The organism is Streptomyces sp. NPDC001410, assembly GCF_042895235.1.
Taxonomy (GTDB): domain Bacteria; phylum Actinomycetota; class Actinomycetes; order Streptomycetales; family Streptomycetaceae; genus Streptomyces.
On sequence record NZ_JBIAWE010000025.1, the window covers coordinates 113,733 to 170,164 of the forward strand.

The following is a 56,432-nucleotide window of genomic DNA, read 5'->3' on the forward strand; positions in this document are numbered from 1 at the left end:
GATCGCCCAGGAGCGGCTCGCCAAGGTGGACCGCTCCCTGGTCCGGCGTGTCGCGGCCTACCGCGGCGGCTACCTCCCCGAGGAGCGCCGCGCCCTGGAACGCGCCCTGCACTCCGGGGAGCTCCTCGGCCTCGCCGCCACGACGGCCCTGGAGCTGGGCGTGGACGTCTCGGGCCTGGACGCGGTGGTGATCGCCGGGTACCCGGGCACGCGCGCCTCCCTGTGGCAGCAGGCGGGCCGCGCGGGCCGCTCCGGGCAGGGCGCCCTGGCGGTGCTGGTGGCCCGCGACGACCCGCTGGACACCTTCCTCGTCCACCACCCCGAGGCCCTGTTCGACCAACCGGTCGAATCCACGGTCCTCGACCCCGACAACCCCTACGTCCTGGCCCCGCACCTGTGCGCCGCCGCCGCGGAGATCCCGCTGACCGAGGAGGACCTGGACCTCTTCGGCCCCGCGTGCGAAGAGCTGCTGCCGCAGCTGGAGGCCGCGAAGCTGCTGCGCCGCCGGACGAAGGCCTGGCACTGGACGCGCCGGGAACGGGCCGCCGACCTGACCGACATCCGGGGCGCGGGCGGGCGGCCGGTGCAGGTCGTCGAGGAGGGCACGGGACGCCTGCTCGGCACGGTGGACGCGGGCGCCGCCCACTCCACGGTCCACGAGGGCGCCGTGCACCTGCACCAGGGCCGCACCTACCTCGTCCGCTCCCTCGACCTGGAGGCCTCGGTCGCCCTGGTCGAGCAGGCCGACCCGCCGTACTCGACCGTCGCCCGCGACACCACGTCCGTCTCCGTCCTGGAGACGGACATCGAGGTGCCCTGGGGCTCCGGCCGCCTCTGCTACGGCTCCGTCGAAGTCACCAACCAGGTGGTCTCCTTCCTTCGCAGACGACTCATCACGGGCGAAGTGCTGGGCGAGACGAAACTCGACCTCCCTCCTCGTACGCTGCGCACGCGCGCGGTGTGGTGGACGGTCACCGAGGACCAGCTGGACGAGGCCCGGATCAACCCGGAGATCCTCGGCGGCTCCCTGCACGCCGCCGAGCACGCCTCGATCGGCCTGCTGCCCCTCTTCGCGACCTGCGACCGCTGGGACATCGGCGGCGTGTCGGTGCCGCTCCACCCCGACACGCTCCTGCCCACGGTCTTCGTCTACGACGGCCACCCCGGCGGAGCGGGCTTCGCCGAGCGCGCCTTCCACACCGCCCGCGACTGGCTCGCCGCCACCCGGGAGGCCATCGCCTCCTGCGAGTGCGACTCCGGCTGCCCCTCCTGCATCCAGTCCCCCAAGTGCGGCAACGGCAACGATCCGCTGCACAAGAGGGGCGCCGTACGGCTCCTCACGGTGCTGTTGCGGGGGGCACCGGAGGAGAAGCCGGACGAGGGCTGAGGGGCGCGGCGTCCGGGCCGGCCACCTCACCCGGCACGGCGGCCGACACGGGTCCCGGTGGCACCGGCCCTGCCGGCCCGGCCCTGGCCCTGACCTCCGCCGCGAACGGCCCCCGTCCCGACGCCGCCGTCACGTCCGAGGTCTCGCCCACGATCGCGCACCGCACCAACCGGGCCCCCTGCGCGGCCGCCACCCGCTCCGCCCGGGCACAGGCCTCCGCACCGCCCTCGCCCCAGTGGTCCGCCGCCGCGAGCGCCGCCAGGTCCGCACCGCCGGCCGCCCGATGCCGCACGACAACGGCCTGCCCGAGCGCAAGCACGGCACCGAAGACCACACAGAGCACGGCAATCGCCCCAAGGCTCCAGATGGTGGCGGACCCCCGATCCGAGCCCTGGAGACCCCGCCGACGGCGCTTCAGGCCCCTGCCTCCGAGGTCCTCACAGCCGGGACTGCGATCCACGGCCTCACCGCCAGGGTCCCCGCGGCCACCGCCGTGCCGGCACGTCACGGCTTCACCTCCCAGGTCCCCACGGCCAGGGTGACCCTTCACGGCCCCGCCTCCCCGATCCGCGAGTCCGGGCCAGGCCCCGAATCCGGGCCAGCCCTTCACGGCCCCACCTCCCCAGTCCCCGCAGCCGTACCCGGGCCCGCTCCGACCGCGTCCTCCGCCGCTGCCACGGCCTCCTCCCGTACCTCGAACGGTAGGCCGGTCAGCAGCGGCGGCTTGGCCACCACCGTCACGTGGATCTGGTCGCCCTTCCGCCCGACCGTCACCCGTGCCCCACGCGGGGCCGCCTCCTGGGTCACCTCCACCACCGCGCCGGGCGGGTCCTGCCGGGCGGCGGCCCGGGCGCCCGTGCGGGCGGCGTCCACGCACTGGATCTGCGCCGCCACCACGAGCAACGCCCAGGCCAGCGCCATGGTGAACGCCACCAGCACGGACAGCACCATGGCCGACTCCGCGGTCACGAACCCCCGGTCCGCCCCTCGCTCACATCCGCGCACTGAGGGCTCGCTTCACGATGGCCTGCAACTCCGCCTTGACCTGGCCGCTGGTGACGACCTCGTAGAGCAGCAACGCGAACCCGACCGCCGCGACGATCCCCATCGCGTACTCGGACGTCACCATTCCCGCGTCCCCGCGGCACCGCTCCCGCAGACACACCCACAGCCTCACGGCCCTGTCCCGCACCTTCAAGTTCCGCACCTCAAACTCCCCTCGTTCCAGCTCTGTTGTCCGATGTCCGACTCACCTGCAACCTGCGCCGCCCGTCAGCCCCCACCTCCTCCCACCACTCCGCCCGCCAGCCCGATCACCACGGGCAGCACACCGATCGCGATGAACGCGGGCAGGAAACACAGCCCCACCGGCGCGGAGACCATGACGGCCGCCCGGCGCGCCCGGGCCGTGGCGTCGCGGGCCCACTCCCCGCGCGCGTCCGAGGCGAGGCGGGCGACGGGCGCCGCCGCGGGCAGCCCCGAATCGCCGGCCCGCTCCAGCAGCCGGGCCAGGGCACCGGCTCCGGGCAGCGCGGCCAACCGCCGCCAGGCATCGGCCGGTTCGCCACCCAGCCGTACCTCCGCCGCACCCCGCGCCAGTGCGTCCCCGACGGGTCCGCCGAGGGCCTCCCCCACCGCCTGCGCCGCGATCACCGGACCGGCACCGGCCGCGATACAGGCCGCCAGCAGATCGGCGGCGAGCGGGAGTTGGCGGGCGGCCAGGCCCGTGTCGATCTGCTCCCCCGGGCCCTCCCGCGGCTGCCGGCGCCGCCATCGCCAAAGTCCCGCGGCGACGCCGAGCCCCACGACCGCACCGGCGACCCCGCCGACCAGCACCCACGCCCCGCACACCGCTCCGGCCACGGGCAGCCATCGCCGGACCGCCCCACCGATCTCGAAGGGTGGCCCGGAGTCGTGCGTCTCCTGGGCCAGCAGTTCGGCCACCCGGCGCCGCGCCCGGCGTCGGCGCCGGGTCATGTCCAGCCGCCGGACCGCCCAGCCGAGGGCCAGCAGGGCGGCCGTGGCCGTCCCCAGCCTGTGGACGACTTCCCCGCTCATACCGCCTCAGCTCCCCGCACGATCCGCGCCACCCACCAGATCCCGGCCCCTTCGAACACCACCCCGGCCACCAGGCAGCCCAGCCCGGCCCCGCTGTGCAGCAGCACCCGCAGCGGCTCTGCGCCCATGGCCGAGCCGAGGAGCAGCCCGAGGGCAGGCAGTGCGGCGAGCAGCAGTGCCGTCGCCCGGGCGCCCGCCAACTGGGCGCGCAGGTCGGCCCGCTGGTCCCGTTCGGCGCGCAGGGCCGCGTCCAGCCGGTCGAGGCCGGCCGCGAGTCCGGCGCCCTGGTCCACGGCCACCCGCCAGCAGGCGGCGAGCCCCAGCAGCCCTTCGGCGCCCGGCCGGCGGGCCGCGACGGCCAGCGCACTCGGCACGTCCCCGCCGAACCGCGCCGCCGCGACCACGGCCGCCTGGGCGTCCCCCAGCCCGCCGGAGTCCCGCGCGGCCCGCAGCAGTGCCTCAGCGGGTTGCCGTCCCGCACGCACCTCCCCGGCGAGCGCCCCGCACAGGCCGATCACCGCATCCGCGCGCCCCTCGCGGGCCCGCCCGGCCGCTCGGGCCAGCCGCATCCGGCGCAGCGCCGGCACCCCGGCCGCCCCCGCGACGGCCGGAATCACCGAGGAACCCAGCACAGCGAGCAGCAGCCCGGCCGCGAGCGACCACCACTCGGTACCCAACCTCCCGTGCAGCCGCCGCAGTTCGGCCATGGCTTGGTCCCAGGCGGGCGGCCCGGTCGCCACCACTCCGCCGCCGGCCAGCAGCAGCCGCGCCCGCCGCACTCCGTAGTGCCGCTCGCCCAGCAGCCAGGCCGCCGCCCCGACGCAGGCCGCCGCCGCGCTCATGGCCATCTCAGTGCTCATTTCCGTCGCCCCTCTCACTCCCGAACTCACCGCGCAGCAGCTCCCGCAGCCGCTCCCAGCCGCGCTCCCGGGCGAAGGTCCGCGCGCCCCACCGCAGCGCCGGCACCGTCCGCACCAGCCCCGAGTCATCCCGCTCCAGCACGTGCACCTCCGCGATCCGGCGCCGCCCGGACCGGTCCCGTACGAGGTGGAGCACCACGGACAGCGCAGCCGCCAACTGGCTGTGCAGCGCGGCCCGGTCGAGCCCGGCCGCCGTCCCCAGCGCCTCCAGGCGGGCCGGTACGTCCGTGGCCGTGTTGGCGTGCACGGTGCCGCAGCCGCCCTCGTGGCCGGTGTTGAGCGCAGCCAGCAGGTGGACCACCTCCGGGCCGCGCACCTCGCCCACGACCAGCCGGTCGGGCCGCATCCGCAGCGCCTGGCGGACGAGGTCCTCCAGGGTGACCAGGCCGGCGCCCTCCTGGTTCGCGGGCCGGGTCTCCAGCCGTACGACGTGCGGGTGCTCCGGTCTCAGCTCGGCCGAGTCCTCGGCGAGCACGATCCGCTCACCGGGCCCGACCAGACCGAGCAGGGCGCTCAGCAGGGTCGTCTTGCCGCTGCCGGTGCCGCCGCTGACGAGGAAGGACAGCCGGGCCGCCAGCAGCGCCCGCAGGATCCGGTCCCCGCCGGGCGGCACGGTGCCCGCCTCGACCAGTTCCTCGAGGGTGAACGCCCGGGGACGGACCACCCGCAGGGACAGACACGTGCAGCCGACGGCCACCGGCGGCAGCACCGCGTGGAGCCGGGTCCCGTCGGGCAGCCGGGCGTCCGCCCAGGGCCGCGCGTCGTCCAGCCGGCGTCCGGCCACGGCGGCCAGCCGCTGCGCGAGGCGCCGTACGGCCGCCGCGTCGGGGAAGGTCACCGGGGCCCGCTCCAGGCCGCCGCCGCGGTCCACCCACACCCGGTCCGGGGCGGACACCAGGACGTCGGTGACGCTCGGGTCGGCGAGCAGCGGCTCCAGGGGGCCGGTGCCGACGAGCTCGGACCGTAACTGCTCGGCCGCGCCGAGGACTTCGGCGTCGCCCAGCACCCGGCCCTGTTCGCGCAGTGCCTGGGCCACGCGCGCGGGGGTGGGTTCGGCGCCGCTCTCGGCCAGCCGGCGCCGGACGCCGTCGAGCAGGGCCGCGCCGTCGGCCCGGTCAAGGCCGGGGAGCGTCATCGTGCGCCTCCCGCCTCGACCAGCGCCTGTTCCCAGAAGGTGGTGCAGAAGCGGGCCAGGGGCCCGCGTCCGGTCGCGCCGGGTGGTTTCGCGGCACCCTGGGGGCGCAGCAGTGCCGGTTCGACGGGCACCTCGCCGGCCAGGGGCAGGCCGAGCAGCCGGGCCACCTCGCGGTCGTCCAGGCCGGGCGCGTACGGCCCGCGGACCGCGAGGCGCAGGTCCCGGACGACCATGCCGACCGCCGAGGCCACCCGGCCCGCGGCCGCGACCGCGCGCAGTTCGGCCGGGACGACCAGGAGTGCCAGGTCGAGCTGGGCGAGGGCTTCGGCGACTCCGTCGTCCAGGCGGCGCGGGAGGTCGACCACGACCGTGCCGCCGCGCCGCCGGGCGGCGGCGAGCACCGCGCGCACGGCCTGGGGCGGGATCGCGACGCAGTCGCCGCGGTCCCAGCTGAGCACCCGCAGGGAGTGCAGCTCGGGCAGCGACTCCTCCAGGGCGCCGCCGCCGACCCGGCCGCGCGAGGCGGCGAAGGCGGGCCAGCGCAGTCCTTCGGCGCTCTCACCGCCGAGGAGTACGTCGAGTCCGCCACCCAGCGGATCGGCGTCCACGAGGAGCGTGCGCTGTCCCTCGCGCGCGGAGGTGACGGCGAGCGCGCAGGCGAGCGTGGAGGCGCCGGCCCCGCCCCGGCCGCCGATGATCCCGACGGTGAGGGCCGGGCGGCCGACGCCCTCGGCGACGTCGGCGATCCGGTCGACCAGCCACTGCTCGCCGTCGGGCAGCATCAGGACGTGGTCGGCGCCGATCTGGACGGCCCTTTTCCACACCCCGGAGTCGTCCTGGTCGCGGCCGACCAGCACCACACCGCGCCGGCGTGCGGTCCCGCGCACCCGGCGGGCGGCGTCGTCGCCAACCAGGACGAGCGGGGCCGCTTCCCAGCCACCGCCGTGGTCCGGCACGCCGGGGTGGACCTCCGGTGTGGCGCCCGCGGCCGCGCACAGGCGCAGCAGATCGTCGAGCAGTTCGGCGTCCTCGGTGACGATGAGCGGCCGTCCCGGCCGGCCTCCGGTGGCGGGCGGCGGGTCGTGGGTGACGGTTCCGGTCACGTGTGGTCCCCCTTCGCTGTGTCTTCCGCGCAGCCTCTGCGGCCCCGCGATTCCCAAAGATGTGAAGAACCGGCAACCGGCCTCCATATGAACGGCCGATAGGAACCGGCCATACGCGCCCCGGCAATCAGAACCGGCCATGAACTCGCCGCGGTCGGAGCACGTGGGAATCACGGTGCAACGAACCGGGAAATCGTGTGGATCTTGGTCGAAAACCGTGGACAACTCAGTGGTTGTGAATATCGCCGTCACCCATACCGGTGACCCCTGTACTGGCCCCTGTACGACTTCCGCAGAGCAGCGCTGCGACTACCGTGAGTAACGAAGCGCGGGCATGACGAAGGGGCGGCCCGCGCCGCCCACTACCGGTCTCGCGACCGTTGAAGAAAGAAGAAAACCCGCCCGGACATGCGACGACCCCCACCGGGGGGGAGAGTGGGGGTCGTCTCCACGGCCGACTCGGGGGGGGAGGAGCCGGACCGGGTTAGCACGGTCGCGAACGATCCGTGACTTCCATGGTGTACCCGAGAGCCCTCTCAGGCAAACCCACGCGCCCCACCTTACGCCGAATGGTGGGCGCCTATGCTCAGGGGCGTGGAAAACCACTCCTTGCCCCGCGCAGCAGCCTTCTTTGACCTGGACAAGACGGTCATTGCGAAGTCGAGCACGCTCACCTTCAGCAAGTCGTTCTACCAGGGCGGTCTGATCAACCGCAGGGCCGCACTGCGTACCGCATACGCCCAGTTCGTCTTCCTGGTCGGCGGCCTCGACCACGACCAGATGGAGCGTATGCGCAAGTACATGGCCTCCCTGTGCCGAGGCTGGAACGTCCAACAGGTGCGGGAGATCGTCGCCGAGACCCTGCACGACCTGATCGACCCGATCATCTACGACGAGGCCGCCTCCCTCATCGAGGAGCACCACACGGCCGGCCGCGACGTCGTCATCGTGTCCACCTCGGGCTCCGAGGTGGTCGAGCCGATCGGCGAGCTGCTCGGCGCCGACCGGGTGGTGGCCACCCGTATGGTCGTCGGCGACGACGGCTGCTTCACCGGCGAGGTGGAGTACTACGCCTACGGCCCTACCAAGGCCGAGGCGATCAGGGAACTGGCCGCGTCCGAGGGGTACGACCTCGACCGCTGCTACGCCTACAGCGACTCGGTGACCGATCTGCCGATGCTCCAGGCGGTCGGGCACGCGCATGCCGTGAACCCGGACCGCGCGCTGCGCCGCGAGGCCGTCGCGCGCGGATGGCCGGTCCTGGAGTTCCGCAGGCCGGTCCGGCTCAAGCAGCGGCTGCCCGCGTTCTCCGTCCCGCCCCGCCCGGCCCTGGTCGCGGTGGCGGCCATAGGAGCGGCGGCCGCCACCGCCGGCCTCGTCTGGTACACCAGCCGACGCCGCGGCGTCGCATCCTGACCCATGCGCCCTGTTTGATACTGAAAGTAAAGAAGTGCAGGCAAGGGTTCCGCTTACCCCCTGCTTGCAGTAGAAATGATTTAGGCCCGCGAGACCAAAGGCCATCCGAGAGGATTTCCTGACGCTACGCACATGGCCCCACGGACCCCTGCATGAACACTGGGCACCCACGCGACGTCGACCCGTCGATTACGGGCCAGCCTCACCAGGTGACGGGCAAAGTTCCCGACCTGATGGGCAATATATCGAGGACGCCTGGTAACCGGGTGAACATGCCAGCGGCGGTACGAGTTCTCGTACCGCCGCAACCCGTGTCCGGGGAGTTCTCTCAGGCCGCCCCGCGCTGCAGCGCCTCGCACACCGCGGTGGACTCGCGCACACCCAGCTCGACCGCCCGGCCGCAGTGGGTGATCCAGGCCGCCATGCCCTCGGGGGTGCCGGAGACATACGCGTCCAGCGCGGCGAGGTAGGAGGCGCGGCCCAGTTCGGCGTGGCCCACCTCGGCCGGGCAGACCGCCTTCGGGTCGAGACCGCTTCCGATCAGGACGATCCGCTCGGCCGCGCGCGCCACCAGGCCGTTGTGCGAGGTGAAGGGCCGCAACGCGAGCAGTTCGCCGTGCACCACGGCGGCCGTCACCAGCGCGGGCGCGGAGGTCCCCGCGATGATCAGGTCCGCCAGGCCCTCCAGGCGTCCGGACACCTCCTGGGCGTCCGGCAGCGGCAGCTCGATCAGCGGCTCGTCGACCGGCTCGCCCGTCTGGCGCGGCCGTCCGACCTCGTCACCCTTGTCCGCGGCGGCCACCAGATGCAGCCGGGCCAGCACCCTGAGGGGCGACTGCCGCCAGATGGACAGCAGCTGACCCGCCTCGGCCGTCAGCCGCAGCGCCGCGCCCATGACGCGCGCCTCGGCGTCGACGCTGAAGTCGGTGCGCCGCCGCACCTCCTCCAGGGCCCAGTCGGCGCCGGACAGCGCCGCCGAACCGCGGGCGCCGCGCAGCGCGGCCTCGGAGGTGATCGCGTTGCTGCGGCGCCGCATGACCCGGTGCCCGTAGACCCGGTCCACAGCCTTGCGCACGGACTCCACGGACTCGGCCACACCGGGCAGCGAGCCCAGGGCCGCAAGGGGGTCCACCTTGTTCGAGCTCGTTCGAGAGCTTGGGGGCGGATCGGCGGTCGCGCCTGTCGTACTCATGAGTACGACACTACGCACCCGAGCCGCCCGCCCCACGAAGGAGTGGTCTTCTTCACTCCGCCTGACACATACAGCTATCAGCTGACTACCCTTGGTGAACATGAAAATTGCTTTCGTCGGGAAGGGCGGCAGCGGCAAGACCACGCTCTCCTCCCTCTTCATCCGCCACCTCGTGGCTGCCGGCGCCCCGGTGGTCGCCATCGACGCGGACATCAACCAGCACCTCGGCCCCGCGCTCGGCCTCGAGGAGGCGGAGGCGGCCGCGCTGCCCGCCATGGGCGAACGGCTGTCGCTGATCAAGGACCACCTGCGCGGCTCCAACCCGCGCATCGCCTCGGCCGCGACGATGATCAAGACGACCCCGCCCGGCGAGGGCTCACGGCTGGTCCGGGTGCGGGAGCCCAACCCGGTGTACGACGCCTGCGCGCGCCCGGTGGAACTCGACGGCGGCGCCGCCCGTTTGATGGTCACCGGCCCCTTCACGGACGCCGACCTGGGGGTCGCCTGCTACCACTCCAAGACGGGAGCGGTGGAACTGTTCCTGAACCACCTCGTCGACGGCCCCGACGAGTACGTCGTGGTCGACATGACCGCGGGTTCGGACTCCTTCGCCTCCGGCATGTTCACCCGCTTCGACATGACGTTCCTCGTCGCCGAGCCGACCCGGAAGGGGGTCTCCGTCTACCGCCAGTACAAGGAGTACGCCCGTGACTTCGGTGTCGCCCTGAAGGTCGTGGGCAACAAGGTCCAGGCACCGGACGACGTCGACTTCCTGCGCGCGGAGGTCGGGGACGACCTGCTCGTGACGGTCGGGCACTCCGACTGGGTGCGCGCCATGGAGAAGGGCCGTCCGCCCCGGTTCGACCTCCTGGAGGAGGCCAACTCCCGCGCTCTGCACACCCTCCGGGCCGCCACCGACGCCACGTACGAGCTGCGCGACTGGGAGCGCTACACACGCCAGACGGTGCACTTCCACCTGAAGAACGCCGAGGCGTGGGGCAACGAGCGCACCGGGGTCGACCTGGCGGCGCAGGTCGACCCCGGGTTCGTGCTCGGTGAGAGCGTGGCAACTCCGGTCTGATGCCTACTGCTTGACCGCCGACGCCCCGGGGACGCCCTTCGGCGCCGGAGCCTGGTGGCCGGAGAGGAAGGACGCCCAGCCCTGCCGGGGCGCCTGGCCCACCTCCAGGGTGCGCAGCTTCGCCAGCGTCTGCGGATCCTGGGCGTCCAGCCAGTCGACGAGCTGATGGAAGGAGACGCAGCGCACCTCGGACTTGTTGCACACCTCCTTCACCACCTCGTCGACGGCCCGCATGTAGGTGCCGCCGTTCCAGGACTCGAAGTGATTGCCGATGATCAGGGGCGCGCGGTTGCCGTCGTAGGCCCGGTAGAAGCCCTTGAGCAGGCCGTCACGCATCTGATCGCCCCAGTAGTCGTACATGTCGGGGTCGCCCTGGGTCTGTGTGCCGGACTGGTTGACCATGAAGTTGTAGTCCATGGTCAGTTGCTCATAGGTGTGCCCCGGGAAGGGGACCAGCTGCATCGACACGTCCCACAGGCCCTCCTTCTTCTTGGGCCAGACCTGGTCGTCGACTCCGCTGGAGTCGTAGCGGAAGCCCAGCTGGCTTGCCGCCTTCCTGAAGTTCTTCTGCCCTTCCAGGCAGGGGGTGCGGGCGCCGATCAGCTCCTTTTCGTAGTCGAAGGGAAGGGGGGCCGCGTTCTTCATCGCGGTATTGGTCTTCCAGGTCTTCACGAACTCCTTGGCCTGGGCGATCTCGCTCTTCCACTCCTTCACCGACCACTCGCCGACCCCGCCGTCGGGGCCGCAGAAGTGGCCGTTGAAGTGGGTGCCGATCTCGTTGCCCTCCAGCCAGGCCAGCCGCACCTGCTTGAGGGTGTCGGCGATGCCCTGCTCGTCGTTGAAGCCGATCTCCGAGCTGCCCGGCGAGTGCTGCGGGGGCCGGTAGAGGTCACGCTTCTCCTCCGGCAGCATGTACACGCCGCTGAGGAAGTACGTCATCGTCGCGTGGTTCTCCTTGGCGACCTTGCGGAAGTGGGAGAACAGCTTCTGGCTGTCCTCCCCCGCTCCGTCCCAGGAGAACACCACGAACTGCGGGGGCTTTTGACCGGGCTTCAGCCGCTCGGGGCTGGGCAGATGCGGTTGCGTACCGGTGAACGCGGTCGACCCGTCGCCGATCAGACGGAGCACACTGTTGGGCGCCGGCGCTCCCTTCTGCGGGCCGGACGACCCTTCCTTCGAGCCGCTGGAGCTCGCGCAACCGGCGAGCGAGGCGGCACACGCCGCGGCGACCATGGCGCCGGCGGCGATCCTCTGGTTGGCGGCCATGTTCCGCCACCTTCTTCCTTCTCTCGGACAAACGCTGGCGAGCGCGTTTTGCGGTGATGTGCCGGGTTGTGCCGACAGCGCCGCCAAGGTCGCACGAGGCCGAGAAGGAATTAGTACGACAAGCCGATGAAATGCTCGCTTCACTCGCTGGAGTGACCTGATGCTCCATTTGCCCCGAAAAACTATGCAAGTCCTTTACTTCGTATTACGGTTCATTTACTAAGCGTTGATTTCATCCCGCCGCTGCACGCCGTGACCCCACGGCCGCGACCGATCCCCGCCCCGCGGGGCACCCCCCAGTCCGCGACCGCGCCGCCCGGAGGAGACGGGACCATGTCAGCCTGCGCCCCCCTTTGCACCCACCACCCCCACCCGCCGCACAGCCCCCCACCGGCCCCGCGCCGGCGCTTCCTCGTCAAGGGCGCCGATCTGTCCGCGTCCGTCGCGGTGTTCCTGATCGCCCTTCCTCTGTCCCTCGGTATCGCCCTCGCCACCGGCGCCCCGCTCCAGGCCGGCCTGGTCGCCGCGGCCGTCGGCGGACTCGTCGCCGGCCGGTTCGGCGGCAGCCCGTTGCAGGTCAGCGGCCCCGCCGCCGGACTCACGGTGGTCACCGCAGACCTGATCCACCGCTACGGCTGGCAGGCCACCTGCGGCATCACCGTCCTCGCCGGGCTCGCCCAACTGAGCCTCGGCTGCCTGCACGTGGCCCGCGGCGCACTCGCCGTCAGCCCCGCCGTGGTGCACGGCATGCTCGCCGGCATCGGCGTCACCATCGCCGTGGCCCAACTGCACATCGTCCTCGGCGGCAGCCCCGACAGCTCCGTCCTCGCCAACCTGCGCGCCCTGCCCGCCCAGTTGGCCGACCTGCACCCGGCCGCCGTGTCGATGAGCGCGCTGACCCTGACCCTGCTGCTGGCCTGGCCGCGCATCCCCGGCCGCGCCGGCCGTCTGCTGCGCGGGGTCCCGGCCGCCCTGGTCGCCGTCGCCGGGGCCACGGCCACCGCCGCGCTGACCGGGCTGGCCCTGCCCCGGGTCGACCTGCCGTCCTGGTCCGGGCACGCCCTTCCCCAGCCACCCGACGGTCCGGTGCTGGGCATCGCCACCGCCGTCCTCACCATCACCCTGGTCGGCAGCGTCGAGTCACTGCTGTCCGCCGTGGCCGTCGACAAGCTGATCGCCGCCCGCGGCGGACCGCACGTTCCCCGGTCGGACCTGGACCGGGAACTGCGCGGTCAGGGTGCCGCCAACATCGTGTCCGGAGCGCTCGGCGGGCTGCCCGTCACCGGGGTCGCCGTTCGCAGCGCGGCGAATGTGCAATCCGGTGCCGTGAGCCGGAACTCCACGATGCTGCACGGCGTTTTCGTAGTAGTCGCCGCGCTGCTGATGGTCCCGCTCCTGGAGCAGATCCCGCTCGCCTCGCTCGCCGCCCTGGTGATGGCCGTCGGCATCCAGATGGTGTCCCTGCACCACATCCGCACGGTGACCCGCCACCGCGAAGTGCTGGTGTACGCCGCCACCGCACTCGGCGTGGTCTTCCTCGGTGTCCTGGAGGGCGTGGCCCTCGGGGTCGCCGTGGCGGTCGCCCTCGCCCTGCACCGCCTCACTCGCACCCGTATCACGCATGAGGAGAAGGAAGGAGTCCATCACGTACATGTACGAGGCCAGCTGACGTTCCTCGCGGTGCCCCGGCTCAGCAGAGCCCTGCATCTCGTACCCCAAGGCGCCCACGCCGTCGTGGAGTTGGACGGTTCGTTCATGGACCACGCGGCGTACGAGTCGCTGCAGGACTGGCAGAGCGCCCACACCGCGCGGGGCGGTTCCGCCGAGCTGGCGGGCCGGCGCAACGGAGTCACGACCGCCGACCCGGCCCCGTCCGCGGCGTGCCGGTGCCGCCCCTGGACGCCCTGGCGCAACCACCAGTCCTGCTTCGCCGGGACCCCCTCGGCCCCCGCCGCCCCGGCGGCCCGCGAACTGGCCCGTGGTATCAGCTCGTTCCAGCGCAACACCGCCCCGCTGGTGCGGGCGGAGCTGGCACGGCTGGCACGGGAGGGCCAGCGGCCCGCGCAGCTCTTCCTCACCTGCGCCGACTCCCGGCTCGTCACGTCGATGATCACCTCCAGTGGTCCCGGCGACCTGTTCGTCGTCCGCAACGTCGGCAACCTGGTGCCGCCGCCGGGCGAGGAGCACGGGGACGACTCGGTGGCGGCCGCGATCGAGTACGCGGTGGAGGTGCTCGGGGTCCGGTCCATCACGGTGTGCGGGCACTCCGGGTGCGGGGCGATGCAGGCGCTGCTGACCGCCGAGCCCGGGGAGCCGCAGACCCCGCTGAAGCGGTGGCTCAGGCACGGGCTGCCGAGCCTGGCGCGGATGGCCTCAGACCGCCGCGCCTGGCCCCGGCTGGCCGGGCGGGCGCCCGCCGACGCGGTGGAGCAGCTGTGCCTGACCAACGTGGTCCAGCAGCTGGAGCATCTGCGGGCGCACGACTCGGTCGCGCGAGCCCTGGCGGCCGGTGCGCTGGAGCTGCACGGGATGTACTTCCACGTGGGCGAGGCGCAGGCTTATCTGCTCGGGCGAACCGGAAAGGTGTTCGAGGACGTGAAGGACGACGGGAGCGCAGTGAAGGAGCTGCGCAGTCCGGTGTGACCAGCCACCCCCGGATAGGTCTAAACCAATTTTGCCGTCGACCCTTGTCATCCGCCCCCCGCGTCTGATGAGCTGTGGCCTGGGACACAACGGACACCCTGGGAAAGGGAGATGTCGTGAGCAACGAAAGCCTGGCCAACCTCTTGAAGGAGGAGCGACGCTTCGCGCCGCCGGCTGACCTGGCCGCGCATGCCAACGTCACGGCAGAGGCGTACGAGCAGGCCAAGGCTGACAGGCTCGGCTTCTGGGCCGAGCAGGCCCGCAGGCTGACCTGGGCCAAGGAACCCTCGGAGACGCTGGACTGGTCGAACCCGCCGTTCGCGAAGTGGTTCAAGGACGGCGAGCTGAACGTCGCGTACAACTGCGTGGACCGGCACGTCGAGGCCGGGCACGGGGACCGGGTCGCCATCCACTTCGAGGGCGAGCCCGGCGACAGCCGTGCGATCACCTACGCGGAGCTGAAGGACGAGGTCTCCAGGGCCGCCAACGCGCTGCTGGAACTCGGCGTCCAAAAGAGCGACCGCGTCGCGATCTACATGCCGATGATCCCCGAGACCGCGATCGCGATGCTGGCCTGCGCCCGCATCGGCGCCGCGCACTCGGTCGTCTTCGGCGGCTTCTCGGCGGACGCGCTCGCCACCCGGATCCAGGACGCGGACGCCAAGGTCGTCATCACCGCCGACGGCGGCTACCGGCGCGGCAAGCCGTCCGCGCTCAAGCCGGCCGTCGACGACGCGATCGACCGGGTGGACAACGTGGAGCACGTGCTCGTCGTCCGCCGCACCGGCCAGGACGTCGCCTGGAACGCCGAGCGGGACTCCTGGTGGCACGAGCTGGTGGAGCGGCAGTCCGCCGAGCACACCCCGGAGGCGTTCGAGGCGGAGCACCCGCTGTTCATCCTGTACACCTCCGGCACGACGGGGAAGCCGAAGGGCATCCTGCACACCTCCGGCGGCTATCTGACGCAGGTGGCGTACACGCACCACGCGGTGTTCGACCTCAAGCCGGAGACGGACGTCTTCTGGTGCACGGCGGACGTCGGCTGGGTCACCGGGCACTCGTACATCGTGTACGGACCGCTGGCCAACGGCGCTACGCAGGTCATGTACGAGGGCACCCCGGACACCCCGCACCAGGGCCGGTTCTGGGAGATCGTGGAGAAGTACCGGGTCACGATCCTCTACACCGCGCCGACCGCGATCCGGACGTTCATGAAGTGGGGCGACGACATCCCCGCGCAGTTCGACCTGTCGTCCCTGCGGGTCCTCGGCTCCGTGGGCGAGCCGATCAACCCCGAGGCCTGGGTCTGGTACCGCAAGCACATCGGCGCCGACCGGACGCCGATCGTGGACACCTGGTGGCAGACCGAGACCGGCGCGATGATGATCTCGCCGCTGCCCGGCGTGACCGAGACCAAGCCCGGTTCGGCGCAGCGCCCGCTGCCCGGCATCTCCGCGACCGTCATCGACGACGAGGCGAACGAGGTGCCCAACGGCGGCGGTGGCTACCTGGTCCTCACCGAGCCGTGGCCGTCGATGCTGCGCACCATCTGGGGCGACGACCAGCGGTTCATCGACACCTACTGGTCACGCTTCGAGGGCAAGTACTTCGCCGGTGACGGCGCGAAGAAGGACGACGACGGGGACATCTGGCTGCTGGGCCGGGTGGACGACGTCATGCTGGTGTCCGGGCACAACATCTCCACCACCGAGGTGGAGTCGGCGCTCGTCTCGCACCCGTCGGTGGCCGAGGCGGCCGTCGTCGGTGCCACTGACGAGACCACCGGCCAGGCCATCGTCGCCTTCGTCATCCTGCGCGGCACGGCGTCCGAGGACGACAAGCTGATCGGCCAGCTGCGCGACCACGTCGGCGCCACGCTCGGCCCGATCGCCAAGCCGAAGCGGATCCTGCCGGTGGCCGAGCTGCCGAAGACCCGCTCCGGCAAGATCATGCGCCGGCTCCTGCGGGACGTGGCCGAGAACCGCCAGCTGGGTGACGTCACCACGCTGACCGACTCCACGGTCATGGACTTCATCCAGGCCAAGCTCCCGGCGGCGCCGAGCGAGGACTAGGGCCTACGGCTGGTCCACGGCTGAAGGGGCGCCCGGCGACAACTCGCCGGGCGCCCCTTTTGCACTTAACGCGCATATCGTACGGATCACCGGATGCATCCCAACGGCAACCTTAGGTAAACTAAGCAAAACTCCAACGCGAAACGATCCTCAAGGTGTGCCGGGAAGTCTGGTCGGCAAGCGCTCCGTCCTGCCCACCGACCCGGAGGTCCCCGCCGTGGCCGCGCCCCGCACCCCGAACACCGCCCGCAAGGTTCTCGGACGTCTGTCCCTGCCCGAGCGGACCTTCGTCGCGGACGCGCTGCGCGCCGAGACCGTCGGCGGTGTCCTGCTTCTCGTCGCCACCGTGACGGCGCTGGTCTGGGCGAACATCCCCGCGCTGCGGCACAGTTACGAGGCGGTCAGCGACTTCCACTTCGGCCCGAGCGCCCTCGGCCTGAACCTGTCCGTGGCCCACTGGGCCGCCGACGGCCTCCTCGCCGTCTTCTTCTTCGTCGCCGGCATCGAGCTGAAGCGCGAGCTGGTCGCCGGGGACCTGCGCGACCCCAGGGCGGCGGTGCTGCCCGTGGTGGCCGCGCTGTGCGGGATGGCCGTACCGGCGCTCGTCTACACCCTCACCAGCCTCACCGGGCACGGCGCCACCCAGGGCTGGGCGGTGCCCACCGCCACCGACATCGCCTTCGCTCTCGCCGTCCTCGCGGTCATCGGCACCTCGCTGCCCAGCGCCCTGCGCGCCTTCCTGCTCACCCTCGCGGTCGTCGACGACCTGTTCGCGATCCTGATCATCGCGATCTTCTTCACCGAGCGGATCAACTTCGCGGCGCTCGGCGGTGCCGTCGCCGGGCTGGCGGTCTTCTGGCTGCTGCTGCGCAAGGGCGTACGCGGCTGGTACGTGTACCTGCCGCTGGCCGTCGTCGTCTGGGCGCTGATGTACAACAGCGGCGTGCACGCGACCATCGCGGGCGTGGCGATGGGCCTGATGCTGCGCTGCACCACCCGTGAGGGTGAGGAGCACTCGCCGGGCGAGCACATCGAGCACCTGGTACGGCCGCTGTCGGCCGGGCTCGCCGTACCGCTGTTCGCGCTGTTCAGCGCCGGGGTGGCGGTCTCCGGCGGGGCGCTCAGGGATGTGTTCACCGAGCCGGAGACGCTCGGGGTGGTGCTCGGGCTGGTCGTCGGCAAGACGCTCGGCATCTTCGGCAGCACCTGGCTGACGGCCCGCTTCACCCACGCGGAGCTGAGCGAGGACCTGGAATGGGCCGACATCTTCGCGGTGGCTTCCCTCTCCGGGATCGGCTTCACCGTCTCGCTGCTCATCAGTGAGCTGGCCTTCACGGGCGACACGCTGCTGACCGACGAGGTGAAGGCGGCCGTCCTCACCGGATCGCTGATCGCGGCCCTGTGTGCCACGGTGCTGCTGAAGATACGCAACGCCCGCTATCGCGGGCTGTGCGAGGACGAGGAGCGCGACGAGGACCTGGACGGCATTCCGGACGTCTACGAGCAGGACGACCCGGCCTACCACCTGCGGATGGCGGACATCTTCGAGCGCAAGGCCGCCGAGCACCGCCGCATCGCCGCCGAGCAGGCCGCCGCGGCGCGCCACGGGGGTGCGGAAGTGCCGGGCGGGGCGGGCGAGGAGGACGGTCGTCCGGCATGATCTGACGAGACGGTACAAATCAAGACGGCAGATACGACTTCAGAGGGAGAACGCGATGAGCGCACCCGACGGCAGCCCGGTCGGCGCCGAACGCAGCATCGGCCAGCTGGTCGCCTCGGCGACGACCGAAATGTCGGCGCTGGTGCACGACGAGATCGCGCTGGCCAAGGCCCAGCTCAGGCAGGACGTCAAGCGCGGCGCGACGAGCGGCGGCGCGTTCGGGGCGGCCGGCATGGTGCTGCTCTTCTCCCTGCCGATGCTCAACTTCGCTCTGGCGTACGGCATTCGGACCTGGAGCGGCTGGAACCTCGCCGTCTGCTTCCTTCTGTCCTTCGCGGCGAACGTGCTGGTCGCCGGCCTGCTCACGCTCATCGGCATGGCGTTCGCGAAGAAGCTCAAGAAGAGCCAGGGTCCGCAGATGGTCGCCGCGTCGATGAAGGAGACGGCGGGCGTCCTCCAGAACGCCAAGCCGCACCCGCGCCCCGAGCTGCCGCAGGACCGGGCGCCCGAGGCCATCGAGGCTGTGGCACGCTCGTCGTCATGACGGAGCCCGCCGCGACATCGGCCGTGAGGATCGACCTCCCCCACGGGGAGAAGGTGACGCACCGGGACGTCGCCGCCAACGGCGCGCGCTTCCACATCGCCGAACTCGGCGACGGACCCCTGGTGCTGCTGCTGCACGGCTTCCCGCAGTTCTGGTGGACGTGGCGGCACCAGCTGGTCGCGCTCGCCGACGCGGGGTACCGGGCGGTGGCCATGGACCTGCGCGGTGTCGGCGGCAGCGACCGCACCCCGCGCGGGTACGACCCGGCCAACCTCGCCCTGGACGTCACCGGCGTCATTCGCTCGCTCGGCGAGCCGGACGCTGCGCTGGTCGGGCACGACCTGGGCGGCTATCTGGCGTGGACGGCGGCGGCGATGCGGCCCAAGCTCGTACGACGGCTCGCGGTCGTGTCGATGCCGCACCCCCGGCGCTGGCGCTCCGCGATGCTCCTGGACGCCCGGCAGACGGCCGCCGGCTCCTACATCTGGGGCTTCCAGCGGCCGTGGATCCCGGAGCGTCAGCTGACCGCCGACGACGGCGCGCTGGTGGGCCGGCTGATCCGGGAGTGGTCCGGGCCGCGGCTGCCGGAGGACGCGGACGTGGAGACGTACCAGCGGGCCATGTGCATCCCGTCCACCGCACACTGCGCGATCGAACCGTACCGCTGGCTGGTGCGCTCGCTGGGCCGCCCGGACGGCATCCAGTTCAACCGCAGGATGAAGCGGCCGGTTCGGGTGCCGACGCTCCATCTGCACGGCTCACTGGACCCGGTGGCCCGCACGCGCAGCGCGGCCGGCTCGGGCGAGTACGTCGAAGCCCCGTACCGCTGGCGCCTGTTCGACGGTCTCGGGCACTTCCCGCACGAGGAGGACCCGGCGGCCTTCTCTTCCGAACTGATCAACTGGCTGAAGGATCCCGAGCCGGACCGGTAAGCAACCCGGTGAGTGGAGTATCCGGTTCCTGAACAGTTGTTCCCCGAACGGCCACATGCCTGCCGCATAGGCCAATTGGGGGGCGCCGAGGCGGTTATCGACCTTGGGGCAGGGGCACACGTCGGGGTATGGGCTGGACGCACGACTACAGTGACGCACCCCGCAACCGCCGCTCGGCCGCTGGGCCGAGCTCCTCACAGCGAGGCACTCCGCAGCTCGCGGAGGCGGACCTCAGGGTGGGAATTCCGCGCATCCTGCGCCGCCGGGCCCGCTGGGTCTCCGTGCGCCTGCGTCACCCGCGCGGCTGAACCGCGCGGGACGCTTCCCCAACACCCCTACAGGGCGCAGCTGTCGGTGCCCACCTGCTCGTTCGCCGCACGCCCCCGGCTGATGTCCTGCTTGATCTCGTCGGCCGTGAGCGCGTAGCCGGTGTCGGCGTCGTCGAGGGACTTGGCGAACACCACGCCGTACACCTTGCCGTCGGGCGTGAGCAGCGGGCCGCCGGAGTTGCCCTGGCGGACGGTCGCGTACAGGGAGTAGACGTCGCGGCTGACCGTGCCGCGGTGGTAGATGTCCGGGCCGTTGGCCGTGATGCGCCCGCGCACGCGCGCGGCACGGACGTCGTACGAGCCGTTCTCCGGGAAGCCCGCGACGATCGCGCCGTCGCCGCCGCCCGCGTCCTGGGTGGTGAACCGGAGGGCGTTCGCCTTCAGGTCCGGTACGTCGAGGACGGCGATGTCGCGCTTCCAGTCGTACAGGACGACCTTCGCGCCGTACTTGCGGCCCTCGCCGCCGATCTGCACGGAGGGCGCGTCGACGCCGCCGACGACATGCGCGTTGGTCATGACGCGGCGGTCGGCGAAGACGAAGCCGGTGCCCTCCAGGACCTTGCCGCAACTCTGGGCGGTACCGGTGACCTTGACGATGGAGCGCTGGGCCCGGGTGGCGACCGGGCTGTTCGCCAGGGCCGGGTCGGGCGGCTCCACGTCCTTGATCGGCTCGTTGGAGAAGGGGCTGAAGACCTGCGGGAAGCCGTTCTGCGCGAGGACCGAGGTGAAGTCCTTGAACCAGGTGTCGGCCGCGGCGGGCAGCGCCTCCGACACGCCCAGGAGCACCTTGGAGTTGCGGACCTCCTTGCCCAGGGTCGGCAGCGTGGTCTGAGCCAGCGCGGATCCGATCAACCAGGCGACGAGCAGCATGGCGACGACGTTGACGAGGGCGCCGCCGGTGGCGTCCAGGGCGCGTGCCGGGGACCAGGTGATGTAGCGGCGCAGCTTGTTGCCGAGGTGGGTGGTCAGGGCCTGGCCGATGGAGGCGCAGACGATGACGACGACCACGGCGACCACGGCCGCGGTGGTGCCGACCTCCGCGTTGTCGGTCACGGCGTCCCAGATGACGGGCAGCGTGTACACGGCGACGAGACCACCGCCGAGGAACCCGATCACCGACAGGATGCCGACGACGAAGCCCTGGCGATAGCCCACGACCGCGAACCACACGGCGGCGACCAGCAACAAGATGTCCAGCACATTCACGGACGACACCCTGTCATGACCGCCAGTCGAGCGGGACCTCGTTCTCCCTGTCCCAAGGGCGCTCCCAGCCCGCGAAGTGCAGCAGGCGGTCGATCACTCCGGCCGTGAAACCCCAGACCAGGGCCGATTCGACCAGGAATGCCGGACCCCGGTGACCGCTGGGGTGGACGGTGGTCGCGCGGTTGGCGGGGTCCGTGAGATCCGCCACGGGGACGGTGAAGACACGGGCGGTCTCGTTCGGGTCGACGACGCCGACCGGGCTGGGCTCGCGCCACCAACCGAGCACGGGCGTGACGACGAAGCCGCTGACCGGGATGTAGAGGGCGGGCAGGACGCCGAAGAGCTGGACGCCGGCCGGGTCGAGGCCGGTCTCCTCCTCGGCCTCGCGCAGCGCGGCCCGCAGCGGCCCGTCGCCGTGCGCGTCGCCGTCCTCCGGATCGAGGGCGCCGCCGGGGAAGGAGGGCTGGCCGGCGTGGGAGCGCAGGGAGCCGGCCCGCTCCATGAGCAGCAGCTCGGGGCCGTGCTCGCCGTCGCCGAACAGGATCAGCACGGCCGACTGCCGGCCCGAGCCGTTCTCCGGCGGCAGGAAGCGGCTGAGCTGGAGCGGCTCGACCGTCTCCACGGCCCGCACCACCGGGTCCAGCCAGCCCGGCAGACCCTCCTTGCTCAGCATGACCGGACCTCTGTGCGTGTCGTGCGTGTACGTCGTCGCCACCCCCGTCCTGCCGTGTCCAACGCCCCGGAGCCCCGAGATCGTTCCGTCATCCGGCCCCCAGCGGCGGCGCCGGCTTGCCACCCGCGTCGAGGTAGGCCTGCGGCGGGTTCAGGCGCTGGCCCGGGTAGCCGCCCTTCTCGTACTTCAGGAGCTTCTTCGCCTTCTCCGGGTCCGTCTCGCCCTCGCCGTAGGCCGGGCAGAGCGGGGCGATGGGGCAGGCGCCGCAGGCGGGCTTGCGGGCGTGGCAGATGCGGCGGCCGTGCCAGATCACGTGGTGGGACAGGTCGGTCCAGTCGCTCTTCGGGAACAGCGCGCCGACGGCCGCCTCGATCTTGTCGGGGTCGGTCTCGTCGGTCCACTGCCAGCGCCGCACCAGCCGCTGGAAATGGGTGTCCACGGTGATTCCCGGGCGCCCGAAGGCGTTGCCGAGGACCACGAAGGCGGTCTTGCGGCCGACACCGGGCAGCTTGACCAGGTCCTCCAGCTTTCCGGGGACCTCGCCGCCGAAGTCCTCGGCGAGGGCCTTGGAGAGCCCTATCACCGAGCGGGTCTTGGCCCGGAAGAAGCCGCAGGGACGCAGGATCTCCTCGACCTCCTCCGGGTTGGCGGCGGCCAGATCCTCGGGGGTGGGGTACTTCGCGAAGAGCGCCGGCGTGGTCTGGTTGACGCGCAGATCGGTGGTCTGGGCGGACAGCACCGTGGCGACCAGGAGCTGAAAGGGGTTCTCGAAGTCCAGCTCGGGGTGGGCGTACGGGTAGACCTCGGCCAGCTCGCGATTGATGCGGCGGGCACGGCGGACCAGGGCGGTGCGGGACTCGTTGGCAGCCGGTTTTTTACGAGGTACCTTTTGTCCTGATTTCATACTTTTGTTATTTCCGCCAGAGCCTTGTTCGCCCACAGCGGAATCCCGACGTACAACCACCCGCCCAGCCCCCTTGGCCTGTGCTCTCACCGGCGTTTTGGACACCCGGCCAGCCTAAAGCCAGGCACCGACATCCGCCCCGGACCCGGAAGATCAGCCCCCGATTGGACCCCTGCCGCTTACCTTGGGACACCTGTGCGGCATCCTTGTGACAGATCACACTGTTTGGATCGTCCGGCAAAATGGGGAGCACGGTCCCCTGGTACCAAGGGGGAGCAAGATCCCCTGAGCAGGTCGACAAGGAGAGAACTCGTGGACGACGTTCTGCGGCGCAACCCGCTCTTCGCGGCTCTCGACGACGAGCAGGCCGCGGAGCTTCGCGCCTCCATGAGTGAGGTGACCCTCGCGCGCGGCGACTCGCTGTTCCACGAGGGCGATCCCGGTGACCGGCTGTATGTCGTCACCGAGGGCAAGGTGAAGCTGCACCGCACCTCCCCCGACGGGCGCGAGAACATGCTCGCCGTCGTCGGCCCCAGCGAGCTGATCGGCGAGCTGTCGCTGTTCGACCCGGGCCCGCGTACCGCGACCGCGACCGCGCTGACCGAGGTCAAGCTGCTCGGTCTCGGTCACGGCGACCTCCAGCCCTGGCTGAACGCGCGCCCCGAGGTGGCCGGCGCCCTGCTGCGCGCCGTCGCCCGGCGACTGCGCAAGACCAACGACGCCATGTCCGACCTGGTCTTCTCCGACGTGCCCGGTCGTGTGGCGCGCGCCCTGCTGGACCTCTCCCGCCGCTTCGGCGTGCAGTCCGAGGAGGGCATCCACGTCGTCCACGACCTCACGCAGGAGGAGCTGGCCCAGCTGGTGGGCGCCTCGCGCGAGACCGTGAACAAGGCGCTGGCGGACTTCGCCCAGCGTGGGTGGCTGCGCCTGGAGGCGCGGGCCGTGATCCTGCTGGACGTCGAGCGGCTGGCCAAGCGGTCGCGCTGAGGTCGTTGGGGGCTGCCGCCCCCAGGCCCCCGCTTTCGGCCTGACCGGCCTCGTCCTCGAACGCCGGACGGGCTGATCGATGCCGACCGGCACCGAAAAACATGCGGCTTCACCGTGCCCCTCGGGGCACAGTGAACGCATGGTCGAACTCCCCGTCCCCCACGGGCTCGACGCCCTGGGCTTCATCGAGCGCGAAGGCTCCCTCGCGCGCGTGCCGCACGCGTTCCGTCCGGTCGTGGCAACCGCGCGCGACCGGCTGCTGGACACCTTCGGGACGCGGCTGCACAGCGCCTACCTCTACGGGTCGATTCCGCGCGGCACCGCGCGCGTGGGGCGCAGCGACCTGGATCTGCTGGTCGCGCTGCACGAGGAGCCCGCCGACGCCGACCGGGAGGCCGTCCGTGCCCTCGGCGAGGCGCTCGACAAGGAGTTCCCGCAGATCGACGGCGTGGGCACGCTGCTGTACGGCCGGGCCCGGCTGCTGAGCGACCTGGAGAGGTACGACCTGGGTTGGTTCGTGGCCTGCCTGTGCACCCCGCTGCTCGGGGACGACCTCGCCGAGTACCTGCCCCGCTACCGCCCCGACTCCCTGCTCGCCCGGGAGACCAACGGCGACCTCTCGCTGCTCCTCCCCCGCTGGCGGGAGCGGATCGCCGCCGCCGCGGACCGTGCGGAGGCCCGGCGGCCCCTGGTGCGCTTCATGTCCCGGCACCTGGTCCGCACCGGCTTCACCCTCGTCATGCCCCGCTGGAACGGCTGGACCAGCGATCTGCGGGAGATGGCCGAGGTGTTCGGCGCGTACTACCCCGAGCGGGCCGCCGAGCTGCGCAGGGCGGCGGAATACGGCTACGAGCCCGTCGGCGACCCGGACGTGCTGCGGTCGTACGTGGACGACCTCGGTCCGTGGCTGGCCGGGGAGTACGCGCGCGTGCACGGCGTCAAAGCCCCACGGCCGGACTAGACGCCCGCCCCGCAGCCGGACCGGCCCCCTGCCCCTCGGCCGGACCAGACCTTCGCCGGACTAGATCAGCCCGTGCTCGCTCAGATACTCCATCTGGGCCCGCACGGACAGCTCGGCCGCCGGCCACAGGGAGCGGTCCACATCGGCGTACACATGGGCGACGACCTGGGCCGGGGTGCGGTAGCCGTCCTCGACGGCCGTCTCGACCTGGGCGAGGCGATGGGCGCGGTGGGCGAGGTAGAACTCGACCACGCCCTGGGCGTCCTCCAGGACCGGCCCGTGGCCCGGCAGGACCGTGTGCACGCCGTCGTCCACGGTCAGGGACCGCAGACGGCGCAGGGAGTCCAGATAGTCGCCCAGGCGGCCGTCGGGGTGCGCCACGACCGTCGTACCGCGCCCGAGGATGGTGTCGCCGGTCAGCACGGCTCGGTCGGCCGGGAGATGGAAGCACAGGGAGTCCGCGGTGTGCCCGGGTGTCGGCACGACCCGCAGCTCCAGGCCGCCGACGCTGATCACGTCCCCGGCGGCCAGGCCCTCGTCACCGAGCCGCAGCGCCGGGTCGAGGGCACGCACGCGCGTGCCGGTCAGATCGGCGAAGCGGGCGGCGCCCTCGGCGTGGTCGGGGTGGCCGTGGGTGAGCAGGGTGAGGGCGATCCGCTTGCCGGCCCTCTCGGCCGTGTCGACGACGCTGCGCAGGTGTGTGTCGTCCAGCGGACCCGGGTCGATCACCACGGCCAGGTCGGAGTCGGGCTCGGCGAGGATCCAGGTGTTCGTGCCGTCCAGGGTCATCGCGGAGGCGTTGGGTGCAAGCACGTTGACGGCCCGTTCGGTCGCGGGCCCCGAGAGCACACCGCCTCGCGGCTGGCCGGGCAGGGCTGCGGCGTCGGTCATGCGGAAGCTCCGTCCGGCAGCGTCGTCGATGCGTCGAGCCGCCGGTCGGAGGCCGGCGCAGCGCCCCGCAGCCCGCGCAGCGGTGCAAGGGGCGCACGAGGAAACGGCACACCGCCTCGCGGCTGGCCGGGCAGGGCTGCGGCGTCGGTCATGCGGGGCCTCCACCGGTGCTCGGGGCGGTCGGTATGTGCTTGGTGAACTCGTCGTGCCCCGGCCAGGACAGCACGATCTCGCCGTTCTCCAGGCGGGCGCGCGCCAGTACCGGGGTCATGTCGCGCGCGGGCGCGGCGGCGAGCGTCTCGGCGGCGGTGGCGTACGGGAGCAGCTGGCGCAGAGTGGCGATGGTGGGCGGCATCATCAGCAGCTCGCCCTTGTCGTACCCGGCCGCGGCCTCCTCGGGGCGGATCCACACCGTGCGGTCGGCCTCCGTGGAGGCGTTGCGGGTGCGCTGGCCCTCGGGGAGGGCGGCGGCGAAGAACCAGGTGTCGTAGCGGCGGGACTCGAACTCCGGGGTGATCCAGCGGGTCCAGGCGCCGAGGAGGTCGGAGCGCAGCACCAGGCCGCGGCGGTCCAGGAACTCGGCGAAGGAGAGGTCGCGGGCGACAAGGGCGGCGCGGTCGCTCTCCCAGTCGTCCCCGGTGGTGTCGCCGACGACGGAGTCCGGGTCGGGTCCGGCGAGCAGGACGCCCGCCTCCTCGTACGTCTCCCGGACGGCCGCGCAGACGATGGCCTGGGCGCCGGCCTCGTCGACGCCGAGCCGGTCGGCCCACCACGCGCGCGTGGGGCCCGCCCAGCGGACCTGGCGGTCGTCGTCGCGCGGGTCGACACCGCCGCCGGGGTATGCGTACGCGCCTCCGGCGAAGGCCATGGAGGCGCGTCTGCGCAGCATGTGAACGACCGGTCCGGCCGCGGTGTCCTTCAGGAGCAGCACCGTGGCCGCGCGCCTCGGGGACACCGGGGTGAGGGTGCCGTCCGCGAGCGCGCGGATGCGGTCGGGCCACTCCTCGGGGTACCACTGACCGTTCGCCATGGCCGGAGGCTATCCCGTGTAGGGCGAATGTTCGAGAGGTACCCGAGGTCAGCGGGGCTGAGGGAACTCAGGGAACCAGCTCGACCTGGATCTCGACCTCCACCGGCGCGTCCAGCGGCAGCACCGCGACGCCGACCGCGCTGCGGGCGTGCACGCCCTTGTCGCCGAGGACCTCGCCGAGGAGCTCGCTGGCGCCGTTGACGACACCGGGCTGCCCGGTGAAGTCGGCGGCCGAGGCGACGAAGCCGACGACCTTCACCACGCGCGCGATGCGGTCCAGGTCGCCGGTGACGGACTTCACGGCGGCCAGCGCGTTCAGCGCGCAGGTGCGGGCCAACTGCTTGGCCTCCTCCGCGGTGACCTCGGCGCCCACCTTGCCGGTGACCGGGAGCTTGCCGTCCACCATCGGCAGCTGGCCGGAGGTGTAGACGTACACACCGGACTGCACGGCCGGCTGGTACGCGGCCAGCGGCGGGACGACCGCCGGCAGGGTCAGACCCAGTTCGGCCAGCTTGGCCTCGACCGCGCTCACGCCTGCTTCTCCCGCTTCAGGTAGGCCACGAGCTGTTCGGGGTTGTTGGGCCCGGGCACGACCTGGACGAGCTCCCAGCCGTCCTCGCCCCAGGTGTCCAGAATCTGCTTCGTGGCATGGACGAGCAGCGGCACGGTTGCGTATTCCCACTTGGTCATGGGCCGACTGTATCCGCTGTGACCCACGGGACAGGTGGACGGCCTGAGCACCGTTTATCCACAGCCTCCCGCGTGACCGTCGGCCGGACTGGTTAGTCTCGAAGGCGTGAGCAGGCTCCAGGTCGTCAGCGGCAAGGGCGGGACCGGAAAGACGACGGTCGCCGCCGCACTCGCGCTGACCCTCGCGACCGAGGGGAAGCGGACGCTTCTCGTGGAGGTCGAGGGTCGGCAGGGCATCGCACAGCTCTTCGAGACGGAGGCGCTGCCCTACGAAGAGCGGAAGATCGCGGTCGCTCCGGGCGGCGGGGAGGTGTACGCCCTCGCCATCGACCCCGAACTGGCCCTTCTGGACTATCTCCAGATGTTCTACAAGCTCGGCGGCGCGGGCCGGGCCCTGAAGAAGCTCGGCGCGGTCGACTTCGCGACCACCATCGCGCCGGGCCTCCGAGACGTCCTGCTCACCGGCAAGGCGTGCGAGGCGGTGCGCCGCAAGGACAAGTCCGGGCGGTTCGCGTACGACTACGTCGTCATGGACGCCCCGCCCACCGGGCGCATCACCCGCTTCCTCAACGTCAACGACGAGGTCGCCGGGCTCGCCAGGATCGGCCCGATACACAATCAGGCGCAGGCGGTGATGCGGGTGCTGAAGTCGCCGGAGACGGCGGTGCACCTGGTGACGCTGCTGGAGGAGATGCCCGTCCAGGAGACCGCCGACGGCATCGCCGAACTGCACGCGGCACGGCTGCCGGTGGGCAGGGTCATCGTGAACATGGTCCGGCCCCAGGTGCTGGACGCGACCGACCTGGAACTCGTACGGACCGTGCGGCGTTCCTCCTTCGCGCAGGCCTTGTCGGCCGCGGGGCTCGGCGGGGCCCGGCGGGGCGGGAACGCCGAGCGGCTGGTTGACCCGCTGCTGGAGCAGGCCGCGGAGTACGCCGAGCGGCACGCGCTGGAGCAGGAGCAGCGCGCGGTCCTCGGCGAGCTGGACCTGCCGCTGCACGAACTGCCGCTGCTCGCCGAGGGCATGGATCTCGCGGGCCTGTACGAACTCGCCACCGAGCTGCGGAAGCAGGGGTTGTCATGAGTCCGGACCCGGCCGAGGCGCAGGACGCCGCCCGCCCGCACCTCTCCGCCGCGCGCGTGCTCGACATCGACCCGCTGCTGGACGACCCGAAGACCCGGATCGTGGTGTGCTGCGGCTCGGGCGGGGTCGGCAAGACGACGACCGCGGCGGCGCTGGGCCTCAGGGCGGCCGAGCGGGGCCGCAAGGTGGTCGTCCTCACCATCGACCCGGCCCGCCGGCTCGCCCAGTCGATGGGCATCGACTCCCTCGACAACGTGCCCCGGCGGGTGAAGGGCACCGAGGGCGAGGGCGAGCTGCACGCCATGATGCTCGACATGAAGCGCACCTTCGACGAGGTCGTCGAGGCGCACGCGGACCCGGAGCGGGCGGCCGCGATCCTGGCCAACCCCTTCTACCAGTCGCTCTCGGCGGGCTTCGCGGGCACGCAGGAGTACATGGCGATGGAGAAGCTGGGCCAGCTGCGGGCCAGGGACGAGTGGGACCTGATCGTGGTCGACACCCCGCCCTCCCGCTCGGCGCTGGACTTCCTGGACGCGCCCAAGCGGCTCGGCTCCTTCCTGGACGGCCGCCTGATCCGGCTGCTGACCGCTCCGGCGAAGCTCGGCGGCCGCGCGGGGATGGCCTTCCTGAACGTCGGCATGTCGATGATGACCGGCACGCTGGGCAAGCTGCTGGGCGGCCAGCTGCTGAAGGACGTACAGACCTTCGTGGCCGCGATGGACACCACGTTCGGTGGTTTCCGCACGCGCGCGGACGCCACGTACAAGCTGCTCCAGGCGCCGGGCACGGCGTTCCTGGTGGTGGCGGCCCCGGAGCGGGACGCGCTGCGCGAGGCCGCGTACTTCGTGGAGCGGCTGGCCGCGGAGGACATGCCGCTGGTGGGACTGGTGCTCAACCGGGTCCATGGCAGCAGCGCCGGCCGGTTGTCGGCCGAGCGGGCGCTCGCCGCCGCGGAAAATCTTGAGGAGCCCCGCATTGTGGATCAGGGGGGCGGGAAAGCTGGACTTCGTAACTCTCCCGACACGTACGGCAGTTCAGAATCTCCCGCTTCCGCAACACCGGCTCCGGACGACGGCTCCCCCGCCTCGGACGACGGTTCACCGGCCGTGGACAGCGGCTCACCGAACAACGGCTCCCCGGCCGGGGACACGGAAGCGGACCCTGAGCGTTCCGTCGACCAGCTGACCGCAGGCCTGCTGAGGCTGCACGCGGAGCGCATGCAGCTGCTCTCCCGCGAGCAGCGCACGCGTGACCGCTTCACCGCCCGCCACCCCGAGGTGGCGGTCGTCGAGGTACCCGCACTGCCCGGTGACGTGCACGACCTCACGGGCCTGCGCGACATCGGGGACCGGCTGGCGGCGGGGCGAACGGAGCTGTCGTAGCGCCCACCGCGGGCGGCTCACGCTCACCAGCTCACCGCGGGCGGCTCAGCCGCCCGGGTCCCGGCCGTAAACGGACGCACACCTGACCGAGCTGTGCGCCGAGTTCGTGCACGCCTGCCGAGCGGGCGTTGCCCCGAGGGCACGCCCACGCACAGCAGGTGTTCAGCGGTTGTGTCCCACGACACACGTCCGACCGTTGCTTCCCATGCCTGATGGCCGGTCGGAGTGGCCCCGGGTCCACGCCGGGGGCGATGCCCTCAGCTCACCGCCGCGTAGTTCTCGTACACCTCGTCGCTGCCGAGGGGCACGATGCCGACGCCGCGCTCGTACTCCAAGCGGGCGGTTTCCAACAGCCTGCGCCAGGAGGTCACGGTGGGCCGCCGGCGCAGCAGTGCGCGGCGCTCCCGCTCCGTCATACCTCCCCACACGCCGAACTCCACGCGGTTGTCCAACGCATCGGCCAGACATTCGGTGCGTACCGGACACCCGGTGCACACCGCCTTGGCCCTGTTCTGTGCTGCTCCTTGAACGAACAGTTCATCCGGATCGGTAGTGCGGCAGGCAGCCTGCGCACTCCAGTCGGTTACCCAGCCCATACCGGCGCCGTCCTCTCCCGAATCGAGGCTCCCCCACGGCGGCAGCGGCATATTCACCGCCGCCAGTTGAGGACGTTACGGAAGGTGGGGACAGCGCAACACCCCCTTCGGGCCCAATCTTGAATGGCCCGAACGGACTATGGGTAAGCGGCAGATCACCCGCGGGAGTGAGCTGGCGACATGCGTGATCACCCCGGCAAACCGGGACGGCTGTGGTGCGCCACAACGGACGCCAGGTGACACACGAGGCGGATTCGGACACGTCCCCACCAGAAAATCGGGGTACTTCCGGAACGATTCGGGGTCGCCGGACGTATTGATACGTGGCCGCAGTGCTGTGACAGTTGAGAGCAGCTTAGGCCAAGGCCTGCGCGCATGTCCGGCGAATGAGAAGGTACGCGTTCTGCTTTGCCGTGCCGTGATGGAACGCTCATCACAACGGTTTAGGCTGCCCCCATGCCAAAGAAGCGCTCGGGCGGTGGCCTGTCGGCAACGCAGCAGGCCGCCAAGTTCCTCGGTGTCAGTGTGCTCGCGGGAGCCGTGATGGCGGGCATCGCGCTGCCCGCTGCCGGCGCGCTCGGACTCGCGGCCAAGGGCTCGGTCAAGGGCTTCGACGAGATCCCGGCCAACCTCAAGAGCCCCCAGCTCAGCCAGCGCACGACCATACTGGACAGCCGGGGCAACCAGCTGGCGACGGTCTACTCACGCGACCGTACGGTGGTGGACCTCAAGGACATCTCGCCGTACATGCAGAAGGCGATCGTCGCGATCGAGGACTCCCGCTTCTACAAGCACGGCGCGATCGACCTCAAGGGCGTGCTGCGCGCCCTGAACAAGAACGCGCAGAGCGGCGGGGTCTCCCAGGGCGCCTCCACGCTCACCCAGCAGCTGGTGAAGAACTACTTCATCGAGGAGGCCGGCGACGACCCCACCAAGGTCGCCGAGGCCACCCAGCAGACCCTCGGGCGCAAGGTCCGCGAGCTGAAGTACGCGATCCAGATCGAGGAGAAGCTGGGCAAGAAGAAGATCCTCGAGAACTACCTGAACATCACCTTCTTCGGCGAGCAGGCCTACGGCGTCGAGGCCGCCTCCCAGCGCTACTTCTCCAAGCACGCCAAGGACCTGAACGTGCAGGAGTCGGCGCTGCTGGCCGGCATCGTCCAGTCCCCGAGCCGCTACGACCCGGTGAACGACGAGGCCGAGGCCACCAAGCGCCGCAACACCGTCCTGCAGCGCATGGCCGAACTGGGCGACATCTCCCAGGTGGAGGCCGACCGGGCCAAGGAGAAGCCGCTCGGCCTGCACGTCAGCCAGCCGAAGAACGGCTGCATCACGGCCACCAAGGGCGCCGCGTTCTTCTGCAAGTACGTCGAGAACGTCTTCCTGACCGACCCGGCCTTCGGCAAGACCCGCGAGGCGCGCGCCCAGCTCTGGAACCGCGGCGGCCTCACCATCCGTACGACGATGGACCCGCAGGCGCAGGAGTCCGTGCAGGCCTCCCTGAAGGAGCACGTCTACAAGTCCGACAGCGTCGCGGCGGCGGCCACCCTGGTCGAGCCCGGCACCGGCAAGGTCCTGGCGATGGGCCAGTCGAAGCCCTACGGCTACGGCAACAACGAGACCGAGTACAACTTCTCGGTCAACCGGGACATGGGCGGATCCAACTACGGCTTCCCGACCGGTTCGACGTTCAAGCCGTTCGTGGCGGCGGCCGCGATCGAGGGCGGCAAGCCGGCGACGCAGGCGTACTCGGCGCCGTACAAGATGAACTACCCGAGCCCGGTCCAGCGGTGCAGCAGCAACCCCTACGTCAACACCAAGGGCGAGACGGTAGAGAACGAGAACGAGTCCGAGAAGGGCCCGTACCGCATGAAGGAGGCGATGGCGAAGTCCATCAACACCTACTTCGTGCAGCTGATCTCCGACATCGGTCTGTGCCCGGTGGTGAAGATGACCGACGCGCTGCACGTGGTGCAGGGCGACGGCTCGAAGCTCCCGGAGACCCCCTCGATCGCCCTCGGTTCGATCGGCCTCTCCCCGCTGACCATGGCGAACGCGTACGCCACCTTCGCCGCGCGGGGCATGTACTGCACCCCGATCGCCATCGAGTCGATCACCCAGAAGATCGGCAACGAGCAGAAGTCGATCGAGGTCCCCAAGTCGACCTGCTCGCGTGCGATGAGCGAGAAGACCGCCGACACCGTCAACACCCTGCTGCGCGGTGTGGTCGACTCCGGTACCGGCCAGCAGGCGGGCCTGACCGACCGGGAGAGCGCGGGCAAGACGGGTACGACGGACGAGCGCAAGAACGCCTGGTTCGTCGGCTACACGCCCAACCTGGCCGGTGCGGTCTGGGTCGGCAGCGCCAAGCAGAACGTGAAGATGACCGGGATCAGCATCGGCGGGGTCTACCACGACCTCGTCTTCGGTGGTCAGGTCCCCGGCCCGATCTGGAAGGACGCCATGACGGGCGCCCTGGCGGGCAAGGCGGCCCCGGACTTCAACCTGATCGACATCCCCGACGACGACACCAACGGGAAAGGCCGGGGAAAAGGCCGGGGGAACGACGGCGGCAAGAACGGGGACAACACGGGAGGACTGATCGGCGGACTGATCGGCGGCCTCACTGACGGGGGCACGACCGGCGGCGCCACGGGCGACACCAACGGCGGCACCTTCCCCACGCCGACGATCTCCCTCCCCGGCAACTTCATCGAGGGACAGACCAACGGCGGGAACAGGAACGGGGGCACGCGGGGCTAGTCCCGGCGGGCCTCACCCGGTACGACGGCGGGGCCGCGCCTCCTGGATGGAGGTGCGGCCCCGCCGTCGTACTAGTACGTCTCTGTTCCCGGCTCTCAGCCCTGGAGGAGCTTCTTCACCGCCGCGGCGACGCGGCCGCCCTCGGCCTGGCCGGCCACCTTCGGGTTCACGATCTTCATGACGGCACCCATGGCCCGCGGCCCCTCGGCACCGGCCGCCTTCGCCTCCTCGACGGCCTGGGCGACGATCGCGTTCAGCTCGTCGTCGGACAGCTGCTTGGGCAGGTAAGCGGCAAGAACCTCGCCCTCCGCCTTCTCCCGCTCGGCCTGCTCGGGACGACCACCCTGCGCGAAGGCGTCGGCCGCCTCACGGCGCTTCTTCGCCTCGCGGGTGATCACCTTCTGCACCTCGTCGTCGGAGAGCTCGCGCTTCTCCTTGCCCGCGACCTCCTCCTTGGTGATCGCGGCGAGCGTCAGCCGGAGCGTCGAGGAGCGGAGCTCGTCGCGCTCCTTGATCGCGGCGTTGAGGTCGTCGTGCAGCTTCGACTTGAGCGTGGTGGTCATGCGGTCGATTGTCGCAGGTACGACGGCGGGGGCGCCCGCGCATTTAAGCGGCGCCGGGCTCCGGGGTTACGTGGCGGTCGGCCCTGGGGTTACACGGCGGCCGGCCCGGGGGGTCACAAGGCGGCTGGTCTCAACGGCTCGGCGAGGTCTGACACGATGGTCATATGCGCGCGCGATACGGAGTACCCCTGGGAATCATGGCGGCAGGCGCCGCCGGACTGGCGTACGCGGCGGGCTTCGAGGCCCGCTCCTTCCGCCTCCGGCGAGTGACGGTCCCGGTCCTCCCGCCGGGCATGCGCCCGCTGCGCCTGCTCCAGGTCTCCGACATCCACATGGTCGGCGGCCAGCGCAAGAAGCAGCGGTGGCTGCAGTCGCTGGCGGGCCTGCGCCCCGACTTCGTGATCAACACCGGCGACAACCTGTCCGACCCGGAAGGCGTCCCCGAGGTGCTGGACGCCCTCGGCCCCCTGATGGAGTTCCCGGGCGCGTACGTCTTCGGCTCCAACGACTACTACGGCCCCAAACTCCGCAACCCCGCCCGCTACTTGCTGGAGAAGGCCAGCGGCCGCCACGGCCTGAACGGCAATGCCCCGGCGGTGGGCGTGATCCACAACCCCTGGGAGGACCTCAGGGACGGATTCGACGCGGCGGGCTGGCTGAACCTGACGAACACGCGCGGCGTGCTGAAGGTCGAGGGCGTGTCGATCGAGCTGACCGGCCTGGACGACCCGCACATCAAGCGCGACCGCTACGCCCGGGTGGCGGGCGGCCCCTCCGGCACGTACGACTTCTCGATGGGCGTCGTCCACGCCCCCTACCTGCGCGTCCTCGACTCCTTCACGGCGGACGACTACCCCCTGATCCTGGCCGGCCACACCCACGGCGGCCAGCTGTGCATCCCCTTCTACGGCGCTCTGGTCACCAACTGCGACCTGGACACGGACCGCGTGAAGGGCCTGTCCACCCATACGGCGGAGGGCCGTACGTCCTACCTCCACGTGTCGGCGGGCTGCGGAACGAACCGCTACACCCCCGTCCGCTTCGCCTGCCCTCCGGAGGCGACGCTGCTGACGTTGGTGGGGCGGGAGTAAGGGAAGGGAGCTGGTGGGGCGCGACGGGACGACGTAACCCACCCGGAGTGCCCCGAATAGCCCCTTTCATCCCTCCTGCTTAGCGTGGGGGCATGACCGCCCCCATACCCAGGGAGATCCCGGACCTGCCCGCGGTCCCGGGCCCGCCCCTCCTGCTGCCCGCACCGGTCCCGGCCACGGCGGTGGTGGCCCCGGCCCGCCGCCCCCTGGCAGCGCTGTTCCGCCTCCTGATCGCCCTGGCCGCGGCGGCCGGCGTCGCCCTGCAACTCCTGCTGGGCAGCCCCGCCCGGACCCTGAGCTACTTCAGCGTCCAGAGCAGCATCCTGCTGGCAGTGGTCATGCTCCTGTCGGCATCCAGGGCCTGGCGGGCCCGCCGCCCGCTCCCCTCGTCCGTGACAGGCGCCGCACTTCTCTACGCCGTGATCACCGCGCTGGTCTACCACGTGCTCCTCGCGCACACGACGCCCCCGTTCTCCATGACGGACGCGACCGCACCCCCGACCCGCTGGCACGCCCAGTGGGCGGCCCTTCAGCTCCTCCACACGGTGGTCCCCCTGGCGGCCGTCCTGGACTGGCTCCTGCTCACCCCCGCGGCCCGCCTGCACCTCCGCCAGGCGGCGAGCTGGCTCCTCTACCCCCTGGCCTACCTGGCCTTCTCCCTGATCCGGGCCACTTTCGTCCCCCCGGCCACCCCCGCCCGCTACCTGTACCCCTTTCTCGACGTCGAGGCCCACGGCTACCGCAGCACCCTCGCGAACGCCCTCCTCATCGGGCTCGCGATGTACGCCCTGGCGATCCTCCTGATCGCCCTGGACCACACCCGCCCGACCCCGGTCCGCCACGGCGGCTAAACCGGATTTCGTCTCCGGCCACCAGTGGGCTAAAGTAAACGACGTCGCCGCGACAAGCAGCGACATCGGGGTGTAGCGCAGCTTGGCAGCGCGCTTCGTTCGGGACGAAGAGGTCGTGGGTTCAAATCCCGCCACCCCGACGCTGGTCAGTGGGCCTGGTGTGCAAGTTGCACCAGGCCCACTGTCGTTCCTGGGGGCCAAAGGAAGTTGATCAGGCCACCGCGTCACTCTCGCCCGGGTCCTCCGCCTCCTCCCCTTCTTGATCTTCGGCAAAGATGTCATCCACCGCTTCGGCACCCTTCGTGATCACGGGCCGGAGTTGCTTGCGGTAGACCGCCTCGGTCGTCACCTGGCTGCTGTGACCGACCAGCAGGGCGATCGTCTCCAGCGGGATGCCGTCGTCGGAGAGCAGGGACACGAAGCTGTGCCGAAGCTCCCGCGGCGTCCACTCCGGCTTCAGGCCGGCCTTCCGCACCATGGCCTTGAAGTCGCGCCGAACGTTGGCCGCGTCGAGCGGCTCGCCGGTCCGGGTCGTGAAGACGCAGCTGGCCGGGCTCCACTCCATCCCCCGTGAGGCACGCTCCTGCTTCTGCCACCTCAAGTGTTCTTCAAGGACGTCGACCACCCTGCTTCGGCAGAGCGCTGGTCCGTCGGCTCTTCCTGGTCTTCGTCTCCCCGTGCTTGCACACCGAGCGCCAGACCGCGACGTGCGGCGGGATGCCGTTTCTCGTCTCCAGGAAGACGTGATCCCAGGTGAGAGGACGTGTCTCTTCGGTGCGGACATCGCTCAGGAGCGACAGCACCAGGTAGGCGTACAGCCTCGATCCGCGTGCGGCGGCGAGCACGGACTTCGCCTGCTCCAGGTTCAGCGCCCTGCTCGGCCGGCCAGGGCGCCCTTCCGGTCCTCGCAGCGCCCTCGGCATCACTCGCACCGCGACGCTGATCCCGGCGAAAGGCCTCAGCCGAGCACGCCGCCGACGCCTCCGGCTGCGCGATGCACGACGGGCCCGACCGGTTCTCCCGGTCGGGCCCGTCACACGCCTGCGCCAACAGCCGGCAACGGTCCCGCAGGCTGCCCGCTCGCCCGTCAGTCCCGGCGGATCAGTTCCGGATCGATTCGGCGGCCGACCAGCGGCAGTGAGCCCGCTGCCGCTGCCCCCACCGCTCCTGCCGCTGCCAGGAGCAGCAGGGGGATGCCGGCGACATCCCAGCGGATGCTGCCACCGCCGGTGATCAGATAACTGGACTCGGCGAGCTTCCCGGTGACGACTGCCAAGCCGAGTCCGAGCCCGAGTGGCAGCACGACCTGGAGGCACTGCACGGTCCGCATCGTCCGTGCCCGCGCCCCGATCAATGTGACGGCGGTGACCTGCGCCCGGCGCTCGACCGCGCGGTCGGTCACGGAGACCAGGAAGGCGGCGACACCGATGAGCAGCCCCATGATCATGCCGAGGGCGAGGAGGGTTTCGACGACCGAGATCTGTTCGAGTCCCTGGACGTTCAATCCGACCAGTTCCACCTCGGCGATGGGGGCGACGGCTCCGATGCCGTCCAGGACGCCACGGACCGTGCCGGGTTCCGAACTGCTGGTGAGTACGAGTTCCGCGTCGCGGGGGCGGGCGTGTCCGGGCAGCGCCGAGGGTGGGACGAGGAGGACGGCGTTCTGGACGGAGGACGCCGAGTACCCGCTGTAGACGATCCGTCCGGCGGGGAGCGGGATGTCCAGGTGATCGGCCTTGCCGCCCGAGAAGCGGAAGCGGAAAGGCGTGCCTGTCTTCAGGCCGGATCCGACGCTCGAGTTGGGGTCGACGAGCCGCATCACCTTGCCGTCCACGCAGCCCTCGGCGCGCTGGACCATGCGGTCCAGCTGGGCGCAGGTGGCGACCAGGGCGGTGGCCGACGAGGCGAACGCCGCGTCCGGCCGCTGCCTGTTGAGGTCGACCCAGGAGTTCATCATGAGCGCGTGGGTGCGTACGCCGGTCACGCCGCCGAGTTCCCGCTGCTGCTGCGCGGTGATGCCGGACAGGGAGAGGGAGTAGTCCTGTACGGGGCCGTCCGGCCGGGTGACCTGTTCGAGCTGGATGAGGACGCCCTGTGCGAGGGAGGCGGCGTAGACGAGGAGGACGAGACCGGTGACTACCCGCATCGTGCTCCCGGGTTCCGCCTCGTTGCGCCGCATCGCCAGGTTGAGCGTGATGGACTGGGTGGTCCGTGCCACCCGGCTGGCGAGAACGTACGAGATCAACGGGAGCGTCAGCACGAGCCCGACTCCGGTCAGCACGACGCCGCCGACCACGAGCAGCGCGTTGAGGCCCACACTCGAAGCCGGATGCCCCAGCAGAGCCGAGACGCAGAAACCGGACACGATGCCCAGGCCGGCGATCAGGAGCAGACCGCCCCACTTGGACGGTGATCGTGGTACCGCCGTCCGCCGTACTGCCAGCGGATTGGCGGTGGCCTCTCGCGCGCTCTTCCGGCCGACGAACCAGGCCAGCGCCGGACAGCCGATCAGACACACGGCGACCGTGGTCGTCGACAGGGCGCCGTCGCTCGGGTACCACCTCAGCGCGGGCAGACCCGTCCGGGACATCGCCTGGTTGAGAACCCAGTACTCGCCCAGTCCGAGCACCGCGCCCAGCAGAGCGGCGACGACGGTCTCCGCGGCGTTGACGCGCTGCGTGCCCTTCCTGCTGAGGCCCAGCAGCCGTAGCGCCGCCAGACGACGTGTGCGGCTGGCGGCCGAGAGACGCGCGCAGACGGACAGGAAGATGGCCAGGGGCAGGAGGACCAGGGTGGCCAGGGCGAACCGCACGTCCGTCAGGGTGGACGGTTCCACTGCGGGGAACGGGGCGTAGTCGTACCCGAATCCCTTCAGGGTCCGGCCCTCGCCGGCGATCCGGTCACGCGTGGTGCCGATGTACGCGTACAACTCGTCGGGATGCGCGAGCCCGTCCTGCGCGATGGTGCCCTTCTCGTGCCCCGGCAGCAGCCCCTTGAGGGCGGGCGACTCACGCAGCAGGTCGTGGACGCGCGGCGAGACGAACACCTCGCCGGGGCCGGGGAGTTGGATCAATCCGGGCGGGGCCGACCGTGTGCCCTCGCTGCCCCGCGCGATGAAGACGCGGGTGAACGACTTCGATCCGTACGCGTCGGAGCGCTGGACAACGAGAGTGCCGTCCGCCGGTCCTTTGGACGTGGTGACGGGTTGCCGAGCCGCGGCACGACCGTCGTGGGCGTGGAGGATCGCCGGAATGGTGAGGACGAGAGCCAGACAGCAGACTCCGATCGAGCCACCGGCCGCCATCAGGAAGAAACGTACGCGGTTGCCTCGTCCCCCGCCGAAGAGGAGCCGCAGACCGAGCAGGAACTCCGTCACACCGCACCTCGGGGGGTGAGGACTCCGTCGGCCATCGTGTACCGGGTGTCGGCCTGCGCCGCCACGCCGTGATCGTGCGTCACCAGGATGACGGCGGTGCCCTGTGAACGGGCCAGGCCGAGGAACTCCTTGAGTACGGCGGAGGCGTTGGCGCTGTCCAGAGATCCTGTCGGCTCGTCCGCGAAGACGATCGAGGGCCGGTGGACCAGGGCCCTTGCCACGGCGACGCGCTGGCTCTGACCGCCCGAGACCTGTGCGGGCCGGCGCTCGCGCAGCTCTCCGAGGCCGAGCCGCTCGAGCACTTCGCCGGCTCGGGCGAGGGCGGGCCGCTTGCGCTGCCCGGCGAGGCGCAGTGGCAGTGCCGTGTTCTCCTCGACGGTCAGTTCCGGGAGCAGTTCGCCGTACTGGAAGACGAAGCCGAAGCGTTCCCGGCGCAGGGTGCTGATGTCGTCGTCGGAGAGGTCACCGAGCGCGCGTCCTTCGAAGCGCACCTGCCCGCGGGTGGTGGGCAGGACACCGGCAAGGCAGTAGAGCAGTGAGGACTTGCCGGAGCCGCTCTGTCCGGTGATGGCCACGACCTCCCCCGGCATGACCGAGAGGTGGGCGTCACGGACAGCCGGTTGATTGCCGTAGGAGAGGTCGACACCGGCGGCTGAGAGTATGTCTGACGTGCTGATGGCTTCCCCCAAAGAAGCATGCGGGCCCAGGGGCGTGTGCCCCTGGGCCCGAGGTCCTGCCGGAGCGCTGCCTACCTCTGGTAGTGCTTCGTCGGCGAGCAGTTGTCAGGGTTGAGCGAGCCCTTGTCACGGCAGACGCGTATGTAGGCGTCGTCGGTGTGCAGGACGTCACCGTCCCAGTTGATCTCGTCGAGCGGGACGCTGTGCTTCTGCTTGCCGTTGTAGCGGCTCCAGTCGTACCCGTCCACGCGGACCTGCATGTAGACGTTGTGACCGTCACCGTGGTCGGTGTCGTTCAGGTTGCCCGCCCACTCGAAGCCGCCCTTGTGCTGGCTCGAGGGCCAGAAGGCGTACTGCCCGCCGGTGAACGAGCCGCCACCGGTGGAGAGCGTCGGAATGGTGTGCCAGGAGACGGCGGCCGCCGTCCCGGCGCTGACGGCGAACAGCCCTGCGGCGATCGCGCCGACTGCAAACTTGCGCATGGAATCCTCCCGTTTTTCTGCAAAGCCCCGGATGGTCAGGTCCGGAACCGTCGCGACGCTAGCAGGCAGGAAAGGGGGGTCATGGGCATGATCAGTTCAAGTCTGTCCGCTTTCGATCATGTTTCCGATCGGGATTCTTTGCCGCCGCTTAGCCATTGAATGACGATCTCCTTGACCTGGGTCCACTACGGCTTCACCGGCCGGGAGAACCTGTACCGCGTCAGAAGGCACCGGGAAGGCGTCGCCCGACACGGGGTCCCACAGGGTCACCTCACCACCGACTACACCGAAGCTGCCGTACACGGCGACCGGGAGGAGCAGGCGCAGAGTGCGGTGGTGAAAAGGGGCCCGCAGCGCCTCCGGCGACCACGACGAGGACTGACGGCAGAGCACCGGCGTACAACGAACCGGGCGGGAACCGCTCCGGCGGACACCCCCGCCCCGGCCGGTCACACCACGCCGAGGGGAGGCCCCGCCTCCTGCACCGGGCGACAACAGCCGACTTCGAGGTCGTGCATCAGCCGGTGCCGAGCCAGGAGCAGATGAGCGTGGCCAGCGCGCCGGGGGCGCCCGCGCCGAAGGCGACCACCATGGCCTGACCGATCGCCACGTCGGTGGAGTCGAGGCCGTGGGACCAGGCCAGCCTGGCGTCGATGCCAGGGATGTCACGGAGGGAGGCGTACGAGCGCAGGGTGCCACGCGCTTCGGCGATGGGCGTGCCGTTGCGCAGGAGCCGGGCCCGGCGCAGGCTGGTGGGCCGCAGCTCGTAGGTGCGCTCGCCCACCACGGCCGTGCGGGTGCGCGATCTCCGGCGCAGGGCCCAGCGGTTGCCGTTCCCCCGGCGCGTGGGGACCACCTGTCCGTTCACCTTGATCTGGCCGTGGTCACGGTCGGGCACGACCGTGACGGGCGGCAGGCCGGACCCCTGCACGAGCGCGATGACGGCGGGCCCGCGGTTGTAGCTGATCCGTATCGGCCCGAACGGGCTGTCGGCCGTACGGTGCTGGGTGAGCCGGATGGAACAGCGCCGGCTGAAGAAGGACACGGTCGGATCGGCTCCGGAGACGGGGAGTTGGAGACGGGACGGGCACGCGCGGCGACGCCGGCCGTCGTCAGCTGCGGGGTGGTCCCGGATGCCAGGACCGGTACGGCACGGCTCCTGGCGCAGATTGCGGATGCGGCATCGCCGTGGGGACCGGACGGTGGATGCGCAGCAGTGCCTCGAACCCGTCCCGGAGTTCCCGGGACTTATCGGGCCCGGCGGTGTAGGCGACGACGGATCCGTCGACGCGCTGGAGCGTCACCACGGCGTCGGTGCTCGGCTCCTCCTGGCCCAGCCACACTCCCCCGAGGGCAGTGGCAGGCACCCACCCCGGCTCGGACTCCGGGCCGCCCTCGCGCCATCGGCGCAGCACCTTCCGCCGATAACCCGGGATCAGCAGACCCGGGAGCGTCACCACGACGAGGAGGAAGAACACGATGCTCCCCACCGCCCCGGCCGCCCAGCGCAGCAGCGCGAGGAGAGCCGCGTAGCAGGCCGAGACGAGGAACACCCAGAGGCAACCCACGGTGAGGACGTGCGGCGCACCGGCCTTGTTCAGCAGGCTGTAGAGGCCCACCGAAGCGAGCAGTACCAAGGCCGTGACACATCCGGCCGTGTCGCCGAGGAACGCTTCAGCGACATGGCCGGCGAGCCGGTCGCGTCTGACGACGAAACCGTGGTCGTGGAATTGGACACGTACCCGTCCCCCCGGCGTGGCTCTGACGCCTGCGATCTCACGCATGCCGCTCACCCTAGACGGACGTCCGCCGCTCAGCCGTCACTGGCGGCTGACGTTCCTGGTCACGCCGGTGACGACCGTCGTGGCGAGGATCCAGCCGGTGATGATGAGCGCGTAGGACAGCGCCTGGTACCAGCCGTCCGGTGCGAAGGCGTCCTCCTGGCCGAAGGAGATCACGGGGAGCAGCAGGTCGAGGGTGTAGAAGACCGGGTTGAAGTGCGGGGCCTCGGACGCCTTGAGGGGGCGGGGGTGGTGCAGGGCGTACGCGACCGAGCCGACGGCCAGCAGGGACAGGAGCCAGGCGCAGGCTCGCAGGGGACGGAAGCCGTAGCCGACAGTGGCGTCCTGGACGTAGCCCCACAGGCGTCCGTACCAGGCCCGGGTGGAGCGCAGGCGGCGCTGCTTGGCGAGTTGGACGAGGCGGGCGGCGTGGTCGTCGCCGGCGCGGCGGTAGGCGGCGGTCAGCTGTTCGTAGGCGTCGGGGACGTAGCCTTCGCCGTCGCGTTCCAGCATGGGCAGGCGGCGTTCGGCGGGCTCGTGCGGAGTGAGGGTGGTGTAGACGAGGCCGCTGAGAAACACATCGGCCGGCACCGTCTCCGGGTCCAGGACCAGCACCTCGATCTGGGCCCGGCGCAGATTAAGTGCACCTTTCATGGGCGGGCTCTTGCGCAGCCAGAGTTCTCCGACGGTGCAGCTGCTCGCGCGCAGTGCCGCATCGCCGGGATTGGACAGAGACGCGTACGACAGGTCGAGCCGCCCGCGATGCGGGCGCCGCGCAGGCCGATCCAGCCCTCTGTGCGGACGTGCCGCATGTGGAAGTCGCCTTCCACGAGCAGCGTCTGTGCGTCGAGGGCGACGTTGTCCGGATGGCTGAGCCGTGCGTCGTCGAGGCTGGCCGAGCCGGCGATCGAGGTGCTGTTGAGCGTCACCTCCCCGTGCGTTCGCAGTCCGGGAGCCCAGAGGTCGTCGCCGATGGTCGCGTGACTGAGCCGGAGCGCGGGCCGCGCGGTGTCCGGCGGGATGATCTCTGCCCCGCTCAGGAAGAGCGGCCCGCCGATCTCCGTCCCGCCGAGCCGGACCGGTCCGCGGAACCGGCAGCGCGTCAGGTGCAGGATGCCCTCCACCCGCATGGTGGCGGCGGCCAGGCCGGGCAGTACAGAGCCGGTGAGGTCCAGCTCGCGGAGCCGGGAGGCGTACAACTGGGGCACGTCCTCGAAGAAGCAGTGGCGCAGTTGCACCGGATGGTCGACCGTGCCGTACTGCAGGTCGAGTACGCCGGTGATGCGCGCGCCGTCCAGTCTGAGGGCGGCTATCTCCCCGTCATCCTGCGGCCCGTCCAGGAGAAGGGCGCGCAACACTGCTGCGCGGACAGTCCGTTCAGGGCCCCAGACCTCCCCTTGGGTCGGGTCCTCGTCCTCCGCCGTGCGGAAGTCCACCGCCGTGCCCCTGGAAAAGGCGCGCCAGACCCGCAGTTCGGCAGGCTCAAGATCGTTCATGTCCATCAGCCGGGACTCTGGCGTCACGCCCGGGCACTGTCAACTCCCTTGAGCGTCAACTCCTCTTGATTTCGGACCGCGGGCGTAACGACGCGAAGTGGCGGGTATGAGCGGGCTCCGGCGGACCGACATGGTGGCTCGTCAACGTCGGAACGGGCCCGGCGACCAACGTCGTCGTTGCCCAGACGGAGGGGACCAGCCTCAAGCGGGGCCTCAACGGGGAGGTCTGGTTCAATCCGGTACTGGTGCCATCCGTCCCCCGTAGGCGGGAAGCTCGCGCTCACATGGCTCGGTGGCACTGGATGGGCTGACCCGGTGCTCTCCTACCGACCCCAGTGAAGCCCCGGGCCCGCTGTCGCCGTCGCCGGTGCCGATCGGGGGCGGGCCCTTACTTCGCGTGATCGGCCTGCGGCCGCCTGTCGCAGTCGTACGGCGGCGTCCAGGCCGGTGCCGGGGGCCGGGTGCAGGCCGATGTCTCCGCCGGAGGCGTGGACGAGGTGGCGGACGATGGGCAGGCCGAGCCCGGTGCCGTCGTTACGGGAGTCGGAGGCGCGCCAGAAGCGGTCGAAGGCGCGGGCGCGTTCGGCCTCGGTCATGCCGGGGCCCTGGTCGATGACGTGGAGTTCGGCGCCGGGGGCGCGGTGGAGGGTGATGGTGGTGCCGGGCGGGGAGACGCGCAGGGCGTTGGCGACCAGGTTGTCGATGATCTGGTCCAGTGCCCCGGGGATCGCCCACACCCGGCCGGCGGTGCGGCCGGTGACGGCGAGGGCTACGTACTGTTCGGCGGCCAGCGACTCCCACATCGCGACGCGGTCGGCGATGACGGTGTCCAGGTCGACCGGTTCCGGGGTGGTCGCGCTGTTCTCCAGGCGGGCCAGGGCGAGCAGGCCCTGCACCATGCGGCCGAGGCGTTCGACCTCGCCGACGGCCTCCTCCAGGCTGCCGTGGGCGCGCGGGTCGAGGTAGGGCTCGAAGTTCTCCAGGCGCAGGCGCAGTGCGGTCAGCGGGGTCTTCAGCTGATGGGAGGCCTCGGAGGCGAACGCCTGCTGGGCTTCGAGGAGATGTTGCAGGCGGGTGGCCGTGTGGGTGAAGGAGGCGGCGAGGCTGCGGAGTTCGGGCGGGCCGGTGGTCGCGTCCGGTGGGTTGGTGAGCCGGCCGTCGGCCAGTTGGGCGGTGGCCGCCTCCAGGGTGCGCAGGGGGTGGGTGATCCAGCGGGCGAGGGTGAAGGCGGCCAGGGCGACGGCGGCGAGGACGCAGGCTCCGGCCAGGGCGAGGGCGCCCCAGATGCGGTGGACACGGGCGTTGACCTCGGACATGGGGTAGGTCAGGCGCAGGGTGCCCCGGACCGTCGTACCGGAGGAGCCCGGCATGGTGGCCGACAGCACGTCGTCCGCGGTGGCCACGGTCGGCTGGTTGCGCAGGGCGCGGGCGATGTCCGGCTGGGCGGCGATGCTGATTCCGGTACGGCCGGACGGGTCGGAGTCGGCCAGGACGATGCCCTGCTTGTCGGTGACGACGACGCGGCCGCCGGTGCGGGTGGCGTAGTCGCCGACGACGTCGGGCAGGGCCTCGAAGTTGCCCTTCTCGATGTTCTCCTCGGTGACCTCGGCGAGCATCGAGGCATCGCGTTCGACGCTCTGGGAGGCGCGGGATATCTCTCCGCGGGCGTAGATCCAGCCGAGTGGCAGCTCCAGCCCGGCCAGTACGAGGACCGCCAGGCCGAGGTAGCTGAGCAGCAGGCGCCGGGTCATCCGGCCGTCCCGGGTTCCGCGTCGTGGCCGGGGACGGTGAGGCGGAAGCCGACGCCGCGCGACGTGGTGATCCAGGCCGGGTCTCCCAGCTTGCGGCGCAGGGCGGCGACGTGGGCGTCCAGGGTCTTGGTGGGGCCGAAGAAGTGCGGGTCCCACACCGTGTCCATGATCTGCTGACGCGAGTGGACCGTGCCGGGGTCCTCGGCGAGGTAGGCCAGCAGGTCGAACTCGCGCGGGGTGAGCGGTGTTTCGGCACCGTCAAGGCGGACCTGGCGGGTGCGGCGGTTGATCTCCAGCGGGCCGAGCAGCTGCGGTCCGGGAGTCTCGCTCTGCGCCACCTGATGCTGGGGCGCGGGGAAGGGCAGCGCGCCGCTGGTGCGGCGGGTGACCGCTCGGATCCGGGCCACCAACTCCCTTACGCCGAAGGGCTTGGCGAGATAGTCGTCGGCTCCGAGTTCCAGGCCGACGATGCGGTCGGCCTCCTCGCCCCGCGCAGTGATCATGATGATCGGTACGGCGGAGCGGGCGCGCAGATTGCGGCAGACGTCGAGGCCCTCCATGTCGGGCAGGCCGAGATCGAGCAGGACCAGGTCCGGGGAGTCGTCGCTGCCGGCGAGTCCGGCGGCACCGGTGCGGACATGGTCCACGGTGAATCCGTACCGGCCGAGCCCTTCGGTGAGCGGGCCGGCGATTCGGTCGTCGTCTTCGATGAGCAGGAGCCGCATGGCGCAAGGCTCGCACAGCTGTGCCAGGGGAGTTGGGCTGTTCATGGGAAGCCGCCTGGGACCTGGGAGGTGTACGGGACGGTGAGCGGCGCGGGGTACCGCCCGGCCGGTCGACACGAGAGCGTGGGAGCGGCCGGGCGGCGGGAGCGGGGCGGTGACGACGCCGACCGTGGGGAGTCAGTCGTCGGCGTGGTCTCCGTCCTCGCGTCCCTGCTCCTCCTCCCCGTGGTCGTCGTCACCGCGGTCACCGGTGACGGGCGGCACGGCGGTCTGTGCCGGCGGGGTGGCCGTGTTCACCGCCGTGTTCGCCCCGGCACCGGACGGTTGAGCGGGGAGTGCCGGGTCCGGCGGAAGGGAGGGTGAGCCGGGTGACCTGGGCGCGGAGACCTGGGCGGTGCCGCCGGGGTTCGGGGTGGAGGTGACCGTGTCGCTGACCGTGGACAGCGCGAGGCCGAAGCCGCCGAGGAGCGCGAGTGCCGCGACGGCCACCGCCGCCGACCGGTGCCGTACCGCAGTCTGCCGCCACCTGCTCTCGTCCCGCGCCCGGCTCCGCCGGCTCCCGCCCTCCTCGGCCACCGGCGCCGACTCGGCACCGGTGGCCTCGGTGGAGCCGGGCACGCTGTCGTCGGAGGACCAGGCGTGGGAAGGGGAAGGCGAGGGGTAGTCGAAGGCGTCCTCCTCGAAGCGGTCCCCGTAGCCTCCCCGTGCGGAGGTGGGAACGGAAGGCCCCAGGATCGCCGTCACCTCGGCGTCCGACAGGGGCGCGGTGGCGTTCTCGTGCTCGCTCGGCACCTGTTTCTCCCTTCCGGCCGGTCGACCCGCGCGTTTCAGCCGTCGTTCTCCGTCTCCTCGGTGCCTTCCTGCTTGGTGCCGGTGACCTTGAAGGACTTGTCCAGGTAGACCTCGACCGAGGTGCCGTCCTTCTTCTTCACCTCCACCGCGTACATGCCGGGCTTCTCCGCGTCCTCCTCGGACTTGATCACCGTGCCCGGGTGGGCCGCGATGGCCGCCGCCTCGGCCTTCTGCTTGATGTCGCCGGTCAGCGGCGGTTCCTTCTTGTCGTCGGTGTCGCCGGCGGCCTCGCCCGCCGCGTCGGCGCCGCCCGTGCTCTGGGCGGCCTGCTGGGTGTCCGACTGCGAACTGCCGGAGCCGGAGTCGGAGGAACCGCCGCCGCAGGCGGCGAGGGCGAACATCAGCACGGCGGCGGGAGCGGCGAGGAGGGCACGGCGGGGCAGGGTACGCATGGGCTCGTCTCCAGATTTCGGGGATCGGGGGATGCGGTGATCCGGGAGCCGGACCACCGGGGGACGGCAACGACCCTAGGAAGACGCTGTCGAGAGCCGGCCCAGCAGACGGAGAGCGGAAGCCCAGCAGATGTACAAAATTTCGCCACCGATATGGGCGGCGGCGATGCGACCGCGGTGAGCGGGGTGTTCTCCCGGGTGGTGCGGGAGCGTGCGGTGATCACGGCCGACAGGCCGATGGCGGCCACGGCGGAGATCGCGCCGCCGAGGACGAGGCTGAAGCGGGCGCCGAGGGAGTCGGAGACCAGGCCGACCAGAGGGGCGCCGACCGGGGTGCCGCCGAGCAGGACGAGGAGGTAGACGGAGACGATGCGGCCGCGCATGCCCGGGTCGGCGTTCAGCTGGGTCATGGCGTTGGCCGTGGTCATCACCGTCACGGAAGCGAGCCCGGTGGGCACGAGCACGAGCAGGAAGGTGGCGTAGCCGGGCATGAAGCCGGCCAGGGCCTCCAGCGTTCCGAAGACGACCGTGGCGGTGACCAGACGGCGGGCGGTGGGAGGTTTGCGTTTGCCGGCTCCTCTGAGCGCGCCGACGAGGCTGCCGATGGCGTAGGCGGCGGACAGGTAACCGTAGGCGGCGGAGCCCGAGTGGAAGACGGTTATGGCGATCAGGGAGATGGTGACCTGGAAGTTGAAGCCGAAGGTGCCGACGAAGGCGATGACCGTGATCGGCAGCAGGAGGTCGGGGCTGGCCCGGATGGCTCGGAACGCGTCCGACAGGCGGGTGTTTGCGCTGTTCTTCGCCTTGGGCGCGTGGAGTTCGTCGGTGCGGATGGCGATCAGACCGTAGAGCACGGCAAGGTACGAGGCCGCGTTGGCCAGGAAGACGGGTCCGGTGCCCGCGGCGGCGACCGCCAGGCCCGCCACGGCCGGGCCGATCGCGCGGGCGACATTGAACTGTGCCGAGTTCAGGCTGACGGCGTTGGCCAGGCGTTCCCTGCCCACGAGTTCGGAGACGAAGGCGCCTCGGGCCGGGCTGTCCAGCGCCGTGGCCGTGCCCAGTAGGAAGGCCAGCAGGTACACGGCCCACAGGTTCACCGCGCCGGTGACCGTCAGTAGGCCCAGCACCAGCGACTGCACTCCCATGGCGGACTGGGTGACGATCAGCAGGCGGCGTTTGGCGAACCGGTCGGCGAAGACGCCCCCGGAGAGACCGAAGAGTGTCTGCGGCAGGAACTGCAGCGCGGTGAGTATGCCGACGGCGCTGCCGCTGTTGCCGGTGAGCTGGAGGACCAGCAGGTCCTGGGCGGCGCGCTGCATCCAGGTGCCGATGTTGGAGACGAGCTGCCCGATCAGGTAGCGGCGGAAGTTGCGGGCCCCGAGCGTGGCGAGTGCTTCGCTCGGGGCCCGTCGCCTTCCGCCTCTGCGGACCCTGCGGTGCCGGCCGTCCATGTCGAGGGCGGCAAGGCGGGCGCGGAGGGTCTGCATCCTGTCGTTGTTACGGACGCGGCGGTGCTTGCTCATGGCCTGCTACGAGAGGGGTCCGGCGGGGACGGGAGCGTGGTCGAGGTGATGGAACTGCGGCGCGGGGTGCATCAGGAAATCGTGGTGGGAGATGTTCCAGGCGTACGCCCCGGCCAGGGCGAAGGCGATCCTGTCGCCGACGCGCAGCCGCCCTGCGTGCACGCTGCGGGCCAGTACGTCCTTCGGTGTGCACAACTGCCCGACCAGCGTGACGAGTTCGTCCTCGGCTTCGGGGCGCTTCCAGGGCCGGTCCCAGGTGTCGGCGGGGATGACGGTGAACGGCTGGTTGTGCTGTTTGGTGGCCGGCGTGCGCAGGTGATGGGTGCCGCCGCGCAGGACGGCGAAGGCGCGGCCGTGGCTGCGTTTGATGTCGAGGACCTCGGTGACGTACCAGCCGCAGTACACGGTGACCGAGCGGCCCGGTTCGATGCGCAGGGTCAGGCCGGGATGGCCCTCCAGCAGGCGGCGCAGGCCGGCGCCGAAGGCCGCCCAGTCGAAGCGCCGCTCGGGGTCGGCGTAGTCGACCTCCATGCCACCGCCGAGGTTGACCTCGCTCAGCTCCACGCCGTGCTGGTCGGCCCACTCCCTCGCCCAGGTCAGGACCTGCCCGGCGAGGTCGAGGTGTGCGGCGGCATCGAGGCCGCTGGCGAGGTGGACGTGGATGCCGCGCAGCCGGATGCGGGGGTCGTCGGCGATGAGGGCGAGGCAGTGGTCGAGGTGGCCGGGGTCCAGGCCGAACGGGCTGGGCCGGCCGCCCATGGCGAGGGCCACCGGGCCGAGGGCGATCGGGAGGTTGACCCGGAGCAGGACGTCCACGGTGCGCTCACCGAGCAGGCCGGTCAGCAGGTGGAGTTCTTGTTCGCTCTCGATGTGCAGGCGGTCCACTCCGGCCTGGAGGGCCTGTTCGAGTTCGGCGGGTGTCTTGCCGGGGCCGCCGAAGGCGATCGGCGTACCGGGGCAGGTGAACTGGACGTGGTGGAGTTCGCCGCCGGAGGCGACCTCAAAGCCGTCGACGTGGTCGCGCAGGACGTCCAGGAGCCGGGGGTCGGAGTTGGCCTTGGCGGCGTAGAGGAGCTGGACGCGTTCGGGAAGGGCGGCGCGGACGGCAGCCGCGTGCTCGCGCAGGTCCTGGAGGTCGTAGACGTAGGCGGGGAGGTCTTCCGCGCTCAGCTCGGCGACGTACTGGAGGAGTTGCTGCCTCATCGGGTCACCTCGCGGGGGAAGCCCTCGCCCAGCGGGCTGGGCAGGGGAACGTAGCCTGCGTGCCGGTCGGCCTGCCGGGACCAGCGCAGCAGCAGGTTGGCCTTGGCGGGCAGCGGGACGCCCGAGAGCAGGGCGCGCAGCCGGGGCGGCTCGCCCGCGCTGCGGGAGTAGGCGTCGAGGTGGTCGCGGACCAGGCCCCACAGGGCGGGTTCCAGGGCGGGGTCGGTGTCGGCGAGGGCGGCGAGGACCTCGGCGGTGTGGTTGACCAGGAGGCAGTAGGCCACCCGGTTCCAGCCGCGCTCGGCGTCGTACGTCATCGGCGTGCGCACGTCCGTGGGCAGGGCGGCGAGGAACTGGCGGTGGTGTTCGGGGACGAGCTTGGTTCCCTCCAGGTCACGGAAGATCACCTGGGCGGGGGTGCCGTCCTCGCGCACTCCCACGACGACGTTCTGAAGGTGGGGTTCGAGGACGATGCCGTGCTCGAAGTAGGCGGTCAGGACGGGCGGCAGCAGCAGGCCGAGATAGGCGTCCCACCAGGCGAGCGCATCGCCGTCACCGCGGGCCAGCAGGCGGGAGACGTGGGCTGAGCTGGTGGGGTGCTCGTCGGCGATCGCGGCGGCCAGCAGCGGGGTCACGCCGGGGCGCAGGTGCTCGCGCAGGCCGGTGCGGACGATGACGCCGAAGCCCTCCACGAGGGCGAGGTCGTCGTCGAGGGCGAGGGTGCGGTAACCCGGCTCGGCGAGCAACGAGGTTCCGGCATGGGCCCGGCCGATCTCGGCGAAGACGGGGCGCAGCAGCCGGTTGAGGGCCACGGCACCGGACAGCTCGTACGCGGCGTTCTTGCGGACACAGTTGGTCAGGCGGACGTTGAGGCTGAACTTCAGGAACGTGTCGGCGTCCGGCTGGTACAGGGTCCGCACCGAGGCCGTGGGGGCGAAGTCCGGGCCCACGACGCCCGTGTCGACGATCGAGCCCGCGGCCAGGGCCTCGCGCAGGGCGGGATGGTCGCCGAGCATCCGGTACTGCCACGGGTGCACCGGCAGGGTCACGTAGTCCCTTCGCCCGTACGGATGAAGCGCGTCGAGCCTGCTCAGGTCGCCTTCCTCGCGCACCAGACGCCGGTGGACGGCGAGGTGGCGCAGCGGGAACCGGGTGCCTGTCTCCGGGCCGTAGTCCAGCCAGTCCTCGGGGTCGCCGGTGCGCGACTTGGGCGAGGGGTGGAAGCGGTGACCGAAGACCAGGGACTGCTCGGACTCCAGGTACGGGTCCTCGGGCAGGGCCGCCGTGGCGCGCTGCTCCAGGACGGTGTGGATGGTGTGCCGGCTGTCGGCGACCTGGGCCAGGAACTCGTCGTTGGCGACGCCGGTGCGCAGTTCCAGTTCGTCCTGGATGTATCCGGCGAGCTGGCGCCACCCGATCGCGGTCCAGTCCCCGCCGTCGTACCGCTTGGGCGGGCCGTCGAAGCGGTGCGCGCCGATCAGGGAGACGCGGCGCAGGGGGACGCGGAGCAGGATGTCGCGGTGGGGCAGCCGCAGCAGCAGGTGGTCCTGGTCGACGGTGACCTGTCGTTCGGGCGCGGAGACCTCGCGGATCAGGCAGTTGAGCAGGGTGTGGGCGGTGACGGCGTCGGCGAACTGGGCGGGACTGTCGGCGGTGGCGAGAACGGCGCCGGTGGTGCTGGGGACGGTCATGCGGGAGGACTCCAGTCGGTGCAAGGATGAGGTGCGGGGAGGCCGGCCGGGCCCGGCAAGTCGGGAGCAGGGCTGTCAGCGGTGGCGGGCCAGGGGGTTGGGGACGGGAGTCCACTGGGCGACACCGGAGGCTTCGGCCAGGCGCATCGCGATGGTCGCCTTCAGCGGCAGCGTGTCGCCGAAGAACACCTCCCGGTCTCCGGCCGCGTCGGGAAGGTCGGCGTAGACGCGGCGGCTCACGGCGGCCACCGCTGCCCACAGTTGCTCGGGGTCGGCGCCCCGCGTCCGCGACAACACGGAGACCAGCTCGCTGAAGACGCCGCTGAGCAGACCGCCGAACAGCTTGGTGCGCAGCGCCGACTCGTCGTTCCCGGCGCGGGTGCCGGCCAGCGGCGGGAGCGAAAAGCCGTGGCCGGCGAGCCGGTCCGGGTGGATGCGCACACCGTCCAGGTCGCGGTAGAGCACCCGCACCGGGCGTCCGTCGCGCAGCGCGACGAGCGTGTTCTGGCCGTGGGCTTCCAGCGCCACGCCCATGGACAACAGCGTCAGCGCGGGCGGCAGGACGAGTTCTGCGAACTCCGCCAGCCAGGTGACCGGGTCGCCGCTCACCATGCGGGCCCCGGTGGCGTGGACGGCCGTGAGCGGGACGGCGATCTCCTCCGGCCCGAGGTGCCGCTCACCGGCCTCACGGATCATCGCCGCCAGGCTCGCCGAGGGCCTGCCGTCCACGCGGATGGCGCCGCCGGCGAGTTCGCGCAGGATGCGCAGGTTCTCGCCGTGGCCGGCCTTGTCGACGACGGCGGTGACCAGCTCGGACAGCGGGGCTCCGTCGGCCACCTCGGCCGGGGAGATGGTGCGCCGGTAGTTGGTGACCTGCACGTCCAGCGCCGTCTTGATGTGGCAGCCGGGCAGGGCGTCGACGGGGGACATGGTCCGCATCGACAGCAGCGGGCGGGCGGCGATCGTACGGTCGACGACCGCGAGGCCGGGCTGGTGCGCGAGTACGTGGTCGCGCTGCCAGGGGTGTATCGGCATCAGGAAGGTGTCGCCGTCGCGCAGTTCCTGCGGCCACTCGCCGGTGGCCTGCCAGCGGTCGGCCGGTACGGCGACGAGCGCCAGCTCGATGACGGGGTGGTGCTCGGGCGCGTAGGCGAGGACTTCGGCGACGGACAGTCCGGTGCGCGTGCGGCAGCAGGGGTGCTGCGGGTGGCCGTCGACCACGGCCTGTTCGGCGTCGGCGGAGTCCCGTACCTCGTGCGGCTCGTGGTTCGCCGCGCGGGCCAGGGCCAGGTTGGCGATGCTGTTGTCCAGTTCGGCGGCCAGCCGTGACGCGGCCTCGGTGCGGGCTCCGAGGGCGAAGAGCAGCCGGGTCGGCTCGTCGATCGGGCCGTCGGGGCCCTGCACGGTGAAGTCGGCAGGGATCGGGGCGAATCGTTCGGCCGCGGAGGCCGGGCCTGTGAGCCGCCCACCGCCCCTGAGGCGGATGACGAGAGCGTCGGCCTCATGGTTGCGGTCGGCGATACCCGGAAGGGGTTCGCGGGCGCATGCGCCCCAGAGCCGGCCGAGCACCGTGGCACGCGCACCGGGGAGCGCGGCCCTGAAGGGCTCGACCAGATCGGGGCGCACGCGGCGCAGTTCGTCGATCGTGCTGCTGTACGGCATGTTTCACCGTCCCGTGGCATAGGAAAGCAAGGGGGAGGCCGCGGAGGCGAAAAGAAAGCGCGAATGCGAGCGCCGTCCGCGATCAACTGCCGACAACGTTACGGGATCGTTAGTTAACCGATCGCCAGAGAAAAGGAAGGCCGACCCCAGAATCGATCCAGCATTCCCTCCGCTCCGCCGTACCCAAAAAATGGAACTGTCGGCGGACAAGTGGCCGCATGTCCCGTGTTCGCCGCCTCGGCGAACGGAGCGGACGCGCCGGGCTGCGGCTTGGCCGGGAAGCGGTTGCTGAAGCGGCTGCCGGGCACCGAAGCCCGCGCTGTACTTTCTTAACAGTCTGCTTGCCTGGTGCTGGCATTTCGCTGACGTTTTGCTGTAGCTGGGCTCATAGGGTCAATGACAGGCAGGAGACGGTAAGGAAAAGGAATACGGTTGTTCAGGTTCGCCGAAAGTAATTCATGCGCCTCTTACTGATCGAGGACGACGAACGGGTCGCCGGCCCGCTGATGGAGGGCCTCAGCCGTTTCGGGTTCACCGTCGAGCACGCTCGTACCGGCGCCGACGGACTCGCCGCGGCGGAACCGGAGATGGTGCTGTTGGATCTGGGACTGCCCGACATGGACGGCATCGATGTCTGCCGGACGCTCAGACTGCGCTCCCAGGTGCCCATCATCATGATCAGCGCGAGAAGCGACGAGGTCGACCGGGTGCTCGGTCTGGAGCTGGGGGCCGACGACTACCTGTCCAAACCGTTCGGAGTGCGGGAACTGGTCGCACGGATCCGCGCCGTCCTCCGGCGTGCCGGACCCGCCGCAGCCGGGCCGGCTTCGTCCGGTGCCGCTTCGGGAGGCGGCCGTCCTGATCCGGTGGCCCAGCAGATCGGTCCGCTGGCCATCGACCGGCGGGGCCGCCAGGTCCAGCTGCACCGGACCTGCGTCGCCCTCTCCCCCAAGGAGTTCGACCTGCTCGTCTACCTCGCCGACGATCCCGGCGCCGTCCGCACACGACAGCAGATCCTGGACGCCGTGTGGGAACCGAACTACTTCGGCCCCACCAAGACCCTGGACGTCCATGTCGCCGCACTTCGCCGCAAACTCGGCGATCCCGCCTGGATCGACAACATCCGCGGCGTAGGCTTCCGGCTCACGCCACCCGGCGAAGCCACAGCCGCAGCCGCCGGGCAGGTCGAGGAGAACGTCCTAGGAGGTGACCGGTGACCCGCCGCCTCCTGCTCAGCTATCTCAGCCTCACCCTGCTGGTGCTGCTGTGCCTGGAAGTGCCGTTCGGCTACGTCTACGCCCGTGGGGAGCTGTCCCGCTTCACCGGCAACGGGCAGCAGGCCGCGGTCATGCTCGCCGAGGTGCTGGAGGAGAAGGTCGAGCGGCGGCGGGCCGTCACCGACGTCCCCGAGGTGGTGGCGGGCTTCGCGCGGCGCACCGGCAGCCATGTCCTCGTCGTGGACAGCAGAGGAAGACTGCTCGCCGACTCACGCGGCGCGGTGGCCACCGGTACGGACCTGTCCGCGCAGCCGGACATCGCGACCGCTCTGGCCAACCGGTCCAGGTCCGGAACCCGGCAGGACCCGGCCCTGGGCGAGGACGTCTTCCTCGCCACGGTGCCGGGCGCCTCGGGCAGCACGGTCCGCTGCGTCGTACGGGCGTCCTTTCCCCTCACCGCGGTGACGTCCAAGGTCCATGACGCCTGGCTGGCACTGGCGGCCGTGGGGCTCGGGGTGCTGGCGGCCGTCGCACTGATAGCTCTCGCGCTGGCCCGCTGGATCACCCGCCCGGTGCGGGCGCTGGAGCACGCCACGACACAGCTCGCCGACGGCACTCTGAAGGACCTGCCCGCCACCGATCTCGGGCCCCCCGAACTGCGGCGCCTGGCCTCCAGCTTCGTCCGCACCGCGACCCGGCTGCAGCATCTGCTCAAAGCCCAGCACGCCTTCGCCTCGGAGGCGTCCCACCAGCTGAAGACCCCGCTGACCGCGCTGCGGCTGCGACTGGAGAACTTCGAGCCCTACCTCGACCCACGGGCACAGCCCAGCCTCGACGCGGCGGTGGGCGAGGTGGAGCGGCTCAGTCGCATGGTGCACGGGCTGCTTGCCCTGGCCCGGCTGGAGAACGCGGCGACCACACCGGAGGCCACCGACCTGGACGCCGTCATCGCCGACCGCGCGGCCGTGTGGGCCGCCTTCGCCGGCGAGCACTACGTGGACATAGTCGTGACCGGGCCGCGGGTCGGCCGGGTGTGGGCCATCCCGGACGCCCTGGAGCAGATCATCGACAATCTGCTCTCCAACGCGCTGCGGGTCTCGCCGCCCGAAACCACCATCACCCTGGCCACCGCCTGGGCGGCCGGTGCGCCCGGCACCGTCGAACTACACGTGACCGACCAGGGTCCGGGCATGAACGAGGAACAGCGGCGACGTGCCTTCGACCGCTTCTGGCGGGCGAACGACGCCGACCACGAAGGCACCGGGCTCGGCCTGCCCATCGTGCAGCAGCTGGCCCGTGCCTCGGGCGGCGAGGTGACCTTGCAGGCCGCTTCCGGCGGGGGGCTCGATGCCGTTGTCCGCCTCAGGACCGCCGGCGCGCACCGCACCGTCCATCCGCGGCGCGGCCGGTCGGCGATGTGGGGAAGACAGGACGAGGTGCCGCCCGTGCCCACCGGACATCCGCTCGCCGTATTCGACTGGCAGCAGTGGACGCCGCCCCACCGCACGCCCGGTCCGAATGTTTCCACGCACCACGAACGATCACGGACACACCCATGACGACGAACACCGATCCCTCGTGCACCGCAGGGGGCGAGCAGGTCGTCCCGGCCGAACCTCTGCCGGAGACCATGCGACTCCTCCTCGTCGAGGACGACGACCGGATCGCCGGCCCAATCATGGAAGGGCTGGACCGCTACGGCTTCGCCGTCGACCACGTGAGATCCGGGGCCTCGGCTCTGTCGGCCTCCCCCGCCGACCTCGTCCTGCTGGACCTCGGACTGCCCGACATGGACGGCATCGACGTCTGCCGGGCCCTGCGTGCCCGCTCCGCGGTCCCCATCATCATGATCACCGCACGGAGCGAGGAGGCGGACCGCGTCGTCGGCCTGGAGATCGGAGCGGACGACTACCTGTCCAAGCCTTTCGGCGTACGGGAGTTGGTGGCCCGCATCCGAGCCGTCACCCGCCGCACCCACCCCGAGAGGCACGCCCCGCCGAACATGGACACCGACACCGCCACCGCCACCGCCACCGCCACCGCCACCGCCACGACCGGAGTGCCCCGTCAGGGCTCCCCGCACGCGCAACTCCCCGAGGAGCGTGGCGTCCAGCGCCTCGGCCCGCTGACCATCAACCGACGGACCAGGGGCGTCACCATCGACAGCCGCCCGCTCACCCTCACACCGAAGGAG

General features: G+C 71.3%; 52 protein-coding genes, 1 tRNA gene and 1 pseudogene (2 of these 54 cut by a window edge). 20 read left to right on the forward strand and 34 right to left on the reverse strand.

Translation table 11 applies throughout. The annotated features are described in order from the left end of the window. Positions 1-1,387, forward strand: the 3' portion of a protein-coding gene (locus ACFY3C_RS40415) for a DEAD/DEAH box helicase (RefSeq protein ID WP_390774388.1). The gene continues 1,001 nt to the left of window position 1, outside the view; 1,387 of the gene's 2,388 nt are visible here — the last part of the coding sequence; its start codon lies beyond the left edge, outside the window; it ends in the stop codon at positions 1,385-1,387. On the opposite strand, the gene ACFY3C_RS40420 is transcribed toward ACFY3C_RS40415, so the two are convergent. The 7 genes from ACFY3C_RS40420 to ssd form a co-directional block, all read right to left on the reverse strand. After that, entirely contained in the window at positions 1,338-1,997 is a 660-nt protein-coding gene (locus ACFY3C_RS40420; protein WP_390774389.1) for an Rv3654c family TadE-like protein, read from the reverse strand. The two genes, ACFY3C_RS40415 and ACFY3C_RS40420, sit on opposite strands and share 50 nt — an antisense overlap. Then, positions 1,994-2,356 (reverse strand): TadE family type IV pilus minor pilin, encoded by a 363-nt coding sequence (locus tag ACFY3C_RS40425; RefSeq protein ID WP_390774390.1) that lies wholly within the window; start codon positions 2,354-2,356, stop codon positions 1,994-1,996. Before ACFY3C_RS40425 ends, ACFY3C_RS40420 begins: the two co-directional genes overlap by 4 nt. 22 nt (positions 2,357-2,378) lie before the next feature. Further along, positions 2,379-2,585, reverse strand: a complete 207-nt coding sequence (locus ACFY3C_RS40430) for a DUF4244 domain-containing protein (protein ID WP_386579625.1) — start codon at positions 2,583-2,585, stop codon at positions 2,379-2,381. Positions 2,586-2,659: 74 nt separating this feature from the next. After that, positions 2,660-3,445 (reverse strand): type II secretion system F family protein, encoded by a 786-nt coding sequence (locus tag ACFY3C_RS40435; RefSeq protein ID WP_390774391.1) that lies wholly within the window; start codon positions 3,443-3,445, stop codon positions 2,660-2,662. Beyond that, positions 3,442-4,305 (reverse strand): type II secretion system F family protein, encoded by an 864-nt coding sequence (locus ACFY3C_RS40440; protein ID WP_390774392.1) that lies wholly within the window; start codon positions 4,303-4,305, stop codon positions 3,442-3,444. The genes ACFY3C_RS40435 and ACFY3C_RS40440 overlap by 4 nt, the downstream gene beginning before the upstream one ends. Next, on the reverse strand, positions 4,295-5,500 hold the full coding sequence (locus ACFY3C_RS40445) for a TadA family conjugal transfer-associated ATPase (protein ID WP_386579460.1): 1,206 nt from the start codon (positions 5,498-5,500) through the stop codon (positions 4,295-4,297). Before ACFY3C_RS40445 ends, ACFY3C_RS40440 begins: the two co-directional genes overlap by 11 nt. After that, a complete protein-coding gene (gene ssd / locus ACFY3C_RS40450) occupies positions 5,497-6,603 on the reverse strand; it encodes a septum site-determining protein Ssd (RefSeq protein ID WP_386579458.1) in 1,107 nt (368 codons plus the stop codon). The genes ACFY3C_RS40445 and ssd overlap by 4 nt, the downstream gene beginning before the upstream one ends. A gap of 582 nt (positions 6,604-7,185) precedes the next feature. Between ssd and ACFY3C_RS40455 the strand changes: the two genes are divergently transcribed. Beyond that, entirely contained in the window at positions 7,186-8,019 is an 834-nt protein-coding gene (locus ACFY3C_RS40455; RefSeq protein ID WP_390774393.1) for an HAD family hydrolase, read from the forward strand. A gap of 328 nt (positions 8,020-8,347) precedes the next feature. Here ACFY3C_RS40455 and ACFY3C_RS40460 read toward each other — a convergent pair whose 3' ends face one another. Then, complete coding sequence (locus ACFY3C_RS40460; RefSeq protein ID WP_390774394.1) at positions 8,348-9,211, reverse strand: oxidoreductase; 864 nt, start codon at positions 9,209-9,211, stop codon at positions 8,348-8,350. 100 nt (positions 9,212-9,311) lie between these two features. On the opposite strand from ACFY3C_RS40460, the gene ACFY3C_RS40465 reads away from it, so the two are divergent. Then, positions 9,312-10,292 (forward strand): ATP-binding protein, encoded by a 981-nt coding sequence (locus tag ACFY3C_RS40465; protein ID WP_390774395.1) that lies wholly within the window; start codon positions 9,312-9,314, stop codon positions 10,290-10,292. A gap of 3 nt (positions 10,293-10,295) precedes the next feature. Here the strand turns inward: ACFY3C_RS40465 and ACFY3C_RS40470 are convergent, their stop codons facing one another. Further along, positions 10,296-11,558, reverse strand: a complete 1,263-nt coding sequence (locus ACFY3C_RS40470) for a hypothetical protein (RefSeq protein ID WP_390774396.1) — start codon at positions 11,556-11,558, stop codon at positions 10,296-10,298. Between the two features lie 333 nt (positions 11,559-11,891). Here ACFY3C_RS40470 and ACFY3C_RS40475 point away from each other — a divergent pair, with 333 nt between their 5' ends. The 6 genes from ACFY3C_RS40475 to ACFY3C_RS40500 all read left to right on the forward strand — a co-directional run bounded on the left by ACFY3C_RS40475 (position 11,892) and on the right by ACFY3C_RS40500 (position 19,717). Further along, positions 11,892-14,201: a bifunctional SulP family inorganic anion transporter/carbonic anhydrase gene (locus tag ACFY3C_RS40475; protein WP_390774397.1), complete on the forward strand. Its 2,310-nt coding sequence runs from the start codon at positions 11,892-11,894 to the stop codon at positions 14,199-14,201. Between the two features lie 116 nt (positions 14,202-14,317). Next, positions 14,318-16,273, forward strand: a complete 1,956-nt coding sequence (gene acs / locus ACFY3C_RS40480) for an acetate--CoA ligase (protein WP_390774398.1) — start codon at positions 14,318-14,320, stop codon at positions 16,271-16,273. 217 nt (positions 16,274-16,490) lie between these two features. After that, positions 16,491-17,933 carry a Na+/H+ antiporter NhaA gene (gene nhaA / locus ACFY3C_RS40485; protein ID WP_390774432.1) on the forward strand — a complete coding sequence of 481 codons (1,443 nt, stop codon included), beginning with the start codon at positions 16,491-16,493 and terminating at the stop codon, positions 17,931-17,933. Between the two features lie 55 nt (positions 17,934-17,988). Next, positions 17,989-18,477 (forward strand): phage holin family protein, encoded by a 489-nt coding sequence (locus tag ACFY3C_RS40490; protein ID WP_390774399.1) that lies wholly within the window; start codon positions 17,989-17,991, stop codon positions 18,475-18,477. Then, the gene (locus tag ACFY3C_RS40495) at positions 18,474-19,409 is read left to right on the forward strand and encodes an alpha/beta fold hydrolase (RefSeq protein WP_390774400.1); all 936 of its coding nucleotides are present in this window, start codon (positions 18,474-18,476) and stop codon (positions 19,407-19,409) included. Before ACFY3C_RS40490 ends, ACFY3C_RS40495 begins: the two co-directional genes overlap by 4 nt. Before the next feature lie 128 nt (positions 19,410-19,537). After that, positions 19,538-19,717: a hypothetical protein gene (locus ACFY3C_RS40500; RefSeq protein WP_145887608.1), complete on the forward strand. Its 180-nt coding sequence runs from the start codon at positions 19,538-19,540 to the stop codon at positions 19,715-19,717. 27 nt (positions 19,718-19,744) lie between these two features. Here ACFY3C_RS40500 and ACFY3C_RS40505 read toward each other — a convergent pair whose 3' ends face one another. The 3 genes from ACFY3C_RS40505 to nth form a co-directional block, all read right to left on the reverse strand. Next, a complete protein-coding gene (locus tag ACFY3C_RS40505) occupies positions 19,745-20,944 on the reverse strand; it encodes a MarP family serine protease (RefSeq protein WP_386579442.1) in 1,200 nt (399 codons plus the stop codon). Between the two features lie 13 nt (positions 20,945-20,957). Continuing rightward, positions 20,958-21,617, reverse strand: a complete 660-nt coding sequence (locus tag ACFY3C_RS40510; RefSeq protein ID WP_386579441.1) for an NUDIX hydrolase — start codon at positions 21,615-21,617, stop codon at positions 20,958-20,960. 88 nt (positions 21,618-21,705) lie between these two features. Next, entirely contained in the window at positions 21,706-22,557 is an 852-nt protein-coding gene (gene nth / locus ACFY3C_RS40515) for an endonuclease III (RefSeq protein ID WP_390774401.1), read from the reverse strand. 276 nt (positions 22,558-22,833) lie between these two features. Here nth and ACFY3C_RS40520 point away from each other — a divergent pair, with 276 nt between their 5' ends. Together ACFY3C_RS40520 and ACFY3C_RS40525 are read left to right on the forward strand one after the other, a co-directional pair. After that, positions 22,834-23,508, forward strand: coding sequence for a Crp/Fnr family transcriptional regulator (locus ACFY3C_RS40520; RefSeq protein WP_023547771.1), 675 nt, complete (start codon positions 22,834-22,836; stop codon positions 23,506-23,508). 139 nt (positions 23,509-23,647) lie between these two features. Continuing rightward, a complete protein-coding gene (locus ACFY3C_RS40525) occupies positions 23,648-24,469 on the forward strand; it encodes a nucleotidyltransferase domain-containing protein (RefSeq protein WP_390774402.1) in 822 nt (273 codons plus the stop codon). A gap of 60 nt (positions 24,470-24,529) precedes the next feature. Here the strand turns inward: ACFY3C_RS40525 and ACFY3C_RS40530 are convergent, their stop codons facing one another. The 4 genes from ACFY3C_RS40530 to ACFY3C_RS40545 form a co-directional block, all read right to left on the reverse strand. Further along, complete coding sequence (locus tag ACFY3C_RS40530) at positions 24,530-25,360, reverse strand: MBL fold metallo-hydrolase (protein ID WP_390774403.1); 831 nt, start codon at positions 25,358-25,360, stop codon at positions 24,530-24,532. Positions 25,361-25,508: 148 nt separating this feature from the next. After that, on the reverse strand, positions 25,509-26,390 hold the full coding sequence (locus tag ACFY3C_RS40535; protein ID WP_390774404.1) for an NUDIX hydrolase: 882 nt from the start codon (positions 26,388-26,390) through the stop codon (positions 25,509-25,511). A gap of 67 nt (positions 26,391-26,457) precedes the next feature. After that, positions 26,458-26,922 (reverse strand): RidA family protein, encoded by a 465-nt coding sequence (locus ACFY3C_RS40540; protein ID WP_386579432.1) that lies wholly within the window; start codon positions 26,920-26,922, stop codon positions 26,458-26,460. Continuing rightward, positions 26,919-27,080, reverse strand: coding sequence for a DUF4177 domain-containing protein (locus ACFY3C_RS40545; protein WP_003975360.1), 162 nt, complete (start codon positions 27,078-27,080; stop codon positions 26,919-26,921). Before ACFY3C_RS40545 ends, ACFY3C_RS40540 begins: the two co-directional genes overlap by 4 nt. Before the next feature lie 106 nt (positions 27,081-27,186). Here ACFY3C_RS40545 and ACFY3C_RS40550 point away from each other — a divergent pair, with 106 nt between their 5' ends. Next, complete coding sequence (locus tag ACFY3C_RS40550) at positions 27,187-28,164, forward strand: ArsA-related P-loop ATPase (protein WP_386579430.1); 978 nt, start codon at positions 27,187-27,189, stop codon at positions 28,162-28,164. Continuing rightward, entirely contained in the window at positions 28,161-29,546 is a 1,386-nt protein-coding gene (locus ACFY3C_RS40555; RefSeq protein ID WP_390774405.1) for an ArsA family ATPase, read from the forward strand. The genes ACFY3C_RS40550 and ACFY3C_RS40555 overlap by 4 nt, the downstream gene beginning before the upstream one ends. Positions 29,547-29,803: 257 nt before the next feature. Here the strand turns inward: ACFY3C_RS40555 and wblA are convergent, their stop codons facing one another. Continuing rightward, the gene (gene wblA, locus ACFY3C_RS40560) at positions 29,804-30,142 is read right to left on the reverse strand and encodes a transcriptional regulator WblA (RefSeq protein ID WP_386579621.1); all 339 of its coding nucleotides are present in this window, start codon (positions 30,140-30,142) and stop codon (positions 29,804-29,806) included. Between the two features lie 456 nt (positions 30,143-30,598). Between wblA and ACFY3C_RS40565 the strand changes: the two genes are divergently transcribed. Then, on the forward strand, positions 30,599-32,905 hold the full coding sequence (locus ACFY3C_RS40565) for a transglycosylase domain-containing protein (protein ID WP_390774406.1): 2,307 nt from the start codon (positions 30,599-30,601) through the stop codon (positions 32,903-32,905). Between the two features lie 95 nt (positions 32,906-33,000). On the opposite strand, the gene ACFY3C_RS40570 is transcribed toward ACFY3C_RS40565, so the two are convergent. Then, complete coding sequence (locus ACFY3C_RS40570; RefSeq protein WP_100827460.1) at positions 33,001-33,468, reverse strand: GatB/YqeY domain-containing protein; 468 nt, start codon at positions 33,466-33,468, stop codon at positions 33,001-33,003. Positions 33,469-33,632: 164 nt separating this feature from the next. Here ACFY3C_RS40570 and ACFY3C_RS40575 point away from each other — a divergent pair, with 164 nt between their 5' ends. The 3 genes from ACFY3C_RS40575 (at position 33,633) to ACFY3C_RS40585 (ending at position 35,550) form a co-directional block, all read left to right on the forward strand. Further along, positions 33,633-34,559, forward strand: coding sequence for a metallophosphoesterase (locus ACFY3C_RS40575; protein WP_386579423.1), 927 nt, complete (start codon positions 33,633-33,635; stop codon positions 34,557-34,559). Positions 34,560-34,651: 92 nt separating this feature from the next. Further along, a complete protein-coding gene (locus ACFY3C_RS40580; protein WP_390774407.1) occupies positions 34,652-35,410 on the forward strand; it encodes a Pr6Pr family membrane protein in 759 nt (252 codons plus the stop codon). 66 nt (positions 35,411-35,476) lie between these two features. Further along, positions 35,477-35,550: transfer RNA gene (locus tag ACFY3C_RS40585), tRNA-Pro, on the forward strand. A gap of 71 nt (positions 35,551-35,621) precedes the next feature. Here ACFY3C_RS40585 and ACFY3C_RS40590 read toward each other — a convergent pair. The 16 genes and pseudogenes from ACFY3C_RS40590 to ACFY3C_RS40665 form a co-directional block, all read right to left on the reverse strand. Further along, entirely contained in the window at positions 35,622-36,011 is a 390-nt protein-coding gene (locus ACFY3C_RS40590) for a tyrosine-type recombinase/integrase (RefSeq protein ID WP_390774408.1), read from the reverse strand. A 7-nt stretch (positions 36,012-36,018) separates the two neighbouring features. Continuing rightward, complete coding sequence (locus ACFY3C_RS40595; protein WP_390774409.1) at positions 36,019-36,333, reverse strand: hypothetical protein; 315 nt, start codon at positions 36,331-36,333, stop codon at positions 36,019-36,021. A 164-nt stretch (positions 36,334-36,497) separates the two neighbouring features. Further along, a complete protein-coding gene (locus tag ACFY3C_RS40600) occupies positions 36,498-38,786 on the reverse strand; it encodes an FtsX-like permease family protein (RefSeq protein ID WP_390774410.1) in 2,289 nt (762 codons plus the stop codon). Then, positions 38,783-39,376 (reverse strand): ABC transporter ATP-binding protein, encoded by a 594-nt coding sequence (locus ACFY3C_RS40605; protein ID WP_390774411.1) that lies wholly within the window; start codon positions 39,374-39,376, stop codon positions 38,783-38,785. Before ACFY3C_RS40605 ends, ACFY3C_RS40600 begins: the two co-directional genes overlap by 4 nt. Before the next feature lie 158 nt (positions 39,377-39,534). Continuing rightward, positions 39,535-39,945: a hypothetical protein gene (locus ACFY3C_RS40610; RefSeq protein WP_386579415.1), complete on the reverse strand. Its 411-nt coding sequence runs from the start codon at positions 39,943-39,945 to the stop codon at positions 39,535-39,537. A gap of 517 nt (positions 39,946-40,462) precedes the next feature. Next, complete coding sequence (locus ACFY3C_RS40615) at positions 40,463-40,990, reverse strand: hypothetical protein (RefSeq protein ID WP_390774412.1); 528 nt, start codon at positions 40,988-40,990, stop codon at positions 40,463-40,465. 67 nt (positions 40,991-41,057) lie between these two features. After that, positions 41,058-41,729 carry a hypothetical protein gene (locus tag ACFY3C_RS40620; protein WP_390774413.1) on the reverse strand — a complete coding sequence of 224 codons (672 nt, stop codon included), beginning with the start codon at positions 41,727-41,729 and terminating at the stop codon, positions 41,058-41,060. Positions 41,730-41,765: 36 nt separating this feature from the next. Beyond that, positions 41,766-43,228 (reverse strand): annotated as a pseudogene (locus ACFY3C_RS40625) (membrane-associated oxidoreductase). A 317-nt stretch (positions 43,229-43,545) separates the two neighbouring features. Beyond that, the gene (locus tag ACFY3C_RS40630) at positions 43,546-44,973 is read right to left on the reverse strand and encodes a sensor histidine kinase (protein WP_390774414.1); all 1,428 of its coding nucleotides are present in this window, start codon (positions 44,971-44,973) and stop codon (positions 43,546-43,548) included. After that, positions 44,970-45,698, reverse strand: coding sequence for a response regulator transcription factor (locus tag ACFY3C_RS40635; protein ID WP_390774415.1), 729 nt, complete (start codon positions 45,696-45,698; stop codon positions 44,970-44,972). Before ACFY3C_RS40635 ends, ACFY3C_RS40630 begins: the two co-directional genes overlap by 4 nt. Positions 45,699-45,875: 177 nt before the next feature. Beyond that, the gene (locus ACFY3C_RS40640) at positions 45,876-46,490 is read right to left on the reverse strand and encodes a hypothetical protein (RefSeq protein ID WP_390774416.1); all 615 of its coding nucleotides are present in this window, start codon (positions 46,488-46,490) and stop codon (positions 45,876-45,878) included. Between the two features lie 35 nt (positions 46,491-46,525). Then, positions 46,526-46,942: a peptidase gene (locus ACFY3C_RS40645; RefSeq protein WP_386579409.1), complete on the reverse strand. Its 417-nt coding sequence runs from the start codon at positions 46,940-46,942 to the stop codon at positions 46,526-46,528. Then, positions 46,891-48,465 carry an MFS transporter gene (locus tag ACFY3C_RS40650; protein WP_390774417.1) on the reverse strand — a complete coding sequence of 525 codons (1,575 nt, stop codon included), beginning with the start codon at positions 48,463-48,465 and terminating at the stop codon, positions 46,891-46,893. The genes ACFY3C_RS40645 and ACFY3C_RS40650 overlap by 52 nt, the downstream gene beginning before the upstream one ends. Before the next feature lie 6 nt (positions 48,466-48,471). Then, entirely contained in the window at positions 48,472-49,668 is a 1,197-nt protein-coding gene (locus tag ACFY3C_RS40655; RefSeq protein ID WP_390774418.1) for a type III PLP-dependent enzyme, read from the reverse strand. Then, positions 49,665-51,359 (reverse strand): IucA/IucC family protein, encoded by a 1,695-nt coding sequence (locus ACFY3C_RS40660; RefSeq protein ID WP_390774419.1) that lies wholly within the window; start codon positions 51,357-51,359, stop codon positions 49,665-49,667. Before ACFY3C_RS40660 ends, ACFY3C_RS40655 begins: the two co-directional genes overlap by 4 nt. 75 nt (positions 51,360-51,434) lie before the next feature. Continuing rightward, positions 51,435-53,021, reverse strand: a complete 1,587-nt coding sequence (locus ACFY3C_RS40665) for an IucA/IucC family protein (protein ID WP_390774420.1) — start codon at positions 53,019-53,021, stop codon at positions 51,435-51,437. A gap of 458 nt (positions 53,022-53,479) precedes the next feature. Here ACFY3C_RS40665 and ACFY3C_RS40670 point away from each other — a divergent pair, with 458 nt between their 5' ends. The 3 genes from ACFY3C_RS40670 to ACFY3C_RS40680 all read left to right on the forward strand — a co-directional run. Next, complete coding sequence (locus ACFY3C_RS40670; protein WP_390774421.1) at positions 53,480-54,238, forward strand: response regulator transcription factor; 759 nt, start codon at positions 53,480-53,482, stop codon at positions 54,236-54,238. Continuing rightward, the gene (locus tag ACFY3C_RS40675) at positions 54,235-55,797 is read left to right on the forward strand and encodes a sensor histidine kinase (RefSeq protein ID WP_390774422.1); all 1,563 of its coding nucleotides are present in this window, start codon (positions 54,235-54,237) and stop codon (positions 55,795-55,797) included. The genes ACFY3C_RS40670 and ACFY3C_RS40675 overlap by 4 nt, the downstream gene beginning before the upstream one ends. Before the next feature lie 71 nt (positions 55,798-55,868). Further along, positions 55,869-56,432, forward strand: partial view of a response regulator transcription factor gene (locus ACFY3C_RS40680; protein WP_390774433.1) — the 5' portion only. The gene runs 219 nt beyond the window's last position; 564 of the gene's 783 nt are visible here — the first part of the coding sequence; the start codon lies at positions 55,869-55,871; the stop codon falls past the right edge of the window.

Bases quoted from the DNA above. Each gene is read 5' to 3' on its own strand.
- ACFY3C_RS40435 (WP_390774391.1), bottom strand. From the start codon at position 3,445: ATGAGCGGGGAAGTCGTCCACAGGCTGGGGACGGCCACGGCCGCCCTG.
- ACFY3C_RS40440 (WP_390774392.1), bottom strand. From the start codon at position 4,305: ATGAGCACTGAGATGGCCATGAGCGCGGCGGCGGCCTGCGTCGGGGCG.
- ACFY3C_RS40445 (WP_386579460.1), bottom strand. From the start codon at position 5,500: ATGACGCTCCCCGGCCTTGACCGGGCCGACGGCGCGGCCCTGCTCGAC.
- ACFY3C_RS40455 (WP_390774393.1), top strand. From the start codon at position 7,186: ATGCTCAGGGGCGTGGAAAACCACTCCTTGCCCCGCGCAGCAGCCTTC.
- ACFY3C_RS40460 (WP_390774394.1), bottom strand. From the start codon at position 9,211: ATGAGTACGACAGGCGCGACCGCCGATCCGCCCCCAAGCTCTCGAACG.
- ACFY3C_RS40465 (WP_390774395.1), top strand. From the start codon at position 9,312: ATGAAAATTGCTTTCGTCGGGAAGGGCGGCAGCGGCAAGACCACGCTC.
- ACFY3C_RS40470 (WP_390774396.1), bottom strand. From the start codon at position 11,558: ATGGCCGCCAACCAGAGGATCGCCGCCGGCGCCATGGTCGCCGCGGCG.
- ACFY3C_RS40475 (WP_390774397.1), top strand. From the start codon at position 11,892: ATGTCAGCCTGCGCCCCCCTTTGCACCCACCACCCCCACCCGCCGCAC.
- ACFY3C_RS40490 (WP_390774399.1), top strand. From the start codon at position 17,989: ATGAGCGCACCCGACGGCAGCCCGGTCGGCGCCGAACGCAGCATCGGC.
- ACFY3C_RS40495 (WP_390774400.1), top strand. From the start codon at position 18,474: ATGACGGAGCCCGCCGCGACATCGGCCGTGAGGATCGACCTCCCCCAC.
- ACFY3C_RS40500 (WP_145887608.1), top strand. From the start codon at position 19,538: ATGGGCTGGACGCACGACTACAGTGACGCACCCCGCAACCGCCGCTCG.
- ACFY3C_RS40510 (WP_386579441.1), bottom strand. From the start codon at position 21,617: ATGCTGAGCAAGGAGGGTCTGCCGGGCTGGCTGGACCCGGTGGTGCGG.
- ACFY3C_RS40525 (WP_390774402.1), top strand. From the start codon at position 23,648: ATGGTCGAACTCCCCGTCCCCCACGGGCTCGACGCCCTGGGCTTCATC.
- ACFY3C_RS40530 (WP_390774403.1), bottom strand. From the start codon at position 25,360: ATGACCGACGCCGCAGCCCTGCCCGGCCAGCCGCGAGGCGGTGTGCTC.
- ACFY3C_RS40535 (WP_390774404.1), bottom strand. From the start codon at position 26,390: ATGGCGAACGGTCAGTGGTACCCCGAGGAGTGGCCCGACCGCATCCGC.
- ACFY3C_RS40545 (WP_003975360.1), bottom strand. From the start codon at position 27,080: ATGACCAAGTGGGAATACGCAACCGTGCCGCTGCTCGTCCATGCCACG.
- ACFY3C_RS40555 (WP_390774405.1), top strand. From the start codon at position 28,161: ATGAGTCCGGACCCGGCCGAGGCGCAGGACGCCGCCCGCCCGCACCTC.
- wblA (WP_386579621.1), bottom strand. From the start codon at position 30,142: ATGGGCTGGGTAACCGACTGGAGTGCGCAGGCTGCCTGCCGCACTACC.
- ACFY3C_RS40565 (WP_390774406.1), top strand. From the start codon at position 30,599: ATGCCAAAGAAGCGCTCGGGCGGTGGCCTGTCGGCAACGCAGCAGGCC.
- ACFY3C_RS40570 (WP_100827460.1), bottom strand. From the start codon at position 33,468: ATGACCACCACGCTCAAGTCGAAGCTGCACGACGACCTCAACGCCGCG.
- ACFY3C_RS40575 (WP_386579423.1), top strand. From the start codon at position 33,633: ATGCGCGCGCGATACGGAGTACCCCTGGGAATCATGGCGGCAGGCGCC.
- ACFY3C_RS40580 (WP_390774407.1), top strand. From the start codon at position 34,652: ATGACCGCCCCCATACCCAGGGAGATCCCGGACCTGCCCGCGGTCCCG.
- ACFY3C_RS40595 (WP_390774409.1), bottom strand. From the start codon at position 36,333: ATGCCGAGGGCGCTGCGAGGACCGGAAGGGCGCCCTGGCCGGCCGAGC.
- ACFY3C_RS40605 (WP_390774411.1), bottom strand. From the start codon at position 39,376: ATGCCGGGGGAGGTCGTGGCCATCACCGGACAGAGCGGCTCCGGCAAG.
- ACFY3C_RS40610 (WP_386579415.1), bottom strand. From the start codon at position 39,945: ATGCGCAAGTTTGCAGTCGGCGCGATCGCCGCAGGGCTGTTCGCCGTC.
- ACFY3C_RS40620 (WP_390774413.1), bottom strand. From the start codon at position 41,729: ATGCGTGAGATCGCAGGCGTCAGAGCCACGCCGGGGGGACGGGTACGT.
- ACFY3C_RS40630 (WP_390774414.1), bottom strand. From the start codon at position 44,973: ATGACCCGGCGCCTGCTGCTCAGCTACCTCGGCCTGGCGGTCCTCGTA.
- ACFY3C_RS40635 (WP_390774415.1), bottom strand. From the start codon at position 45,698: ATGCGGCTCCTGCTCATCGAAGACGACGACCGAATCGCCGGCCCGCTC.
- ACFY3C_RS40645 (WP_386579409.1), bottom strand. From the start codon at position 46,942: ATGCGTACCCTGCCCCGCCGTGCCCTCCTCGCCGCTCCCGCCGCCGTG.
- ACFY3C_RS40650 (WP_390774417.1), bottom strand. From the start codon at position 48,465: ATGAGCAAGCACCGCCGCGTCCGTAACAACGACAGGATGCAGACCCTC.
- ACFY3C_RS40655 (WP_390774418.1), bottom strand. From the start codon at position 49,668: ATGAGGCAGCAACTCCTCCAGTACGTCGCCGAGCTGAGCGCGGAAGAC.
- ACFY3C_RS40660 (WP_390774419.1), bottom strand. From the start codon at position 51,359: ATGACCGTCCCCAGCACCACCGGCGCCGTTCTCGCCACCGCCGACAGT.
- ACFY3C_RS40665 (WP_390774420.1), bottom strand. From the start codon at position 53,021: ATGCCGTACAGCAGCACGATCGACGAACTGCGCCGCGTGCGCCCCGAT.
- ACFY3C_RS40670 (WP_390774421.1), top strand. From the start codon at position 53,480: ATGCGCCTCTTACTGATCGAGGACGACGAACGGGTCGCCGGCCCGCTG.